We start from the raw sequence: 47,344 nt of genomic DNA, 5'->3' as shown, positions 1-47,344 counted from the left end.
ACCCGTTCCGCCCTGCGGAACGACTGCCCACAGCGGTGGCGGGAGCGGCAGCGGCAGCGGTGGCGGCAGCGGTGGCGGTGGCGGCAGCGCCAGCGCCAGCGGCAGCGGCAGCGGCAGCGGTGGCGGGAGCGGCAGCGGTGGCGGCAGCGCCAGCGCCAGCGCCAGCGGGAGCGGCAGCGCCAGCGGCAGCGCCAGCGGCAGCGGCAGCGGCAGCGCCAGCGGCAGCGGCAGCGGCAGCGCCAGCGGCAGCGGCAGCGGCAGCGCCAGCGGCAGCGGCAGCGGCAGCGGCAGCGGCAGCGGCAGCGCCAGCCGCTACGACAGGCGTTCTGCCGCTGCTCTTACCCGTTCGTCCGTCGCCGTCAGGGCCACGCGTACGAAGGTTTCGCCTGCCGTGCCGTAGAAGTCGCCGGGGGCTACCAGGATGCCTTGGTTGGCGAGGTGGGCGACCGTGGTCCAGCAGGGCTCGTCTCGGGTGGCCCAGAGGTAGAGGCTGGCCTCGCTGTGTTCGATCCGGAAGCCGTGGGACAGGAGGGCCTCGCGCAGGAGGGTGCGGCGGGCCGCGTAGCGCTCGCGCTGTTCACGGACGTGGGTGTCGTCGCCGAGGGCCGCCACGACCGCCGCCTGCGTGGGCGCCGACGTCATCATGCCGCCGTGCTTGCGGATCTCCAGGAGGGGGCCGAGAACCGCCGGGTCGCCCGCCAGGAAGGCCGCCCGGTAACCGGCCAGGTTCGAGCGCTTGGAGAGCGAGTGGACCGCGACGATGCCCTCGTACGAGCCGCCGTTGACGTCCGGGTGGAGGACCGAGACCGGGTCGGCCTCCCAGCCCAGTTCGAGGTAGCACTCGTCGGAGAACAGCAGGATGCCGTGCTCCCGGGCCCAGGCCACGATCCGGGTCAGTTCCGCCTTGGAGAGCACCCGGCCCGTCGGGTTGGACGGCGAGTTCAGCCAGAGGAGCTTCAGGCCCGTCGGGTCCAGGTCGGTCGGGTCGTCGTAGACCTCGTACTCTGCGCGGGCCAGACGCGCGCCGACCTCGTACGTCGGGTAGGCCAGGCGCGGGTAGGCGACGCGGTCGCCGGGGCCGAGGCCGAGCTGGGTCGGGAGCCAGGCCACGAGTTCCTTGGAGCCGACGATCGGCAGGACGTGGCGGTGGGTGACCTCGCGGGCGCCGAGCCGGCGCTCCAGCCAGCCGGTGATCGCGTCACGCAGCGCCGGCGTGCCCCAGACCGTGGGGTAGCCCGGCGAGTCCGCCGCGTCGATCAGCGCCTTCTGGATCAGGTCGGGCACCGGGTCGACCGGGGTGCCGACGGAGAGGTCGACGATGCCGTCCGGGTGCGCTGCGGCCGTCTTCTTGTACGGCTCCAGCTTGTCCCAGGGGAAGGTGGGAAGACGGTCGGAGACTACGGAGGACACGGTGGTTGCTCGCTCTCTGAACGGGTACGGCAAACGCCCCGGCCCCAGAAGGGACCGAGGCGGACCGAGGCGGGTCGCTCGTTACTCGGCCTGCGGCGGCAGCGCGGCGACGAAGGGGTGGTCGCGCTCGATCAGACCCAGCTTGCTGGCGCCGCCGGGCGAGCCGAGCTCGTCGAAGAACTCGACGTTCGCCTTGTAGTAGTCCTTCCACTCCTCGGGAGTGTCGTCCTCGTAGAAGATGGCCTCGACCGGGCAGACCGGTTCACAGGCACCGCAGTCGACACATTCGTCCGGGTGGATGTACAAGGACCGCTGGCCCTCGTAGATGCAGTCGACCGGGCACTCTTCGATGCAGGCCTTGTCCTTCACGTCGACACAAGGCTGCGCGATGACGTAGGTCACGCTGTCGTTCCTCCTCGATAGGGCGCCGGCGGGCCTCCTCAGGCTCCGCCGCCTGGCGCGCGGGAGCGCGGCGTCGTCGATGCCCGCCCCTAGTATCTCCGTTCTTGGGCATGATCCGAACAGGAGGGGTGAACTGACCAGTGGGAATCTCGCACGCCGGACGCCTGGAGGTCCGGATAACCGCTGCTGACGTGGGAAAACGTGTCTCTGTGCGGTGTTTGACCGGACCTGGCGTCACCGAGGGGAAATTCACCGACACGGTGGGTGTTCTCACATCATGGGACGACGGTGTGCTCGTGATCACACGGAAGAGCGGGGAGAGCGTCCGCGTTGACGAATCCGCGCTGGTGGCGGGCAAGGTCGTACCGGCCGCGCCGGCCCGGCGGCGGGGTCCGGCCGCCTCGTACGAGGAGCTGGCCCGGGTCGCCGCGCGGGCGTGGCGGCCCGTGGAGAGCGAGCGGCTCGGCGCGTGGGAGCTGCGCGCCGCCGCCGGATTCACCCGGCGCGCCAACTCGGTGCTCCCCCTCGGCGACCCCGGCGTCCCGCTCGACGCGGCCCTGGACGTCGTACGGCGCTGGTACGGCGAGCGCGGGCTGCCCGCCTATGTGCAGACGGCGACGGGGGCCGAGGGCACCGAGGAGCTGCTGTGCGCGGAGCTGGAGCGGCGGGGGTGGGTGCGTGAGGTGACGGCGGAGGTGTGGGTCGGGGCGCTGGCACGGGTCGCGGACCGGGTGGAGGCCTCGGAGACCGAGGGTGTGGTGCTGGCTCGGGAGGCCGATGAGGCGTGGTTGGCGCGGTATCAGCGCAAGGGGGTGGGTGAGGTGGCTCAGAAGGTGCTGGGGAGCGGGCCTTCGGTGTGGTTCGCGTCCGTGGCCGGGGGGTCCGGGGGTGCTCCGGCGGCCATCGGGCGGTGTGTCGTGGACGGGCGGTGGGCCGGGTTCGCCGCCGTGGAGGTCGATCCGGCGCAGCGGCGCAAGGGGCTCGCCACGACCGTGATGGCGGCGTTGGCGCGGCGGGCGCTGGCCGAGGGGGCGTCGGCGGCCTGGCTTCAGGTGGAGGACGACAACGCGGGGGCGCGGGCGATGTACGCGGGGCTGGGCTTCGGCGCGCATCACTCGTACCACCACTATCGCGGGCCCGACCGGGAGACGTCGTGAGCGGCTTCGAGGCCGGTGAGGTGCGGCGGCGGTTCGCCGAGGAGGCTCGGGCCGAGCGGCCCGATCTGGCGCTGCTGTGCCTGCTGATCGGCGCGGCGGCGGACCCCGAGCTGGACGACGCCGGTCTGGACGCCGCCCAGATCGAGTTGGACCGACTCGCGGGGCGACTGCCGTACCGGCCCGGTGGGCCGCGCGAGTGGGCGGTCGCGCTACGGGAGTTGCTCGGCGAGGAGGGGTACGGGTTTCGCGGTTCGGCCGCGGACTACGACCGGCTGGAGTCGTCGCTGCTGCATCACGTGCTGGTACGGCGGCGGGGGTTGCCGATCCTGCTGTCGGTGGTGTGGGTGGAGGTGGCGCGGCGCGCCGGGGCTCCGGTGTACGGGGTCGCGCTGCCGGGGCACTTCGTGGTGGGGTTCGGACCGCCCGCGGATCTCGAGCGGCAGGTGCTGGTCGACCCCTTCGACGGTGGGCGGGTACTGACCGGCGGTGACGCGCAGTTGTTGGTCGCCGGGGCGACGGGGGCGCGGTTGGAGCCGTCGATGCTGAGCGCGGCCGAGCCGTTGGACGTCGTGACGCGGATCCTGAACAACATCCGGTCGTGGGCGGAGGCTCGGCCGGAGCGGTCGGAAGTCGCCCTGTGGGCAGTGGAGTTGGCGTTGACCCTGCCGTCGCATCCGGCGCGGTTGCGGTACGAGAAGGGGCAGTTGCTGGTACGGCGGGGGGATTTCGTGGGTGGGGCCGAGGAGATGGAGGAGTACGCCGGGCTGGTGGAGGTGGTGGACGAGGCGATGGCGGAGCGGGTGCGGAAAGAGGCGTTCGCCGCGCGGGCCATGTTGAACTGACCCACCTGGTGCCAAGCCGCCACCATCACCTCCACCACCACCGTCATCGTCATCGGCGAAATCCGGCCATCCTCAACCGGCTTTCCAGGTACGGGAGTTCCTCGGACTTGGCGAGCAGGTGCAGGTGGATTCTGAAGCCGTCCGGGTACGCGCCCTCGTCCTCGTCGTCCTGTTGGACGGTCGCGGTGTCGGAGAGGGCCGTCAGCAGCACGGTGAGGTCCCGGGCGGGCGCGTCGGCGAGGAGTTGGGCGGCGTCCTCGACCCGGATGGTCAGGGGTTGTGCGGGAGGCGGGCCGTCGGGGTCGTAGTGCCACAGCGCCTTTTCCGTGAGGCAGTCGTGGAAGGCGTCCCAGTTGTGGCCGAAGTGGGCGGGGAACTCCAGGGCTCGCGCCCACTCCGCGAACAGCTCCGCCCCGGTACGGCAGTCCGCGCCGCGCACGACGACCGGGGGCGCCGCTCCTGCCACTCCCCCGGGCTCGTGCGCGGTCAGTTCGATCCAGTCCATGACTATGACTATGCCTATGCCTATGACGAGGACTCTGTGTTCCCTGATCAGCCCTTGGCGGCCACGGAGATCAGCAGCAGGGCCCCCAGCAGGAAGCTGCCGATCTGGACGAAGATCGAGTCGCCCCGCTCGTCGGCCTGGCCCAGCGCGGCGTTGTTCTGTTCCTCGAAGGTCGCGTTCTCGATGGGCAGGAAGACGGTCGGGTCGACCGAGCCGCCGCCGCTGCCGCCCGCCGGCGGGTCACCGGCGGTCTCCTCCGCGACCGGCGTGAGGGAGTTGTCGGTGGTGAAGGTGTTCTCGGGGATCGAGGGTGCTGCGTCGTCGACGTCCGGGAGGTTCTGGTAGGCGAAGAGGTGGAAGTTCGCGTAGTGGTCGTCGGTGTAGAAGATGAACCCGTTGTTCGAGTCGCGGACGACGCGGCGGGCGTTGCGCGGCGTCCTGCGCGTCTGCCGGAAGTCGACGTCGTACTCGCTGAAGGACGGTGTCACGGCGGTGGGGAAGTTGGCCTGGATGAAGGCCGTGAGCTGGCCGTCCCGGTCGCCGAAGGTGCCGCCCCGGTACATGAAGGCGGTGACGCCGTTCTGGTCGACCTCCGATGACGTGGCCTTGTTCGTCGGCCACGCCTTGGCGTTCCAGAACGCGACCATCTCTTCGAGGTCGGACGGGAAGGTGAAGTTGTCGCCCTTGTCCGTGGCGGCGCTCGCCTTGTCCTGCGCCTGCGGGGCGAGCAGGGCGACGCCGCCCAGGATCGTCGCGATGGCGAGGAACAGTGCCAGGAACTTCGCGCTGAGCCAGCGCGAACGTCGTTTGTGCCTACGGATCTCAGCCGGTTCGGCGCTTGCGCCTGTGCTTGATTCGCTGTCTCTGTCCAAGGTCATGCCTGGGGAGTCTGGCTCTCGGCCGCTCGCGTCGCCCAGAGGCGAATGTCCCAACCCGCGAGTAAGGATCAACAGGTTTCCTGTCTAAACCCCTGCTATTCCAAAGAACTTCGCCGGGATCTCGCCGGGCTCACGTCGGGCTACAGCCAGCCCTTCTCTCGCGCTATCCGGACCGCTTCCGCCCTGTTGCGCACCGCGAGTTTCTGGATCGCCGTCGAGAGGTAGTTGCGGACGGTGCCCTGGGAGAGGTGGAGGGTCGCTGCCAGTTCCGCGTTGGTGGAGCCGTCCGCCGCCGCTCGCAGGATCTCGCGTTCGCGGTCGGTGAGGGGGTTGGCGCCGCCCGCCAGGGCCGCTGCCGCGAGGGTGGGATCGATGACCCGTTCGCCGGCCAGGACCTTGCGGACCGCTTCGGCGAGTTGGGCGGCGGGGGCGTCCTTGACGAGGAAGGCGTCGGCGCCGGCCTCCATGGCGCTGCGCAGGTAGCCGGGGCGGCCGAAGGTCGTGAGGACGACCAGCTTCAACTGCGGGAGTTCCTTGTGGAGTTGGGCCGCCGCCTCGATGCCCGTCGCGCCCGGCATCTCGATGTCGAGAAGGGCCACGTCGATGTCGTGGGCGCGGGCGGCCGCCAGCACCTCGTCGCCGCGCGCCACTTGGGCGACGACCTCGATGTCGTCCTCCAGGCCGAGCAGGGCGGCCAGGGCCTCGCGGACCATCGACTGGTCCTCGGCCAGAAGGACCTTGATCGTGCCACCAGTCATGAGCCGGATCCTACGTCCGCCACCGGGCCGGCCGGGACGCGGGCGGTCAGGCGGAAGCCGTGTTTGACGCGGCCCGCCTCCAGGGTGCCGCCCACCTTCTCCAGGCGTTCCGTCAGGCCCGTGAGGCCGTTGCCGGGGCCCTTTCCGGAGCCGCCTGAGCCGCCGGAGCCGTCGTCCTCGACGGAGAGTTCGAGGGCGGGGCCGTCGAGGGTCTGGCGGCGCACGAGGTCGATGGTGCAGCGGGCGGCGCCGCTGTGGCGTACGACGTTGGTGATGGCCTCGCGCAGGGCCCAGGCGAGGGCGGACTCGGTGTCCTCGGGGACGCCGTCCTGGTCCGGTTCGGCGGGGATCCGGGCGATGATGCCGGCCGCTGTCAACGCGACCTGCGCGCCCGCGAGTTCGGCGGCCAGGCGGGGGCGCCGGTAGCCGGTGACGGCCTCGCGGACGTCCACCAGGGCCTGGCGGCTGACCTGTTCGATGTCGGCGACCTGCCGGGCCGCCTTGTCGGGGTGGTCGGGGAGCATCCGGCCGGCCAGCTCGCTCTTCAGGGTGATGAGGGAGAGGGAGTGGCCGAGGAGGTCGTGCAGGTCTCTGGCCAGGCGCAACCGCTCCTCGTTGGCGGCGAGTTGGGCGACCGTGGCCCGGGCCTCGCGCAACTCCACCGTCGTACGGACGAGTTGGCTCACGCCCGTCATCGCGAAGCCGATGAGCAGGACCAGCAGGAGGAGGTTGAGCGCTTCGTCCTCGTCGGTGCGCAGGCCGACCAGGAGCAGCGTCGCGCCCGTCGCCGGGATCGTCCAGAACGCCCACCGCAGCGGGAGGACCATGCCGCAGGCCACGGAGACGTAGCAGTACAGGCCGAGCCAGGCGGAGCCGAGGGTGAGGCCGAGGACGGTGGCCAGCACCGCCATGGAGCCGATGAGGACGCCGATGAGCTTCGTGGGGTAGGGCCGCTCCCCCATGTTGCGGAAGAGGAGCGAGAGGTAGAGGGCGACGAACACCGCCAGGCCGAGCCAGCCCGCGACCGTGCCGCCGATGCTGTGGTCGCCGGAGATCAGGTCCTGGACCGGCGAGCTGAGGAAGACCAGCCAGACGCCGATCCACAGCAGTTTGCGCCCCCACAGCTCGCGCCGGGTGCGGGGCGGCTGGCCCAGCGGGATCATCGGTTCCCGCCGGGCCTCTCCGGGAAAGCCGTCCAGGTGGTCGTCCTTCATGGCGCTCACGCCTTCAGCGTGTCCTTCCGGTACAGCCAGGCCGCACCGCCCGTGAACAGGGCGAAGGAGACGGCCAGGATGACGATGTCCTTGGCGTGCGGGGCCTGGCTCTGCTCGATGGACTGCCCCAGCGCAGCGTACGCGTGTGTCGGCACCCACTTGGCTATGTCCTGCAGCCAGGTCGGGAAGGTCGTCGTGGGCATCCACAGGCCGCCGAGGATCGACAGGCCGAAGTAGGTGATCATCGTGATCGGGCGGACCGCGTCCCCGTTCGCGAGGTAGCCGATCGCGACGCCCAGGGCGGCGAAGACGAGGCTGCCGGCCCAGATCGCGCCGGTCAGCGCGAGCCACTGCCAGGCGTCCAGCCGTACGTCCTTCACGGCCGCCGCGACGGCGAAGACGACGACGATGGACGGCAGGCTGACCACGGCGGCGCTGGCGGTCTTCGCCAGGACGTAACCGCGCCCGGGGAGGGTGGTCAGGCGCAGTTGCCGTACCCAGCCGCTCTGGCGTTCCTTGGCGATGCGCTCGCTGTTGCCCATCAGGACGGCCGTGAGAGCGCCGAAGGAGGCCATCGAGACCATCATGTAGGTCGGGAGGGTGAGGCCCGTGCCGTCGACCTTCGCGGTGCCGTCGGCGCTGCCCGCGATGAGCAGGAACAGGACCGACGGGTAGATCACCGAGAAGAACAGGAACTTGCGGTTGCGCAGGGCGCGGGTGAGTTCCAGCTTGATGAGGCCGTTCACTTCGACTTCGCCTCCTCGGCGGTGGTGAGGGCCACGAAGGCCTGCTCCAGGCCGAGCCCGGCGACCTCGAGGTTGTGGGGGTAGAGGCCGAGGCCGTAGACGGCGTGGACGGTCGCGTCGGCGTCGGTGGACTGGATGCGGACGGTGCGGCCGGACACGTCGAGGGTGGTGAGGAACGGCAGGGCGCGCAGTGCGGCCTCGTCGATCCCGCCCTCCAGGTCGAAGGCGATCCTGCGGGCCCCGGCCTTGGCCTTGATCTCGGCGGCCGTGCCGTCGGCGAGCAGCCGGCCCCGGTGCAGGACGAGCACCCGGTCTGCGATGGCGTCGGCCTCTTCGAGGTAGTGGGTGGCGAACAGGACCGTACGGCCCTGGTCGGCCTGTTCGCGCATGGTGGCCCAGAAGGCCTGCCGGGTGGTGACGTCCATGCCGGTCGTCGGCTCGTCCAGGACGATGAGGTCGCTGTCGCCTGCGGTGGCGAGGGCGAACCGGACGCGTTGGGCCTGGCCGCCGGAGAGCTTGTCGACCTTGCGGTCGGCGATCTGGGTGACGCCCGCGCGGGCCAGCACGTCGGCGGGCCGGTACGGCTTCGGGTGCAGGGCACAGGCGAGCCGGACCAGCTCGGCGACCGTGACCTCGTCCATCAGGCCGCCGCTCTGGAGCATCGCGCCGACCCGCCCGGCGACGATCGCCTCGCGTGGGGTGGCGCCGAAGAGGCGGACGGCGCCGCTGTCGGGGTGCTTGAGGCCGAGCAGCAGGTCGAGGGTGGTGGACTTGCCCGCGCCGTTGGGGCCGAGCAGCGCCACGGTCTCGCCGGGGCGCAGCGCGAGCGTCAGGCCGTCCACGGCCCGTACCTCACCGAAGCTCTTGCTCACCTGGTCGAAACCGACCACCGGCACTGTCGTCGTCGTCATGACAGCAATCGTCGCCGCGCAGCGGGGCGGGCGGCAGTGTCGGTCGTCCTCAGTGCCGCATGACAGATGTCATGCGGCACCGTCTCGTCGTCAGGTCAGCTCGGGTTGGTCTCGATGATCGCGATCCGGTCCGTCGTGCTCTTCAGGGCCGGGCGCAGGGCGCCGATGACGTCCTGGACCGTGACGGCCGTCTTCTGGCCGGTGCCACGGGTGATGAGCACGGTGTCGAAGGTGCCGCCGTACAGCTCCTTCAGGGCGGGCTGGTCGTAGCTCTCGACGAGCTTGCCGTTGACCGCCTTGACCTGGAGGAACTTCCACAGGGAGTTCTTCGGGCTGAAAGCGATGCTGTGCAGGCCGTCCTTGGTCTGGAGCGTGACCTTGCCGGACATGGCCGGTTCGGCGAACTCCTTCATCATGCGGTCGACCTCGGCGTCGGACACCGTCGGCTGTTTGGTGGTCGTCGGCACGCTGACCGCCGTGGTCGTGCCGGTCTCCACCTGGTCGCGGTAGGCGGCCACGACGGCCGACTCGGCCTTCGCCGCGTCGATGCCCTTGCCCGCCTTGCCGTAGACGGCGACGGCCTTGCCGGACTCGAACTTGATCGTGCCGTCGGTGGCCGAGCCGGAGCCGCCCGCCGCGCTCGCCAGAGCGGCCTGGAGCTTCTCCTCGTCGACCGGCATCTCGGGCTCGACCTCGCGGTGCTGGCCGAACAGCGAGCCGATCACGGAGACCGGGTTGTAGTCGCTCTTGGCCGCGTCGTCGACGGTGGCCTGCATGTCGAACTGGAGGCCCGCCTGGTCCGGCCGCAGGAGGACGGTGCCGCCGCCGACGCTCAGCTTCAGCGACTGGGCGACGCGCTTGGAGAAGGCCTCGTCGAGCGTCTTGACGGCGTCGTCACGGGTGCCGCCGCCGATCTCCACGCCGAGGACGGTGGTGCCCTTGGGCACGTCGGAGTGGTTCATCAGCAGGCCTGCGCCGTACACGCCGACGCCCGCGACGACCACCAGGCCGCCCAGCAGGGGCAGCTTGCTGCGGCCCTTCTTCTTGGCCTTCTTCTTGGAGTTCGCGGAGTTCGCGGAGCCGCCGGTGGGCGCGCTGCGCGGGCCCGTGTCCGTGCCCGTACCGCCTGCGGGCACGACGGGGATGCCGCTGCTGAGGGTGTGCCCGGAGACGTTGTCGACGGGCCGCACGTTGAAGCTGTCCGCGCCCGGTTCGGGGGCGTGTTTCTGCGGGGTGAGGATCGCGGTGTCGTCGCTGAGTCCGCCGCCGGGGAGCCGTCCGGTGCCGGGGGCCGTGGAACGGGCGCCGCCGGGGGCGGAGGGCGGGCGGGTCACGCCGGGGGCGCCCGCCGCGCCGATCGCGCCGGCCGTGCCGCGCGCGCTGCCGCCCATCGGGGGCACCATCGGGCCGTCGCCGGTGACCGGACCGCCGGTCGGGCCCGCCGGACCGCCCTGCGGGCCGTTGAAGTCGTACGAGCCACCGGGACCGCCGGGGCCGCCGGGGAAACCGCCGCCCTGGCCGTTCTGGCCGTTGTCGGAGAAGTACGGCAGGTTGTCGCGGCGCGGCTCGGCACCGCCACCACCCTGCTGCCCCTGACCCGGACCCTGCTGCCCCTGCCCCTGCGGCCGCTGCCCCTGCCCCGGCCGCTGACCGGGGCGCGAGCCGTTGTTGCCGTTGTTGCCCAGGGGCCCGGCGGCGAGTGCCTCGGTGACGTCGAAGGAGCCCGTGCCGCCGCCGTGTCCCGGAGCCACGGGTCCGCCCGTGGCACCGCCCGGCATCCCGGAGCCGTTGGTCCCGCCGGGGCGGGCACCGCCCGGCACGCTCATGGAGCCGACGACGCCACCGGGACGCCCGGCACCCGGCCGGGGACCAGCAGGCGCACCGCTCGAAGGCGCGGGCGCAGGCGCACCCGTGCCGGCGGCCGAACCGCCCGGCAGACCGGCCCCGTTGGTGGAGCCGCCGCCCTGACCGCCCTTGCCGGACGAGGACTTGCGAGGCGCGAACCAGTCGCTCTTCTTCTCCTCGGCGGTGGGCGCGGGTTCGCCAGGCAGCTCGAACGAGCCGGTGTCGGACGACCCGCCCCCGTAGCCACCCGCTGAAGCCGCCGACTGCGCGTCGGCCCCGGTATTGGCGTTGGCGTTGCCGTTGCCGTTGGGGCTGTCGTCGCCCGCGTTTTCGGCGTCGGCGACGGGTTTGCGCACGACGACCGGTGGAATGGGCCGCGATCCCGGGATGTTGATGCGGATCCGGGTCGTCAGCGTGGTCTCGGTCTTCCGTTCCTCCGGTCGCGCGGCCGAACGACCCGCGTCCGCGCCGCCGTCGGACACCGCAGGGGTGCCGTACGGCGGCGTGCCCGAGGGATATGCGGCTCCGCCGCGCCCGTTGGACCCGTTGGGCCCGGAGGACGGACTGTCAGTTTCACGACTCAAGGCAGGTTCTCCAGGTTGGCTCCGCCGCCCGCCACGACCTCACGGGCAGCTCGGCGGCGCGCACCACCATACTGGCCACTTCTGGCCCGTATCCCATGACCGCCGAGGAAACCCACACCGGACTCCCACTGGCCCGCCAGGGTGAAGTGGTACGTCACTTGCCAAGTCGGACGTCGGTGCCGCCTGGTTGCCGCCCCAAACCGATCGTGGCACAGATCACAGCGAGCGCCATTCCACCGAGCAGGAAGAGGTACGAGCCGCCTCCCGCGCCGAACAGGAAGTCGCCCTCGGGGCGGCCGGCCGTGCACAGGACGACGGAGATCATCCAGCCTGCGGCGGGCGCGACGGCCCCGGCGCGGGTTTCCAGGGCGCGCGCCCCGCCGACGAACAGTCCGACCGCGCCGGCGAGCGCCAGGAGCAGGCCGCCGGGGAACCAGGCGGCCTGGACGAGCGCCCCGGCGAGCCCGGTGACGGCCCCGAGCAGGAACAGGCCCACATAGGCGGCGGCCCGTCCGGCGGGGGGCATCCGGAGCGGCTGGGCGAGCATCGACCCGCGCTCGGCCATCAGGCCACCGCCTCGGCGTCGACACCGGCGAAGAGATCGCTCTCCGGCAGCTCTGTGGCTTCCCCACGTACGAGTTCGTAGTACTCGGTGGTGAAGAGGGGCTGGGCGAGTTCGTTGGAGAGGGCGAAGTACCGCTCGCCGGGGGCGACTTCGACCTGCGTGGCGTGGGCACGCATGGCGGCGGCCTTGGCGGAGACGTGGGCATCGCCGCCATGAATCTCAGCGGTAACACGTTCACCGTCCACAACACCTGGCACATCATCGACGACGGCGCTCTTGGTGAAGGGCAGCCCCGGCAGCTCCTCCTGGAGCCGGGCGAAGGCGGCCTCGGTGACGGAGCGCGGGACGCGGTTGACGTACACCTTGGGGATACGCCACCCGGCGGCCTCGGCCAGCTCCAGCGCGCGCATGGCGACGCGGTGGGCCTGGATGTGGTCGGGGTGGCCGTAGCCGCCGTTGTCGTCGTACGTGACGAGCACCTGGGGCCGTACCTCGAGGATCACCTCGACGAGCGACGTGGCGGCTTCGTCGACATCAGCCTGCCAGAAGCAGCCGGGGTCGTCGTTCTCGGCGAGGCCCATCATCCCGGAGTCGCCGTACCGACCCGTGCCGCCGAGCAGCCGGAAGTCGTCGACACCCAGCTCGGCCATGGCGGCGGTGAGCTCACCCAGCCGATGCTCACCGAGGGCGGCCCCGGCGAGATGCCGCAACTCCGGCGGAATCACCTCACCGAGTTCCCCGAGGGTGCAGGTGACCAGCGTCACACGAGCACCCTCGGCCGCATACCTGGCCATGGTCACGCCATTGTTGATCGACTCGTCATCCGGGTGAGCATGCACCAACAACAGACGCCGACCGGTCAATTCCTTCATACCCCCACCCTACGAGGCGGGCTCGTCCCCAAAGATCTCGACAGCGGACGTGGCGGTGATGGCCCGAGCGAGCCAGTGCCGGAGAAGGTCGATGTCGTAACAGCCGGTGACACGCTCACGGACCCCGTCGGAAACGTCGAGACCACGGGCTTCCAAGACGATCAGTACGCCCTTCGCCCAGACCTCAGCACAGGCCTCAGCAAAGCCCTCGGCGAAGCCCTGGACTCGGCCTTCCTCGCGGATCTCCTCCGCGATGAACGACTTGTAGAAGGAGAGGTCCACAGCCACGCCTACTCGTCCCCGAAGATCTCTGCGGCAGACGTGGCGGTGGCGGCGCGGAGGAACCACTCGTGGAGGAGCTCGAGGTCGCTGCACTCCGCGATCCGCTCACGCACGTCGGCAGAAACATCGATGCCGCGCCGCTCCAGGGTGGCCAGTATCACCCTGACGTAGGTGTTGACACTCCCCTCGACGCGTCCTTGGCCGAGACCTTCCTCGCGGCCCTCTTCGCGGCCTTTCTCGCGGCCTTCGTCGCGCAGCTCTTCCGCGAGGTCTGACTTGTAGAAGGAAAGGTCCACGGCCACCAGGTTCCTCCAGAGCTCTTTGGCCGGGCGCTTGCCCAGGCCCTGTGTGATGAGTTCGATGATGGGGGCGACGGTGTCTTCGCGCTCCTGTTTCAGAGCGGTGGACAGGGTCTTCAGTATGTCACCAATGGCCGGATCGCCCGCGTGTGTGATGGCCGCGAGGGTGGCCAGTACGAGGTCCTCGGCGGCCTCGGTCGGGTCGGTGATCATCGGCATGTTGTGGGGGCCCGCCACGAGGGGCCTGATGGTGAGGGTGGGGAGCTGGGGAGGCCCGCTGGCCACCGATTGCTGGGCCCAGGCGGCGGTGGCGTGGTCCTGGACGACGACCATGAGCGCCGTGGGCAGCCGGTATTTGCTCCACAGATACGCGGTGTAATACGCCCAGCTCGCGGGCTTGGTCAGGTTCTTGTTGCCCTGAGCCTCGATGGCGAGGAGGAAGTCGCCGTGTTCCACGCTGTCGAAGCGCAGGAGGGTGTCCACCCGCCGTTCGACGGGGCCGGTCTCGGTGAGGTCCGTGGGCAGGATCGTGACGCTGTCCGGGACGGGAAGGTCGCAGCCGAGGACTTTCGAGACGCGGCTGAAGAGGTGGGTGTCGTGCTGGAAGATCCGGTGCATCGCTTCATGCGGCGAGCTGACCATGCGGTTCCTTGGTTGCTTGGTTCCTGGGTTCTTGGGTTCTTAGTCGTGGGGCCGTCGGCAGTCGCCGCATCTGTCCGCGCCCGTGGATTTGAAGGCTCGGTCGCAGCCGTCGCAGTTGCGGAGTTTGGGGCGGGGGCCCTGGGGTGGGGCGGCCGGGGCGCGGTATGGCGGGAGGGGTGGGAGTTGGGCGGTCAGGCGGTGGGCCAGGAAGGCCGCTGGGCGGCGTAGGGGGTCGGCCGGGAGGTCGGTGGTGAGGGCGTGGCGTACGGCTGTGGGGGTGATCTCGCGTTCCAGCCAGGCGGCGACCCCGGGGGCCAGATGGTCGGCGTCGGTCGCGGAGAGGAGCAGGCGGGGGTCGTCGCGGCGGAGGCCGGCGAGGAGGTCCACGGCCGTCTGGAGGAGCTGGGGGGACGAGTACGCGGGCTGTGGGACCGGCGGGAGCTGTTTCTTGCGGGGCGGGGCCGGACGGCGTACCGGCGGCCTCGGCGGAGGCTCGGGGGCGTCGCCCCGGCGGCCGGGCTGGTTGCAGGACACCGTGCGGGTGACGATCCGGCCGTCCGGGACGCGCTTGCGTTCGCGGCGCAGGTAGCCGTGGGTTTCCAGTTCGCGTAACGCGGCGGCGATGCGCGTCGCGCCCTCGGGGAAGCGGGCCGTGAGGGACTTGATGTCGACGCGGACGCCCGCCGGGAGCGACTGGAGGTGCACCGCCAGGCCGATCGCCAGGAGGGTCAGCTCCTTGTGCTGGGCGAGGTGGTTGCCGATCACCGTGAAGCGGGTGGTGTGGCGGGTGTTGTCGTGGGTGAGTCCGCCCGCGTGGGGGTGGTTTTTGCGCGGGGTGCCGGACTCGGCGCACGGCGGCGCGCTAGGGTTTTCCGTATCCATCGGGAAGGTCTCTCTTCCTCGGTGGTCAGGCCCTCGCACTGGGATTGCCGTCCCGGCGAGGGCCGTCGCATGTCTGCGGTGGTGTTGGGGCGAGCGTAGGGCAGACAACCCGTGCCGAAACCAGCCGAGTTGGCATATTCACTCGCGGGAGTGAGTTTGCGCTGCGGGCGGGAGGGGTGGGGCTTGGTGGGGTTCTTTCACCCTCGTGGTCCTTGGGAAAGAGCGCCCCTCGCACCGGAACACGAGGCGTCGGGTTCCGGTGCCAACGGGCGTGGGAGTGGACGCGGGCGTGGGAGCGCGACCTCGGCCCACACCGTCTTGCGCGGACGCATCTCCGGTGCCCAGCCCCACCGGTCGGCGAGCGCCTCGACGATGAGCAGTCCGCGACCCGACTCGGAATCGGTTTCCGGGGGCGTCCGGCGGGGGCGGGGCGGCCGGTCCCCCATGGTGTCCGTCACCTCGATGCGCAACGTGTTCGCGATGACGTAGAGCGACAGCCGGAAGTCCCGGCCGGGGATGCGTCCGTGGGTCGCCGCGTTCGTCGCGAGTTCGGCGACGAGTTGGCGGGCCGGGTCCAAGGGCAGTTCCCAGGAGCGCAGTTGTTCCACCGCGAGCAGGCGCGCGAGGCGGGCTCCGCGAGGCGTGGGTGACAGGCGCACGCAGAAGTTGCGGAAGTGGTGGGCAGGTTGGAGCTCGGGGGAGGCGGTTTGCTCAATCACGTGACTCAGAGTGGCCGCTCACGCTTACCGTGAACAGTGACGTCGCCGTTGCGTACGGTGACTGTCCGGACGTTGTCCGGTCGTGTCGGCGCTGTCGGTTCGAGTGACGGAGGGGTGCGAAGTGACTCAGGTGAACGGCAAAGAGGTTCAGCTCAAGGAGGAGGCGGACGAGCCGGGTTGGGAGGTGGACCCCAACGACCACTGGGGCATGGCTGTTTTGGAGATGGTCGGACGGCAACTGAAACTTCGGCGGGAGGCCCTGGGAATGCGCGCCGCCAACTTCGCAGCGGCGGTCGGGTACGGCGAGGACCTCGTCTACAAGATCGAGGGCGGCAAGCGGATCCCCCGCCTCGAGTATCTGGACAAGGCCGACGAGGTTCTGGACGCCGGTGGGCTGATCTCGGCCATGAAGGAGGACGTGGAGAAGGTCAGTTACCCAAAGAAGGTTCGGGACTTGGCCGACAGGGAGGCCAAGGCCGTCGAAATGGGCGTGTACGTGTGCAGCAGCCTCCCCGGCCTGCTGCAGACCCCCGAGCACGCCCGCGCCCTGATCGAAGCGGCCCAGCCGCCGTACTCGCCGAACAACCTGGAACGCATGGTGGCCGCTCGTGTGGCCCGGCGGTCGGTCTTCGAACGGGACCCGGCTCCTTCGTGCCACTTCGTGCTGGAAGAGGCCCCGCTGCGTCGGCAGGTTGGAGGCACAATGGCATGGCAACGGCAACTCGAACACTTGCTGGAAGTGGCGCAGTTGAACAACGTCACGCTTCAGGTCATGCCGACGAACACGGACCCCCATCCGGGGCTGGACGGCAAGATCGAGCTGTTGAAGTTCCCGGACGGGACAGCAGCAGGACGTTCCGACGGTGCCTTCGGTGGCCGACCAGTCACGGATCCAAGGCAGCTCCGCATCCTTGAGCTGCGCTATGGCACCATCCGAGCGCAGGCACTCCCACCACGGGAGTCACTGGCCTTCATCGAGAAACTGCTGGGAGAGACATGATGCGCAAGACCTCCGCCGGAACCATCGCCCAACTGGCGTGGTTCAAGAGCAGCCACAGCGGCGGGCCCGACGGTGAAACCTGCGTCGAAGTCGCCCTGAACTGGTTCAAGAGCAGCTACAGCGATGGCACCGACGGCGAGTCCTGCGTGGAGATCGCCACCACCCCCACCACCATCCACGTCCGCGACTCCAAGCACGGCGACGACAGCCCCCGCCTCGCGCTGTCGCCCGAGGCGTGGACCGTCTTCGTGCCGTACGTCCAGAAGCCGTCGTACGTCTAGAACTTGATGCTGCCGATCATGCTGGCGACGCTTGTCGTCAGGTCGCTGATCGTCGGTGCGATCGTCGAAGAGGCCAGGTAGAAACCGAGCAGCATGCAGACAACCGCGTGACCACCCTTCAGTCCCGACTTCTTGATCAACAAGAAGACGACGATCGCCAGCAGCACCACCGCTGAAATCGAGAGCGCCACGGCGGCTCACCTCCAAGAACCCGGGAACGTGGGGGCAAAAGCAGAACAAGGGAACTTGTAAATCCATACATCGGCCAGCAGGTTCATACCCACACAGCGCTAGTGATCATAACTATGTGTGGGTGCGCATCTCGCGGCGCACAGCCGCACAAGGGGGTCGCATGGCCAATATGGTCGGGCCATGACGACCGAGTCCGAGTCCTTCCCCCGCCGGCACGCCCGCACGCAGCGTTTCACCCTCGGCGCGCCGCGTTCGTTCACCGTCGCGCCCGACGGTTCCCGGGTCGCGTTCCTGCGCTCCGGTTCCGGTACGGATCGGGCGAACTCCCTCTGGGTGCTCGACCCGGCGGACGGCACGGAACGCCTCGTCGCCGACCCGGGCACCCTTCTCGGCGGCGCTTCCGAGAACCTCCCGCCGGAGGAGAAAGCGCGGCGCGAACGCAGTCGCGAGGGGGGTGCGGGGATCGTCGGATACGCCACCGACACGGCCGTCGAACTGGCGTCTTTCACCTTGTCAGGGCGGCTTTTCACGGCCGGGCTGCGGGACGGCGGGGTGCGCGGGATCGGCGTTCCGGGGCCGGTGATCGACCCCCGCCCGTCGCCCGACGGACAGCTCGTCGCGTACGTCACCGGGGGCGCTCTGCGGGTGGTCGACTCCGGGGGTACGGACGACCGGGCGGTGGCGGAACCGGAATCGGACAAAGTTTCGTATGGCCTGGCGGAGTTCATCGCGGCCGAGTCGATGCACCGGCTGCGGGGCTTCTGGTGGGCTCCGGAGTCGGACCGGCTGCTGGTCAGCCGCGTGGACGACACGCCGGTGCAGCGGTGGTGGCTCTCCGATCCGGCCCACCCGAAACGTGACCCACAACACGTGCCCTATCCATCTGCCGGGACGCCCAACGCTGACGTACGCCTGTTCGTGTTCGGGCTCGACGGGGTGCGTACGGAGGTCGTCTGGGACCGGGCCCGGTACCCGTATCTGGCACGAGTGCACTGGTCAGAGGCGGGTGCGCCGCTGATTCTCGTACAAGCGCGCGATCAGCGCAGCCAGCTTTTCCTGGCCGTGGACGCCGATTCCGGGGCCACCCGGATGGTGCACGCGGACGAAGATCAGATTTGGCTTGAACTTTTCCCCGGAGTGCCCTGCTGGAGCCCTTCCGGGCAGTTGATCCGGATCGCCGACGAGGGCGGCGCGCGGGTCCTCACCGTCGGCGAACGTCCACTGACCGGCGCGCAGTTGCACGTCCGGGCGGTGCTGGACGTCACCGCCCACGACGTGCTCGTCTCCGCCTCCGCCGGGGAGGACGCGACCGCTGCGGAGATCGGCGAGGTGCACGTCTACCGGGTCAATGAACTCGGCATGGAGCGCCTCTCGCAGGAGCCCGGCGTGCACACGGCGGTGCGCGCCGGGAAGGTGACCGTGCTGGTGTCGGCGACGCCGGACCGGCCGGGGAGCGTGGCGCGGGTACTGCGGGCGGACGGCAAGCCCGCGAGGACCGTCCTCTCCCACGCGGAGGATCCCGGCCTCACCCCGCGCGTGACGCTGACACAGGGGGGCGCACGGCGGATCCCGTGCGCCGTGCTTATGCCCACGGACTACGACACGACATCCGACACGGGTACTCCACTCCCCGTCCTCATGGACCCCTACGGGGGGCCGCACGGGCAGCGGGTGGTGGCCGCGCACAACGCGCACCTCACCTCGCAGTGGTTCGCCGACCAGGGGTTCGCGGTGGTCGTCGCCGACGGACGGGGCACCCCGGGCCGCTCCCCCGCCTGGGAGAAGGCCATCAAGAACGACGTGGCCGCCATCGCCCTCCAGGACCAGGTCGACGCCCTGCACGCGCTCGCCGAGCGCTTCCCGCTCGACCTGACCCGGGTCGCCATCCGGGGCTGGTCCTTCGGCGGCTACCTCGCCGGGCTCGCGGCACTGCGCCGCCCCGACGTGTTCCACGCGGCGATCGTCGGCGCGCCGGTCACCGACCTGCGCCTGTACGACACCCACTACGAGGAGCGCTACCTCGGCCACCCCGGGGAACAGCCGGAGGTCTACCGGCGCAACTCGCTGATCGACGACGAGGGGTTGGTGGACGCGGTCGAGCCGGCCCGCCCGATGATGATCGTCCACGGGCTGGCGGACGACAACGTGGTCGTCGCCCACTCCCTGCGGCTGTCCTCGGCGCTGCTGGCGGCGGGCCGCCCGCACGAGGTGCTCCCCCTGTCAGGCGTGACCCACATCACCCCGCAGGAACAGGTCGCGGAGAACCTGCTCCACCTCCAGTTGGACTTCCTCCGCCGCTCCCTGGGCCTCGCCCAGACAAAGACACAGCGGTAGGCATTGCAACGGGCCGGGGCGACATGGCGCGCCCCGGCCCGTTTACGGCACCCGCACGGCCGTACGCTGTTCAGACTGACGCGTCCGTATATCGGAATCGGGTCAGCCAAGTTGCCTGCTTGTTAACGCGGTTGTGATGCAAATGTGCGGCTGTACACCCTAGTTGTCGTGATCTTGCCCGGGATCTTCCCGGTGGTCTTCGGGTGGGACGACGCGTTTCTCCTCCGCGAAGTGGCACGCCGAGTCGTGTGCCGCCGGGCCGGGCGCGAGCCGGAACTCCGCGGGGACCGCGAGCAGCGGCACCTCCAGCGCGCAGCGTTCCGCCGCCTTCCAGCAGCGGGTGCGGAAGCGGCAGCCGGACGGGATGTTCGTCGGGGACGGGACGTCGCCGGTGAGGATGATCCGCTCCCGGCGCTCCCGCGCCTCCGGGTCCGGGACGGGCACCGCCGACAGCAGCGCCTGGGTGTAGGGATGCGTCGGATGGTCGTAGATCTCCTCGTCCTTGCCGATCTCCACGATCCGGCCGAGGTACATGACGCCGACCCGGTCCGAGATGTGGCGGACGATCGACAGGTCGTGGGCGATGAAGAGGTACGAGAGGTCGAACTCGCTCTGCAACCGGTCCAGCAGGTTGATCACCTGCGCCTGGACCGACACGTCCAGCGCGGACACCGGTTCGTCGGCGACGATCACCTCGGGGCGCAGGGCCAGTCCGCGCGCGATGCCGATGCGCTGGCGCTGGCCGCCGGAGAACTGGTGCGGGTAGCGGTTGATGTACTCCGGGTTCAGCCCTACGACGTCCAGGAGATCCTGGACCTTTCGTCGGCGGTCTCCCTTAGGGGCGACCTCGGGGTGGATCTCGTACGGCTCCCCGATGATGTCGCCGACGGTCATGCGCGGGTTGAGGGAGGTGTACGGGTCCTGGAACACCATCTGGATGTTGCGGCGGACCGTGCGCAGGGCCTTGCCCGACAGGGCCGTGATGTCCTCGCCCTTGTAGCGGATCTCGCCGGCCGTCGGCTTCTCCAGGTTGACCAGCATCTTGGCCACCGTCGACTTGCCGCAGCCCGACTCCCCCACGATGCCCAGGGTTTCGCCCTTGGCAAGGGTGAAGTCGACGCCGTCGACCGCCTTCACCGCGCCGACCTGCTTCCGGAAGACGATGCCCTGGGTGAGCGGGTAGTGCTTGACGAGCCCGGTGACTTCGAGGATCGGCTCGACCGATACGGAACTAGCCATGGAGGCACTCCCGCCAGAAGTGGCACGCGCTGGTGCGGCCCGTATCGACACCATCCGAGTCCGAGTCCTCGACCTCGTACAGCGGGGGCACATCCCTGCGGCACACGAGCTGGGCCATCGGGCAGCGGGGGTTGAAGGCGCAGCCGGGCGGGATGGCCATCAGGTTGGGGGGCAGGCCCTTGATGGCGTAGAGCTCGTGGCCCTTCTGGTCCAGGCGCGGGATGGAGTCGAGCAGGCCCCGGGTGTAGGGGTGGGCCGGGGCCTTGTAGATGTCGTGGACGGGGGCCGACTCGACGATCCGGCCGGCGTACATGACCGCGATGCGGTCGGCGACGTCGGCGACGACGCCCAGGTCGTGGGTGATGAGGATGAGCCCCATGTGGTACTCGCGCTGCAACTCCGCGAGCAGGTCCATGACTTGGGCCTGGACCGTGACATCGAGGGCGGTGGTGGGCTCGTCGGCGATGATCAGCGCCGGTTCGAGGGCGAGCGCCATCGCGATCATGATGCGCTGGCGCATGCCGCCGGAGAACTGGTGCGGGTAGTCCCTGACCCGTTCGCGGGCGGCCGGGATGCGGACATGGTCCATCAGCTCCACGGCCTTCGTCCGCGCGTCCTTGCGGGACATGCCCCGGTGCACGACGAACATCTCGCCGAGCTGGTCGCCGACCGTCAGCACGGGGTTGAGGGACGACAGGGCGTCCTGGAAGATCATCGCCATCTCCGCGCCCCGGACCTTCCGGCGCTCCTCCTCCTTGAGGAGGAGCAGGTCCCGCCCCTTGAAGAGGATCTCGCCGCCGGTGATCCTGCCCGGCGGCATGTCGAGGATGCCCATGATCGCCTGCGCGGTGACGGACTTCCCGGACCCGGACTCCCCGAGCACGGCCAGCGTCTCCCCCGCCTCCACCCCGTAACTGACCCCGTTGACGGCCCGCGCGTTCCCGTCCCGGGTCCTGAACTCCACATGCAGATCACGCACTTCGAGCAGCATCGCCCGTCACCTCAGCTTCGGGTCGAGGGCGTCGCGGACCGCGTCGCCGAGCATGATGAAGGCCAGGACGGTGAGGGCCAGGGCTCCTGAGGGCCACAGGAGGGCGTGGGGGGCGTTGCGGATGTAGGGGGAGGCGGCGGAGATGTCGATGCCCCAGGAGACCGTCGGCGGCTTCAGGCCCACGCCCAGGTAGGACAGGGTGGCCTCCAGCGCGATGTACGTGCCGAGTGCGATGGTCGCGACGACGATCACCGGGGCGACCGCGTTCGGGGTGATGTGGCGCAGCAGGAGGCGGGAGTTGGTGGCTCCCAGGGCGCGGGCGGCCTGGACGTAGTCGTTCTGTTTGGCGGTGATGACCGCGCCGCGCGCGATGCGGGAGATCTGCGGCCAGCCCAGCAGCACCATGAACCCGATGACCGGCCAGACCGTGTTGCTCGTCACGACGGAGAGCAGCACCAGGCCGCCCAGGACCACCGGGATGGCGAAGAAGATGTCCGTGACGCGGGAGAGGACCGAGTCCCCCGCGCCCGCGAAGAAGCCCGCGAGGCCGCCCAGCACGCTGCCCAGGAGGGCGACGCCGAGCGTGGCCAGGACGCCGACCTCCACGGACGTACGAGCGCCGTAGACCACGCGGGTGTAGACGTCGCAGCCCTGGCCGTCGAAGCCGAACGGGTGGCCCGGCTGGGAGCCTTCCTGGGCCTTGGCGAGGTCGCACTTGAGGGGGGACAGCCAGGTGATGGACCCGGGCCACAGGGAGATGAAGACCAGGAAGAGGATGACCAGGGCCGAGATGAGGAACACCGGGTTGCGGCGCAGGTCCCGCCAGGCGTCGGACCAGAGGGAACGGGCCTCGGTGGGGCCCGTGGCGCGCGGGCCGTCGGGCGCGTCCGACGGCTGCCGCTCCAGGGTCTCGCCCTCCTCCGTGGCCAGATCCATCGCCCCGCCCATGCCTGTGTCGGCGATCGCCCCGTCCTGCGGGGTGCGGCCCGCACCCGGCAGGTGCTGCTCGGGCGGAATCGGCTCAGGCATAGCGGATCCTCGGGTCGAGTACGGCGTACAGGAGGTCGACGATCAGGTTCGCCACCAGGAAGACCAGCACGAGGACGGTCACGAAGCCCACGACGGTCTGGGTGTTCTGGCGCAGAATGCCCTGGTAGAGCTGGAAGCCGACGCCGTGGATGTTGAAGATGCGCTCGGTGACGATCGCGCCGCCCATCAGCGCCCCGATGTCGGTGCCGATGAACGTGACCACGGGGATGAGCGAGTTGCGCAACAGGTGCCGGGTGACGACCCGGTGGCGCGGCAGCCCCTTGGCGACGGCCGTACGGACGTAGTCGGACCGCTTGTTCTCGGCGATCGAGGTGCGGGTGAGGCGGGTGACGTAGGCGAGGGACACCGACGCCAGCACCAGGCCCGGCACGATCAGTTCGCCGAAGGTGGCCGCCGAGGAGACCGACGGTTTGATCCAGCCCCACTCGACGCCGAGCAGCAGTTGCAGCAGCAGACCGGTGACGAAGGTCGGGACGGAGATGACGACGAGGGTGAGGAGCAGGACCCCGGTGTCCTCGGGCCGGCCCCGGCGCAGCCCGGTGACGACGCCCAGGGTGATGCCGATGACGATCTCGAAGAGGATCGCCACGAGCGTCAGCCGGATGGTGACCGGGAACGCCGACGCCATCAGCTCGGTGACCGGCTGGCCGTTGAACGCCGTACCGAAGTCTCCGGTGAAGACGTTCCCCATGTACGTCAGGTACTGCTGCCAGACCGGCTTGTCGAGGCCGAACTCCTTCTCCAACTGGGCGGCGGTGGCCGGATCGCACTGCCGGTCACCGCACAGGCCCGCGACCGGGTCGCCCATCACGTTCACCATCAGGAAGATCAGCAGCGTGGCTCCGATGAACACCGGGATCATCTGGAGCAGCCGCCGGATCACATACCGGCCCACGGCGGGTCAGCCAACCTTGATCTCGTTGTAGACCGGGACGGAGAACGGGTTGAGCTTGACGTCCGAGAGCCGGTCCGAGTAGCCGGCGCTGCCGTTCTGGTACCAGAGCGGGATGGCCGCCATGTTGTCGCGGACGACCTCCTCGGCCTTCTGGAAGGTCTCCACCGCCTTCGCCGTGTCGGTCTCGGCGTTCGCCTGGTTGACGAGCGTGTCGAACTCCTTGTTCGACCACTTGCCGTCGTTGGAGGAGGCGTTGGTGTAGTAGAGCGGCTGAAGGAAGTTCTGGATGAGGGGGTAGTCCATCTGCCACCCCGCCCGGAACGGGCCGGGCATCTTGTGGTCGCCGATCTGGTTGCGGAAGTCCGCGAAGGTACCGACCGGGTTGCCGACGCACGCCTTGTCGTTGCCGAGCGCGTTGTTGATGGAGTTGCAGACCGCGTCGACCCACTGCCGGTGCGAGCCGGTGTCCGCGTTGTATGTGATTTTGACCTGGCCGCCGGGAAGGCCGCCGCCCTCCTGGATCAGCTTCTTCGCCGCCGCCGGGTCGTAGTCGCAGGCGTCCCCGCACAGCCCTTCCTTGTAGCCGCCGGCCGCGCCGAGCACCGGTGAGGTCCAGTCGGTGGCGGGGGTGCGGGTCTTCTGGAAGATGGTCTCGGTGATCTGCTTGCGGTCGATCGCGCGGGAGAGACCGGTACGGACCTTGTCCGAGCCGGGCTTGTTCCAGGCCTTGTCGTAGTAGGGGAAGGCCAGGGTCTGGATGATGCCGGCGGGGGTGCTGAGGTAGCGGCCCCCGAGGTCGCTCTTGACGTTCTTGAGCTGGGCGGCGGGCACGTCGTCGACCAGGTCGAGGTTGCCGGCCATCAGGTCGGTGTAGGCGGTGTTGTTGTCGGTGTAGACCTTCAGGGTCACGCCGCCGTTCTGCGCCTTGTCCGAACCGGGGTAGCCGTCCCACTTCTTCAGGACCATCTGGGACCCCTTGGTATAGGAGTCGATCGTGTACGGCCCGTTTCCGATCGGTTTCTTGAGCCAGCCGGCGTGGTCGGTGAAGAAGGACTCGGGCAGGGGGGCGTAGGCGGGGTAGCCGAGGACGTCCGGGAAGGTGGAGAACTTCTGCGTGAGCCGGACCGTGAACGTCTTGTCGTTCACGACCTTGAGCCCGGCGAGGGTGTCCGCGCTCTGCTTGCCGCCGTCCGCCGGGTGGGTCTTCGTGTAGCCGTCGATGTACTCGAAGAAGTACGCGTTCTTCTGGTTGTTCTTCAGGCTCGCACCGTAGTTCCAGGCGTCCACGAAGGATTTCGACGTCACTTTTTGGCCATTACTGAACGTCCAGCCGTCCTTGACGGTGATCGTGAAGTTCTGGGAGTCCGTGGTGTCGATCTTCTCGGCGAGCATGTCCTCGGCCGCGCCGGTCTCCGGGTTGTACTTCTTCAGGCTGCGAAAGACCATGTCGAGGACCTTGCCGCCCTGCACCTCGTTGGTGTTGGCGGGCTCCAGGGGGTTCTGCGGATCCCCCCAGGAGGAGCTGAGCACCGCACCGCCGTCGCCGCCCCCGCTGCCGCTCCCGCCGCCCCCACAGGCGGTGGCCGCGAGTACCGCCGCCACCCCGCAGGCGGCCCACTTGGCGTGCGTGGCTCCACGCATGGATGCCTCCTCATTGACAGCTCTTTACCTGCCTGATCCGTTAACGGTCAATATCAACTCAAAAGACGCGTAGTGCACACGGACCGCGCCCAACAGAGGCCGCTGGAGGGCTGTTCGAGGGATGAAGGCGAGATGGCGCAAGAGCGCCGCGCGGAGACAGCAGGTTCCTGCTGGGGGGTCGAAAAGGATCTTCCGCCCAGGTCACAATGGATCTACTCTTCGGTAGGCAACGGGTCGCCGCCATCCGATGCGGAACCGTTGGAATGCGTCCACAGGATGTACGCATTCCGACACCAAGGCATCCGGATATCGAACTCGTTGACCGTTTAGCCCCGTTGGCCCGAATTTGGACACGGGACGATTACGGCGCGCTACACGCGTAGCTACGGTAGGGTCAAGTCCAAGTAAAGAAGGTAAAGAGAAGACCAAGGCAGACCAGAATTTATTGACCTTGAATGAATTACGTTGAAAAAGTCCCGCGTAGCCCGTAGGGAGTGCCCTGCGGAGTCATCAGACCCTCCCTTGGGCCAGGAGCACCATGACCCCCCCAACTCCATCAGCGGCTGCCCCGCTTGAGGTGACCGACGCGAGCGTCGAGAAGTCGACCACTTCCGACGCCCCGAAGGCCAGCGAGAGCCGGTCTCCCGGGCGACTGGCATGGAAGCGCTTCAGGCGCGACCGCACCGGCGTCATATCCGCCTATGTCGTGATCTTCTTCTTCGTGATCGCGATCGCCGCTCCGCTGATCGCCAAGCTGTACGGCAAGGACCCCTACACGACGTACGCGAGCGATCGTCCGGAGCTGCTGAACGCCTTCGCGTACCCGGCCGGTCCGAACGGCGGCATGAGCTCCGAGTTCTGGTTCGGCGTCGAGCCCCAGCTCGGCCGCGACGTCTTCACGTTCCTGCTGTACGGCATCCGGACGTCGCTGGGCATCGCGGTCGCGGCCACCCTGCTGACCACGCTGGTCGGCGTCGTCGTCGGTATCACCGCCGGCTACCTGGGCGGCCGGACCGACTACCTCGTCGGCCGGATCATCGACATCCTCCTGTCGTTCCCGTCCACGCTCTTCTTCATCGCCTTCATGCCGGTCGTCTACGGCGTGTTCGTCGCCCCCGACGAGGACGTGCCGACCGCACTGCGCGCCACCTGCCTGATCCTCGTCCTGTCCGCGTTCGGCTGGGCGTCCATCGCCCGACTGCTGCGCGGCCAGGTACTCGGGCTGCGCGAACGGGAGTTCGTGGAGGCGGCGAAGGTCACGGGAGCGTCACCGCGACGCATCGTCTTCAAAGAGCTGCTGCCGAACCTGTGGACGCCGATCATCATCCAGTCCACGCTGATGCTTCCGGCCTACGTCACCGCCGAGGCGGGTCTCGCCTTCCTCGGTGTCGGGATCATCGACCCGACACCGGACTGGGGCGTCATGATCCAGCGAGGCGCCACGTTCTACACCGAGGACATCACGTTCATGCTCTTCCCGGGCCTGTCGATGGTGATCTTCGTCCTCGCCTTCAACCTGCTCGGCGACTCGGTGCGTGACGCACTCGACCCCAAGTCCAAGCGGTAGTCCCAGCGGTAATCCCAGCGCTCCCCGGCCAGGTTCAACGACGTCCGGCTGGTTTCTTCGTCCCGACTGACCTCGACAGGCAGGCTCTCCATGTCCTTTTCCCGTAGAACCTTCATGATCGCGACCGGCGTCGCCGCCGCGGCCTCCACCACGGTGCTGTCCGCGTGCAGCAGCAGCTCCGGCGGCGGCTCCGCGTCGGACGACGCCCCCAAGGTGAGCGGCTCGAAGACCACCGAGATCCCGGTCGGCACGAAGGCCGACTCCACCGGCCCGGCGCCGGAGGTCAAGGGCGCGGTCAAGGGCGGGACGATCTACTCGCTCGACCAGTTCGACATGGACCACCTGGACCCGGCGCAGATCTACGTGTCGACCGAGGGCGCCATCACCCGTCCGATCTCGCGCGGTCTGACCGGCTACAAGATCGACGAGAAGGGTGGCTGCATCCTCGTCGGCGACACCGCGACCGACGCCGGCACGATGAAGGACGGCGGCAAGACCTGGACCTTCACGCTGAAGGACGGCGTGAAGTGGGAGGACGGCTCCGACCTCTCCACGACCGACGTCAAGCACACCTTCGAGCGCCTCTTCGCGGCCTTCGTCACCGAGGGCCCCCGCTACGTCCAGCAGTTCCTGGTGGGTGGCGACAAGTACAAGGGCCCGTACGAGGGCAAGAGCCTCGCCTCCATCGAGGTCGAGGGCAAGACCATCACCTTCCGCCTCAACGAAGCCCGCACGGACTTCAACTACACGCTCGCGATGCCCGGTTACGGTCTCGTGCCGAAGGCGAAGGACACCAAGGAGAAGTACGACAAGCAGCCGTTCTCCTGCGGTCCGTACCGCATCGCGAGCCGCAGCATCGGCAAGTCGATGACCTACGTGCGCAACGAGCACTGGGACCCGAAGACCGACGCGATCCGCAACGCCTACCCGGACAAGTTCGTCTTCCAGTTCGGCTTCGAGCTGGTCGCGTCCACCGACCGCTACATCGCGGACAAGGACAACGACCAGTACGCGATGTCGATCTTCAACGAGGTCGCGCCGGAGCGCATAGCCCAGGTGCTCACCAACGCCACGCTGAAGAAGCGCGTCCTCACGCAGGTCGACACGGTCACCTACTACTGGCCGATCAACATGACCCGCGTCAAGGACCTCAAGGTCCGTCAGGCCATCAACCACGCCTGGCCGCACCAGCAGATCCAGACCATCGGCGGCGGCGCGTCCACCAGCGAGGTCGCGACCACGATCCTGGCCCCGGTCACCCCCGGCTACACCAAGTTCGACCTCTACGACGTGGCCAAGAAGCCCGGTGGCGACCCGGCGAAGGCCAAGGCCCTGCTGAAGGAGGCCGGCAAGGTCGGCCAGAAGCTGGTCATCGCCTTCCAGCAGTCGGACACCCAGGTCAAGGTCGCCGTCGCCGTCAAGAACGCGCTGGAAGAGGCCGGCTTCACGGTCGTCACCAAGCAGGTCGACAAGTCGACCTTCTACACGCAGATCGGCAAGATCGACAACGACTTCGACCTGTTCGGCGCCGGCTGGAGCCCGGACTGGCCGAACGGCTACTCGGTCTTCTACCCCTGCTGGAGCGGCAAGAACATCGGCGACGGCCGCAGCAACTACGCGCAGCTCAACGACCCGAGCGTCAACAAGGCGATCGACGCCGCCGCGAAGATCGCGGACGTCTCGGAGGCCAACAAGGCCTGGGGCAACATCGACCGCATGATCATGGAGCTCGCGGCGGTCGTGCCCGACTACCACAAGATCCGCAACTGGATGTACGGATCCAAGGTCGGCAACGTCGTGTACGACGGCGGCAACACCTGCATCGCGCTGTGCAAGCTCTACGCGATGAAGTAATCGCGGCACACCCACCCGGGGGCGGCCATTCATATGGCCGCCCCCTGCGGCCCACCCCCCTCAGCCTCCCGGCGACGGCGCCCCGTCCGGAAAGTCACGCCTCATGCTCCGCTTCCTTGTCCGCCGAGTCATCGGCGCGCTGGCCATTCTCCTGATCATCAGCGCCGTCACCTTCTGGCTCTTCTACGCCGTGCCGCGTGACCCCGCCATGATGTCCTGCGGCAAGAACTGCACGCCGGACGTCCTCGCGCAGATCCGGCACAACCTGGGCATCGACAAGCCCATGCCGGTCCAGTACTGGCTGTGGCTCGTGGGCGTCTTCGCCGGACGCAACTACCCCGGCTACGACTACTGCAACGCGCCCTGCCTCGGCTACTCCTTCGCCAACCGCGAGCCGGTCTTCGGCACGATCATGGACCGGCTGCCGACGACCCTGTCGCTCGCCTTCGGCGCGGCCATCGTCTTCCTGATCCTCGGTGTCGGCGCGGGCATGCTCGCCGCCCTCAAGCAGGGCCGGATGCTGGACAAGGTCGCCAGCTCGGCTTCGCTGCTCGGGTCCTCGCTGCAGATCTACTTCGTCGGCTACATCGCGATGTTCTTCTTCGTCGCGAAGCTCGGCATCCTCGACCAGCCGTCCTACACCCCCCTCACCGACGACCCGGTCGCCTGGTTCTCGGGACTGCTGCTGCCCTGGCTGACCCTCGCCATCATCTTCACCGCCAACTACACGCGTATGACGCGCTCCCAGCTCGTGGAGCAACTCAGCGAGGACTACGTCCGCACCGCCCGCGCCAAGGGCCTGTCCCGGACGAACGTGTTCTTCCGGTTCGCCTGGCGAGGCGCGATGGGCCCCATCGTCACGGTGTTCGGCATCGACCTGGGCACACTCATCGGCGGCGCGATCATCACCGAGTCGACGTTCAGCCTGCAAGGCATCGGCCGGCTCGCGGTGAAGTCCGTGGACCAGAGCGACCTGCCCATGCTGCTGGGCGTGACCGTCCTGGCCGCCAGCGCGATCGTCTTCTTCAACATCGTCGTCGATGCCGTCTACGCCCTCATCGACCCGCGGATCCGGCTCGCCTGACCTCCGCCAAGCCCCCTACCTCTCGCATCACCCCCCAGGAGCGTCCCCGTGACGAGCACCGATCAGCAGCCCTTCCTGTCCGTCAGGGACCTGAAAGTCCATTTCTCCACCGAGGACGGCATCGTCAAGGCCGTCGACGGGCTCTCCTTCGACGTACTGAAGGGCAAGACGCTCGGCATCGTGGGCGAGTCGGGTTCCGGCAAGTCGGTCACCAACCTGGCCGTTCTGGGTCTGCACGACCGCGACCGCACGGCGATCGAGGGCGAGATCCTGCTCGACGGCAAGGAGCTGCTGACCGCCTCCGAGAAGGAGCTCGAGCAGCTCCGCGGCAACAAGATGTCGATGATCTTCCAGGACGCGCTGGCCTCGCTGTCGCCGTACCACACGGTCGGCAAGCAGATCGGCGAGACCTACCGCAAGCACACGGGCTGCTCCAAGCAGGAGGCCCGGGCGCGCTCCATCGAGATGCTGAAGCGGGTCGGCATCCCGCAGGCGGAGACCCGGGTGGACGACTACCCGCACCTGTTCTCCGGCGGTATGCGCCAGCGCGCGATGATCGCGATGGCGCTGGTCTGCGACCCGGAGCTGCTGATCGCCGACGAGCCGACCACGGCCCTCGACGTGACCGTGCAGGCCCAGATCATGGACCTGCTCAAGGATCTCCAGCAGGAGTTCGGCACGGCCATCATCTTCATCACCCACGACCTGGGCGTCATCGCGGACATCGCCGACGACGTCCTGGTGATGTACGGCGGCCGGTGCGTGGAGCGCGGCACCAAGCGGGAGGTGCTGCGCTCGCCGCAGCACCCCTACACCCTCGGCCTGCTCAGCTCGATGCCGAGCCTGGACCACCCGGTGGACGTGCCGCTGAACCCGATCCCGGGTTCGCCGCCCTCGCTGCTGAACCCGCCCACGGGCTGCCGCTTCCACCCTCGGTGCACCTTCGCCGAGAAGGTCGAGGGCGGCCTGTGCGCCACCGAGCAGCCGCCGCTGCAGATCACGAACGGCCGGGGTTCCGCCTGCCACCTGACCTCCGCGCAGCGCGCCGAGTACTTCACCGACCTCGCCGGCAGCGCCGCGAACTGACGTACAAGAGACGGGATTTCACCACCATGAGCAGCACCACTCCCCTCCTGGACGTCTCCGGGCTCACCAAGCACTTCCCGATCAAGGGCGGCTTCCCGATCCGGCGTACGGTCGGTGCCGTGCAGGCCGTCGACGGGCTGGACTTCCAGGTCGCCGAGGGCGAGAGCCTGGGCCTGGTCGGCGAGTCCGGCTGCGGCAAGTCGACGACGGGCCGGCTGATCACCCGGCTCCTCGAGCCGTCCGGCGGGCAGATCTCGTACCGCGGGCAGGACATCACGCACGCGGGCCGCAAGCAGTTGGCGCCGATCCGGTCCGAGATCCAGATGATCTTCCAGGACCCGTACGCGTCGCTGAACCCGCGGCAGACCGTCGGCAAGATCATCTCCGGGCCGATGGAGATCAACGACATCAACCCGGCGGGCGGCCGCGAGGCGCGCGTACGGGAACTGCTGGAGATCGTCGGCCTCAACCCGGAGCACTACAACCGCTTCCCGCACGAGTTCTCCGGCGGCCAGCGCCAGCGCATCGGCGTCGCCCGCGCGCTGGCCCTCGACCCGAAGCTGATCGTCGCCGACGAGCCGGTGTCGGCGCTCGACGTGTCGATCCAGGCGCAGGTCGTCAACCTGCTCCAGAAGGTCCAGAAGGACCTGGGCATCGCGTTCGTCTTCATCGCCCACGACCTGGCCGTCGTACGGCACTTCTCGCAGCGCGTCGCGGTCATGTACCTCGGCAAGATCGTCGAGATCGCCGACCGCGACGACCTGTACGGCAACCCGCGCCACCCCTACACCCGGGCGCTGCTGTCGGCGGTGCCCGAGGCCACGGTGCCGGACGAGGGCGCCCCCGCCCGCGACCGCATCCGCCTCGTCGGCGACGTCCCCTCCCCGATCAACCCGCCCTCCGGCTGCCGCTTCCGCACCCGCTGCTGGAAGGCCACGGAGAAGTGCGCGACCGAGGCCCCGCCCCTGGTCCAGGCCGAAGGCAACAACTCCGGCCACCTGACGGCCTGCCACTACCCGGAAACAGCGGACGTCGTGACCGAGGTCCCGACCCCCCGCCTGTCCAAGGACGACGCCGAGGCAACGTCCTGACCGACCCCCATGAGCGAAGGCCTGCGCCGAACCCGCCGCGGGCCTTCGTTTGTTCTTCCTGGCTCCGGTTCGGCCCCGTGGCTACCCTCGAGCCATGGACTACGCGAAGATGCGGACGATCGCCGAGGAACTCACGGCGTACGCCGAACACCTGGAAGGGTCCTGGACCGTCGAGATCGGGCCTTCCGGGCCGTTCCTCGCCATGATGAGCCCGTCCAAGCGCCATGAGGGCACGGTCCGGCGTATTTGCAAGCAGTTGGACGAGCAGCTTCTCACCACGCATCCCGGCTACATCTGCGCGAACGGTCCCGAGATCGAGCACCCCGCGATCGGCAGGATGCGGCGTCCGGACGCCGTCGTGATCCCCGAGGACGTGCTCGACGAAGAGGGCCTCGCGGTCGATGCGACGCGGGTGCTGGCTGTCGTCGAGATCGTCTCCCCGTCCAATCCCGACAACGACTACGGCGACAAGCTCGCCGAGTACCCCGCGATGGGCATCGCCCACTATCTGATCGTCGATCCCCGCACCGGGACCATCGAGGTGCACTCCGACCCCTGCAAGGACCGCTACCAGCACAAGGACCCGTACATTTTCGGCGACACGGTGCCCTTCGGGCCGTGGACGCTGGAGACCGCCGCCTTCCTTCGTTACGGGAGGACGCGCCCGTAGGCACAAGAGCCTGCCCCGTGCGTGCGTCCGTCCGTGCAGGATCCATGCGCCAGCCGAACACCTCGCGTGCACTGTGGTGACTCGCGTGGTTCGAGTACGGGGGTGCGGCATGGAGATCCAGTTGCTGGGGTGTGTCGAGGCGTGGGCTCGGTGTGGGGGCAGGATGCCGCTTCCGCACGGGACCAAGCTGCTGTTGGCGGCGCTGGCCTGGACGCCCGGGGCGTTCGTGGCCGACGAGGTGCTGATCGAGCGGGTGTGGCAGGAGCGGCGGCCGCAGCATCCGGTGGACGCGCTGTACATCCAGGCCACCCGGCTGCGGAAGGCGCTGCGGGCCGACGGGCAGCACGGCGACGGGTTCGAACTGGCCCGTAAGCGGGGCGGGTACGTGCTCGCGATCGATGAGGAGCGAGTGGACATCGCCCGGTTCCGGGGGCTCGTCCGGCAGGCGCAGCAGGCCGCGCGCGCCGGGGAGGCCGACAGCGCCCTCGGACTGTACGCGCGGGCGCTGGAGCTGTGGCGGGGCGAGCCGTTGTCCGACGTGCGGACGGCCTGGGCGGAGTCGGCGCGGGTGGCACTGCGGCGCGAGCACCGGGAGGCGCTGGTCGCCAGCACGGAGCTGCATCTGCGGGTGGGGCGGCACGAGGAGTGCCTGCCGCAGTTGCAGTGGCTGGCCGACATGCACCCGTTCGACGAGAAGGTCACGGGCCTGCTGATGCTCGCCCTGCACCGCGCCGGACGTCAGGCGGACGCGCTGGACTGCTTCCGGGTGCTGCGGCAGCGCATGGTCGACCTGCTCGGCTGCGAGCCCGGGCCGGAGCTGCGGTCCCTCCAGGAGCGCGTCCTCGCCCGCGATCACCGGCTGCTGCCGCCCAGCACCTATGCGGGGGCCGCCTGCTGACGTCAGCCGTCGTCAGCCGTCGAAGTGGTCCGTCAGGTACAGGGTCAGGCGGGACTCCGCGTCCGGGGGGAGTTCACGGTGGCTGTGGCTTTGGTGGGGGACGGGGGTGCTGGGCTCGGGGCTGGTGTCCAGTTGCGCGTACGACTTCTTCGCCGCCGTCCTCGCCTCGTGCGCCAGCGCCGTATCGCCCTCCGCCTCGTGGGCCGCGGCCAGGGCCGCCGTCGCGTGGGCGTGCAGGAGGCGTTGGCCGGAGCTGTGGGCCAGGGTGCGCGCCCGGTCCGCGGCGGCGGCGGCCTCGGCGGGGGCGCCGGTGTCCAGGAGGGTCAGGGCGGTGGTGAGGTGGACGCGCGGGAGGGTGAGCGGGTTGCCGTCGGCCGCCAGGCCTTCCGCGCGCTCCAGGTGGTCCAGGGCGTCGGCGGGGCGGCCCTGGGCGCGGGCCAGATCGGCACGGGCCAGCAGGACTTCGACGAGGCCCGCGCGGTGCCCGGTGCGCTCGGCGATCTCGAACGCGGCGTCGAGGTGTCCGGCCGTCTCGTCGGCGCGGCCCGCGCGCAGTTTCACGCAGGCGAGCCCGACCAGGCTGTCGACCTGGCAGTTGCGGTTCTCCACCCGCCGGGAGACGGCGAGGGCGTCCTCGTAGGCGAGCAGCGCGCGGTCGCCCTGGCCGGCGTCGGCGCGGACCCGGCCCAGCGCCTCCAGGGCCACCGCCTCGGTGTAGGTGGAGCCGGAGTCGCGGGAGACGACGATGCAGGCGCGCAGCGCCGCCGTCGCCTCCTCGAACCGGGCCTGCTTCTGGAGGATCAGCGCGAGGTTGACGAGGGCCATCGCACGGTTGTGGTGAACGGTGTCGCCGATCAGGTCGAGAGCCGCGCGCGCCGCCTCCTCCGCCGCGTCCAGGCGGCCCAGGGCGAGGTTCAGGGACGCCGTGTTGATCAGCATGATCTCGACGTTGCGGACGTTGCCCAGGGTACGGTAGAGCGCGAGGGCGCGGTCGTAGCAGGGCAGCGCGCGGCGCAGTTCGCCCAGCAGTTTGAGGGTGACGCCCTTGCCCTGGAGGCTGCCCGCCTCGCCGTACGCCCAGCCCGCCCGGCGCGCCAGCTCCTCCGCCTCCTCGTACTCCACCAGCGCGCCCCGCAGGTCGCCGGCGCGCCAGCGGGCGCTGCCCAGGGACAGGCACATGGCGGCCTGGCCGACCTCGTCGCCGCCGCGCTGCGCCACCTCCCGGGCGAGGGTGGCCAGCCGCATCCAGTCGGACAGCGGACGGCGGTGGTGGAAGAGGTCCTGGAGCGCGTCCACCAGCCACCACACGTACGGCGCGGGCCCGTGCTCGGCGGCGTGGCCGATCGCGGCGGCGATGTCGTCCCACTCGCCGTCGAACCAGGCGTACGCCTCCTCGGCCCCGGCGAACTCCCGTGGCAGGGACCCCTCGACGGCGTCCGGGCGGGTGCGCATGACGTACAGGCCGGCCGTGGTGGCCGCGTTGACGACGCTCTGCAAGTAGTGGTCGAGGACCCGGGTGACGGCGGCGGCCCGCTCCTCGGGCGCGTCCTCGGCGGCGCTGCGGTCGCGGGCGTACTCGTGCACGAGGTCGTGCCAGGCCGGGCGGCCGTGCTCGATGTCGCGCAGCAGGTGCACGCGCTGGGCCAGCCGCAGCAGATCGGCGAGGGCGCGCTCGTCGAGCCCGACGGCAGCGGCGGCGGCCGGCACCGAACGGCCGGTGCCCGGCAGCACCCCCAGGCAGCGGAAGGCACGCCGGGCCTCGTCCGGCAGCGCCCCGTAGGACAGGTCGAGCGCGGCCCGTACGGCGACGGACTCCTCGCCCTCGACGTGCAGCCGCGCCAGCCGGCCCCGGTCGGCGAGGTCGCGGACGTAGGCGCGGATGCTGCCGGGCCGGTCGCCGATCCAGGAGCCCGCGACGCACAGCGCGAGCGGCAGGCGGTCGCAGAGCTCGACGAGCCGGGCCGCGGCCTCCGGGTCGGCGGCCACCGCCGCCGCACCGGCCGCGCCGCTGATCAGCTCCAGCGCGGCGGCGCTGTCGAGGACGTCGCAGGAGACCCGGTAAGCGCCGTCCAGGGTGACCAGGCCGCTGAGCTTGTCGCGGCTCGTCACCAGCGTCAGGGACCCCGCCGAGGCGGGCAGCAGCCGCCGTACGGACGTCGCGTCGGCCACGTCGTCCAGGACGACCAGCACCCGGCGGTCCGCCAGCAGCGTCCGGTACAGCGCGGTCTGGGCCTCCGCGCCCAGCGGGATGTCGCGCGGGGCGCAGCCCAGGCCCTGGAGGAGCAGCGGCAGGGCCTCCTCGGGGGTCATCGGCTCGGCGTTGTCGAAGCCGCGCAGGTCGAGGAAGAGCTGACCGTCGGGGAAGCGGTCGGCGACCCGGTGGGCCCAGTTCAGCGCGAGGGCGCTCTTGCCTACGCCCGCCGGTCCCACGATCACGGCGAGCGGTTCGGCGGTGCGCAAACCGACGTCGAGGAGGTCGAGTTCGCGGTCGCGGCCTACGAACCGGCGTGGTGTGGGCGGGAGTTGACGCGGCACGGGCCGTTCGGCGGCGGGCGCGGGGGCGGGTGGCGCGGCCTGCCGCACCGCCGCACCGCTGCTTGAACTGCCGCCGGTGGAACCGGACATGGCACCGGTTCCGGTTCTGGTGCTGTCGCCGGTGCTGTCGCCGCGCAGCAGGCGCTGTTGCAGGTTGCCGAGGCCGGCCGAGGGCTCCATGCCCAGTTCGTCGACCATGCGGCGGCGCAGCGCGGAGTACAGCTCCAGGGCCTCGGCGCTGCGGCCGTCCTGGTGCAGGGCGCGCATCAGCAGGCCGTGCGGGCGTTCGCGCAGCGGGTGGGCGGCGGTGAGCCGGAGGAGTTCGGCGATGGCCTCCCGGTGCCGGCCGGTCTCGATCTCCGCCTCGGCCATGCCCTCCTGGGCCACGAGGTGCAGTTCGCCGAGGCGTTGCCGCTCGGCCTCGCGCACGGCGACGTCCGACAGGTCGGTCAGCGGTTCGTCCCGCCACAGCGCGAGGGCCTGTTCGCCGCAGCGGCGGGCGGTGCGCCACTCACCCTCGGACGCGGCGCGCGAGCCGTCCCGGATGTGGTTCTCGAAGGCCAGCAGGTCGAGTTCGGCGGGGCCCGCGTGCATGACGTAGCCGGGCCGCCGGGTGGTCAGCAGCTCCGTCCCGACCGGGCCGAGCGCGCGCCGCACCTCCGCGACGAGCGCCCGTACCCGGGCCGCGCCCGCGCCGGGCGGACGGTCGTCCCACAGGCACTGGATCAGCCGGTCGACGGAGACGACGTGGTTGGCGTGCAGCAAAAGCACCGTGCACAGCGCACGTTGCCGGCCGGTGAGGACGACGGCCCGTCCGTCGATCTCGACGTCCAGGGGTCCGAGCAGGCGGAACCGGGGCCGTGGGGAGAGCATTCACTGAACGTAGTCCAGGGGCGACGGCCGGGCAACGCCGACCCATGCCAAGGAGACCCCAAGGACCGCCGGGGCCAGCGGGATCCGGCCACCGCCAAGCCAAGCGGGGGCGGGCGCCGCATGTCCCCCGTCGGCCGCCCGCCCCGCACCACCAGTCTCGGCGAGCCGTCTTTCCGACGCCTTTCCGATGTCTTTCAACGGTCCTTCAACGGTCTTTCATGCGGCTACGAGCCGGTCGTGCCGTCGATCAGTTCGCGCAGGATGTCGAGGTGGCCGTTGTGCCGGGCCGTCTCCTCGGTCAGGTGCAGGAGGATCCAGCGCAGGTCCACCTGCCGCCCGTCGCCCGCGGCCCGCCGCGCCCTGGTGCCGAGGTCGTGCCCGGCGACCAACTTCCGGTAGCGCGCGCTGTGTTCGGCGTACTCGTCGAGGAGTTGTGCAAGCGGGAAGTCGACGGCGATACGCATCTCGCGGTCGGGGTCCTCGTCGGTCCACGGCCCCTCGTCCTCCTCGCCGAGGAACACGACCTGGAACCAGTAGTACTCGACCCAGCGGAGGTGGTTGACCAGGCCGCTCGGCGTCATCAGCGGCGAGCCGGGCAGGGGCGCCTTGCGGGCGTCCGGGTCGGAGAGGCCCTCGCACTTGGCGCGGACGGTGTCACGGGCGTAGTCGAGGAACGTGGTGAGCTGGGTGCGCTCGTCCCACGCGGTGGGCATGTCGTCTGTTCTCGTCATCGCGCCGAGCATGGACGGCCGCCGGACCGTTTGTCGAGGCGATTGCCCGGCGGGCCGTTCACGGCCGTTCACGCCGTTCATGACCGAGGCCCGGGCGCCCCCGTCGAAGGGGTACCCGGGCCTCGGTCGTGAACGGCCGTCGGATCAGCCGTACTTGGTGGATCAGCCGTGCTTGGCGCGGCTCGCCGTGCGGGCGCGGTCGCGCTGGTCGAGGACGACCTTGCGGATGCGGACCGCCTCCGGGGTCACCTCGACGCACTCGTCGTCGCGGCAGAACTCGAGGGACTGCTCCAGCGACAGCTTGCGCGGCGGGACGATCGCCTCGAACGAGTCGGCCGAGGCCGACCGCATGTTGGTGAGCTTCTTCTCCTTGGTGATGTTCACGTCCATGTCGTCGGAGCGCGAGTTCTCGCCGACGATCATGCCCTCGTACACCTCGGTGCCGGGCTCGGTGAACAGCACGCCGCGCTCCTGGAGGTTCGTCATCGCGAACGCGGTGACGGCGCCGGAGCGGTCGGCGACCAGGGAGCCGTTGTTACGGGTCGTCAGCACGCCGAACCAGGGCTCGTGGCCCTCGTGGATCGAGTGGGCGATGCCCGTGCCGCGCGTACCGGTCAGGAACTCCGTACGGAAGCCGATGAGACCACGCGACGGGACGACGAACTCCAGGCGGACCCAGCCCGAGCCGTGGTTGGACATGTTGTCCATCCGGCCCTTGCGGACACCCATGAGCTGCGTGACCGCGCCCATGTGCTCCTCGGGCACGTCGATCGTCATGCGCTCGACGGGCTCGTGGGTCTTGCCGTCGATCTCCTGGGTGACGACCTGCGGCTTGCCGATGGTCAGCTCGAAGCCCTCGCGGCGCATCTGCTCGACCAGGATGGCGAGCGCCAGCTCACCACGGCCCTGGACCTCCCAGGCGTCGGGACGCTCGGTGTCGAGGACGCGCAGCGAGACGTTACCGATCAGCTCGCGGTCGAGGCGGTCCTTGACCTGGCGGGCGGTGACCTTGCGGTCCTTGACGGCCGCCTTGTTCTCCGCGCCCTTGCCGGTGCCGCCCCGGCCGACCAGCGGCGAGGTGTTGGTGCCGATGGTCATGGAGATGGCCGGCTCGTCGACCGTGATGAGCGGCAGCGCGATCGGGTTCTCGGGGTCGGCGAGGGTCTCGCCGATCATGATGTCCGGGATACCGGCGACGGCGCAGATATCACCGGGGCCGGCCATCTCGGCGGGCTTGCGGGTGAGCGCCTCGGTCATCAGCAGCTCGGTGATGCGCACGTTGGACATGGTGCCGTCGCGCTTGATCCACGTGACGGTCTGGCCCTTGCGCAGCTCGCCCTGCTCGACGCGCAGCAGCGCGATACGGCCGAGGAAGTTGTCGGCGTCCAGGTTGGTGACGTGCGCCTGGAGGGGGGCCTCCGTGTCGAACTCCGGAGCCGGGACGTGCGACAGGATCGTGGAGAAGAAGGGCTCCAGGCTGTCGCTGTCGGCGGGGACGGTGCCGTCCTCCGGCTTGGTCAGCGAGGCCACGCCGTCCCGCGCGCAGGCGTAGACGATGGGGAACTCGATCTGCTCCTCGTCCGCGTCCAGGTCGAGGAAGAGGTCGTACGTCTCGTTGACGACCTCGTCGATCCGGGAGTCGGGGCGGTCGGTCTTGTTGATGCACAGGATGACCGGCAGACGCTGCTGGAGCGCCTTGCGCAGCACGAAGCGGGTCTGCGGCAGCGGGCCCTCGGAGGCGTCGACGAGCAGCACCACCGCGTCCACCATCGACAGACCGCGCTCGACCTCGCCGCCGAAGTCGGCGTGACCGGGGGTGTCGATGATGTTGATGGTGATGACGTCCCCCCCGTCCTTGGGGTGGTACTTCACCGCCGTGTTCTTGGCGAGGATCGTGATGCCCTTCTCACGCTCCAGGTCGTTCGAGTCCATCATGCGGTCGTCGAGCGACTCGGCGGCGTGCGCGGCGAAGGCGCCGGCCTGCTTGAGCATGGCGTCGACCAGAGTCGTCTTGCCGTGGTCGACGTGGGCGACGATGGCTACGTTGCGAATGTCGTGGCGCGTGGCCATAAAGCGGCGTTCTCCCGGAGTGTGAGGGCGACCCTGCTGCGTACGTCTGTGTTACGCGGGCCCTGCCGGGCTTGACACGCCACGGCCTCACCCCATCGTACGTGGCCCCGCGGGGGTAGGCCTCCGCAGGGCCGTACGGTTCATCCGGCGATCACTTCGCGCTCACTTCCCGGCGGGGCTCCCGGCGGCCTTCGCGCCCTTCTTCAGGAAGCCCATGTCCTCGTAGACGGGTGTCTGGAAACCGAAGGCGCCGGCGTTGGCCACGGTCTTGCGCACGGCTGTGAGCTGCGGACGCTGGTAGAGGGGAATCGATCCGGCGGCGGCCCAGATGCGGGAGTCGGCCTTGCGGAGCAGGGACCGTCCCTTGTCCGCGTCGAGGGTCGAGATCGCCTGGTCGAACAACTGATCGACCTGGTCGGTGCCGACCCTTGTGTAGTTCTGCTCGACGCTGAGCGAGCCGTCGGCGGCCGGCACCGGCTTGGCGTAGATCGGCCGGGCGTCGGTGGCGGGGAAGGCGGACGCGGGCCACGAGTACAGCGCCAGGTCGTACTCCCCGGAGGCGATGTGGTCCTTGAAGTAGCTCGCGTCGGAGACCTTGGTGATCTCCGTGCGGATGCCGACCTTGCCCAGCATCCGCGTGATCCGGTCGGCCACCGCCCCCAGCGACTCCGAGCCAGGACCGGACGGCAGCACGAACCGCAGGCTCAGCGCCTTGCCGTTCTTCGCCAGCACCTTCGTCACGGCCCCGGCCGGTGCGGCGCTGCCCTTGGCGGCGGCAGCGGTGGCGCTCGGCGAGGCGGTGTCCTTCGGCGCGGCCGTGCCCTTCGGGGCGTAGGCGCCGGGGGCGCCGCCCTGGTGGAGCCGCTGCTTGTACTGCTTGCCGTCCTGGGCGAGCTGCCGCCCGTCGTCCTCGTCCTTCCTGGCGGGGGCCTTGTCGTCCTCGCCGACGATGTACTTGCCGCCGTCGCCGTCCGCCGAGTCGTCGTCGGCCTTCTTGCCCGCGGCCTTGCCCGCCGACCCGGCCGCCTTCTCGCCCTTCTTCTGCTCCTTGACCGGCCCGCCGAGCACCCAGCCGGCGTCCGCGAGCAGCGCCCGCGCCTCGGTGGTGTCCTGGCCGCCGAGCGCCCCGCTGTTGTCCGCGTACACGTCCTGCCCGGCCAGCGCCAGATGGCTGCCGACGGGCTCCGCGGGCAGGCCCAGCGGCTTGAGCACGAGCCTGGCCAGGTCCTTGCGGTCCAGCGCCCGCGCGACGGCCCGCCGCACCCGCTCGTCCGCCAGCGGCCCGTTCGCGCCGTTCAACGCCAGTTGCGTGTACGCGGGCTCCAGCGACCGGCGCACCTCGAACGCGCGCAGCGCCTTCTGCTGCTGCTCCCACTGCGCGATCGCCTTGGTCAGCTTCGTGTGGGCCTTCGCCTTGTCCTCGGCGTCCTCGCCGCCCTCGCCCTTTTCGGACTCCTCCTCGTCGGCGGCGTGGGCGAGGGCCCAGGAGCGCAGCGCCTTCGCGGCGGTACGGCCGGAGCCGGGACCGGCGAGCGGTCCTGCCGTGCCGTTCGCCGCGCCGTCGACGCGCTGCGCGGCGGTCGGGTCGACCTCGGCCAGGTCGAGCTTGCCGGCGGCCAGCGCGGTCGCCCGCTCACCTCGCGGTACGGCCGTCAGCACGATCTCGGAGAGCTTGGCCGGCCGCCCCCACCAGCGCGGGCTGCGGGTGAGGCTCACCTGCTTGGCCTTGCGGTCGACCTTCTTCACGAGGAACGGCCCGGCGGTCACCTTCAGCTTGCGGCGCGCCCCGTCGTTGAAGGCGTCGGGCGTGCCCATGACGTCCTTCGGGTACAGCGGCGAGAACAGCGACCGCCAGTCGGCGTAGGGGCGGCTGAAGGTGACCCGGACCTCCAGGTCGTTGGCGCCGCGCTCGATCTTCTCGATGCGGTCGTAGCCGGCGTTGCGGGCGGTCCAGTAGGCGCTGTCCTTGCCCGACAGGGCGCGCCACTGGGCGGCGAAGTCGGCGGCGCCGATCTCCCGGCCGTCGCTCCACACGGCCTGCTGGTTCAGCTTGTACAGCACGACCTGCTTGGGCTCGGTGTCGACGACCTTCGCGGACTCCAGGTAGTCGGCGTCGCGCTGCGGCCGTCCGTTCACGTCGAGCCGGTACATCGCGGGCAGGACGGCCTGGGCGACCCGGGTCGTCGTGGCGTCGGCGTCCGACTGGAAGGTGTTGAAGGTGTCCGGCACGGTGTCCACGGCCCAGCGCAGCGTGCCGCCCTCGGCGACCTGGCCGCGGGCGGCGGGGGCCACGTCCTGCCGGGCCAGGGGCCGGCCGGCCTCGTCCGCCGACCCGCAGCCGGCCAGCAGGGGCACCGCGAGCGCCCCCGCGGTGAGGAAGGCGACCGAGCGCAGGACCGCGCGCGGGCCGACGCCGTCGTGGGTCATGGACATCTCTGGTACCTCCGGGGAGCCGCTGCCAGTGCGTTCCGAGCACATGCGTTGCGATCAAGTGGGTTCTGATCGCGTGCGTTCTGATCACATTTGGCGGTATTTTGGATTTGATCAGATCTATTGCTCACTGAAGAGGAAAGGGTTCGCCTGCCGGAAGCGACACGGCGGCGGGGCGGTTCAAGGCCACTCGTGCGGAGCAACAGGGCGGGCGCCCCGCTCCATGCGCGGCCGCCGGATCCGCCAATCGCTGCACACGCCTTCACACCGACCGGTGTGACGCGCAACACTCGCAGGCGCATGAACGTTGCCGTCCCGGGCCCAGCCGCCCATGGAAGCGAGGTACGTCATGTCCGTGCACGACGACCTGACATCGGTGCAGCGCAGTCTCGACGACCTCTCCCGGTCCGTCGGCCGCCTGGAGCAGCAGCTCGGCGGCGGCGGTCTGGAGATGCGCCGGGTGCGCACCGACGCCGACCATCTGCGCGAGAGCCTCGCGCTGCTGCGGGAGGCCGCCGCCCAGCCGGCCGCGCCGCGCAAACCCGAGCTGGTCACCATCCCCGACACCCCGTACGACGACTCCCTGTGGATCGACACCGACGACGAGGGCCTGGGTGCCCGGGACCGACACGCACCCTGACCCGAACCGACCTGACCCGACCGGAGTCCTGAGTTGGCCACTGGTACGGAACCCCCGCCCACCGACCCCCGTCCCCATCCCCGACAACCCTCGAGCGGCGTACGAGGCGCAGGGCGCGCCGCGATCGCCGCGCCCCATCTGCGGACCGACCGCTGGTGGCTGGCCCCCGCCGCCACCGCCGCCGGTCTGCTGGCGTTCATCGCCTACTCCACCTGGCGGGCGTTCGCGAACGCCGACTACTACGCGGCGCCGTACGTCTCGCCGTTCTACTCGCCCTGCCTGGCGGAGAACTGCGACACCATGCGCCACGGCCCCAACGCGGATCTCTTCGGCGGCTGGTGGGGCATCTCGCCCGCGATCATCATCCTGGTCTTCCCGCTCGGCTTCCGCCTGACCTGCTACTACTACCGCAAGGCCTACTACCGGGGCTTCTGGGCCTCGCCCCCGGCCTGCGCGGTGGCCGAGCCGCACGCGAAGTACACCGGCGAGACCCGCTTCCCGCTGATCCTCCAGAACATCCACCGGTACTTCTTCTACGCGGCGATCGTGGTGGCCGGGATCCTGACGTACGACACCGTGCTGTCCTTCCGCGACGAGCACTACCGCTGGGGTCACATGGGCCTGGGCACCCTGGTCTTCCTGCTCAACATCACGCTGATCTGGGCGTACACGCTCTCCTGCCACTCCTGCCGGCACATCGTCGGCGGCAAGCTGAAGCACTTCTCCAAACACCCCGTGCGCTACCGGGCGTGGCGGCTGGTCGGCAGGCTCAACGCCCGGCACATGCTGCTGGCCTGGGCGTCGCTGGTGAGCGTGGCACTCGCCGACTTCTACGTGTATCTCGTCGCGTCCGGCGTCTTCGACGATCCGAGGTTCTTCTAGATGAGTGAGGCCCGCTGATGTCCGTGGTCGACCGCCAGGAGTGGGACGTCGTCGTGGTCGGCGCGGGAGGCGCCGGACTGCGGGCCGCCATCGAGGCCCGGGAACGCGGCGCCCGGACCGCCGTCATCTGCAAGTCGCTGTTCGGCAAGGCGCACACGGTGATGGCCGAGGGCGGCATCGCGGCGGCCATGGCCAACGCCAACGAGCACGACAACTGGCAGGTCCACTTCCGCGACACCCTGCGCGGCGGCAAGTTCCTCAACCAGTGGCGGATGGCCGAGCTGCACGCCCAGGAGGCCCCCGACCGGGTGTGGGAGCTGGAGACCTGGGGCGCCCTCTTCGACCGCACGAAGGACGGCCGCATCTCACAGCGCAACTTCGGCGGCCACGAGTACCCGCGCCTCGCGCACGTCGGCGACCGTACGGGCCTGGAGCTGATCCGCACCCTCCAGCAGAAGATCGTCTCGCTCCAGCAGGAGGACAGGAAGGAGACCGGCGACTACGAGTCCCGCCTCAAGGTCTTCCAGGAGTGCACGGTCACCCGCATCCTGAAAGACGGCAGCCGGGTGTCGGGCGTCTTCGCGTACGAGCGCGAAACGGGCCGTTTCTTCGTCCTCCAGGCGCCCTCCGTGGTGATCGCGACCGGCGGCATCGGCAAGTCGTTCAAGGTGACGTCGAACTCGTGGGAGTACACCGGCGACGGCCACGCGCTGGCCCTGCTCGCGGGCGCGCCGCTGCTCAACATGGAGTTCGTGCAGTTCCACCCGACGGGCATGGTCTGGCCGCCGTCGGTGAAGGGCATCCTCGTCACCGAGTCGGTCCGGGGCGACGGCGGAGTACTGCGCAACTCCGAGGGCGAACGCTTCATGTTCGAGTACATCCCGGACGTCTTCAAGGAGAAGTACGCCGAGTCGGAGGCGGAGGGCGACCGCTGGTACGAGGACCCGGAGAACAACCGGCGTCCCCCCGAACTGCTCCCCCGCGACGAGGTCGCCCGCGCCATCAACTCGGAGGTGAAGGCGGGCCGCGGCTCCCCGCACGGCGGGGTCTTCCTGGACGTGTCGACGCGCATGCCGGCGGACGTCATCCGCCGCCGACTCCCGTCCATGTACCACCAGTTCAAGGAGCTGGCGGACGTCGACATCACCGCCGAGGCGATGGAGGTCGGGCCGACCTGCCACTACGTGATGGGCGGCATCGCGGTCGACTCCGAGACGGCCGCCGCGCGCGGGGTGCCGGGCCTGTTCGCGGCCGGCGAGGTGGCCGGCGGCATGCACGGCTCCAACCGCCTCGGCGGCAACTCGCTCTCCGACCTGCTGGTCTTCGGCCGCCGGGCAGGCCTGCACGCGGCGCGGCACACCGCCGACCTCGCCGACCGGGGACGCCCGGCGGTGGACGACGAACAGGTCGACGCGGCGGCGGCGGAGGCACTGCGCCCGTTCTCGGCGGAGGGCCCGGCCGCTCCCGACGGCCGCCCGCCCGAGAACCCGTACACCCTCCACCAGGAGCTCCAGCAGACGATGAACGACCTGGTCGGCATCATCCGCCGCGAGGGCGAGATGGCACACGCCCTGGAGAAACTGGCCGAGCTGCGGGTACGGGCCCGGCGGGCCGGAGTGGAGGGCCACCGCCAGTTCAACCCCGGCTGGCACCTGGCCCTCGACCTGCGCAACATGCTGCTCGTCAGCGAGTGCGTGGCCCGGGCGGCGCTGGAGCGCACGGAGTCGCGCGGCGGCCACACCCGCGAGGACCACCCGACGATGGACCGCCGCTGGCGCAACGTCAACCTGCTGTGCGCGCCGGTCGACCCGGTCGGCGGCCCGGGCTCGGCGGACCCCGCCCACGGCCAGATCACCCTCACCCGCGAGACCACCGAACCCATCCGCCCCGACCTGCTCGCCCTCTTCGAGAAGGAGGAGCTGGTCAAGTACCTCACCGAAGAGGAGCTGTACGAATGAGCGGCTACGACGCCCACTTCAAGGTGTGGCGGGGTGATGTGCGGGGCGGCGAGCTGGCCGACTTCGAGGTCGAGGTGAACGACGGCGAGGTGGTCCTCGACATCATCCACCGCCTCCAGGCCACCCAGGCGCCCGACCTCGCCGTCCGCTGGAACTGCAAGGCGGGCAAGTGCGGTTCGTGCTCGGCGGAGATCAACGGACGGCCCCGGCTGCTGTGCATGACCCGCATGTCGGTCTTCGACCGCACGGAGACGATCACCGTCACACCCCTGCGCGCCTTCCCGGTGATCCGCGACCTCGTCACGGACGTCGGCTTCAACTACCAGAAGGCCAGGGAGATTCCGGCGTTCGTACCGCCGGAGGGCGTCGCGCCCGGGGACTACCGGATGATGCAGGAGGACGTGGACCGCTCGCAGGAGTTCCGCAAGTGCATCGAGTGCTTCCTGTGCCAGGACACCTGTCATGTCGTCCGCGACCACGAGGAGAACAAGACGGCCTTCGCCGGCCCCCGCTTCCTCATGCGCGTGGCCGAGCTGGACATGCACCCCCTGGACGCGGCCGACGCATCCGGCCTGGACCGCAAACGCACAGCCCAGGACGAACACGGCCTCGGCTACTGCAACATCACCAAGTGCTGCACAGAGGTCTGCCCCGAGGGCATCAAGATCACGGACAACGCCCTGATCCCGTTGAAGGAACGCGCGGTCGACCGCAAGTACGACCCACTGGTGTGGCTGGGCTCGAAGATCAGGAGGCGGTCGTCGTAGGGGGGAGGGTCGGCGGGAGGGTGCCGCGCCCGGGACGCTGGGCGCGGAACTGAACCAGCAGCCCCACCATGAACACGATCCAGCCGGCCCACGCGACGTAGGCCGACGAGCCGTGCGGCGGACCGTTCAGCGGCCCCACGAAGGTCCACACCGCTCCCCCGACGGCGGCGGTCAGCGACCCGTAACCCCACAGCCTCGGCCGCAAAACCCTGGACCGCCCCCACGGCGCAACCCAACCGGTCACGATCCCGGCCACACCACCCCCGCCGAGAACCACCAAGGCCAGCGCGGACACCCCCACCAGTACCAAGTGCATGCCGCTCATGATCCCAGGATCCCCAACACCCGCAAGAGATTCGACTCAGCGATGTCCCGCAGCGGCCCGGGCCTCGGAAAATCCCCGTCCAGCAGCCGCAACGGGCCAGCGACGAGGGAGAGGTGCAGGGCGAGCCGGTAGAACGCCAGCCGATCCTCGTCGAGTTCGAGGCCGGGGGCGCGGAGCCGGTCGTACCACGTGCCGAAGCGCAGGGCGAGGAAGGCGTGTTCGTGCTCGACGTCGAAGTACATCAGGCCCTCGATGTCGATCAGGACCGGTTCGCCGTCCAGGGTCAACAGGACGTGGTCGGGGCCGAGTTCGCCGTGGACGAGGGTGTGCCGGGGGCGTGGCCGGACGGCTGCGGCCAGGGCGCGCACTCGGTCGTCGATCTCGTCTCGCCGCGCGCTGACGCGGGCGTCCCGGCGGGCGGCCTCGGCGAGGTCGCGCAGGGCGCCGTCGCGGACGACCTGGACGCAGGAGGTGCCGTGCGAGGAGAGGCCCGCGTCGACGACGGCGACCTTGCCTTGACATGCTCCTCGTCCTGAAGGACGAGGATTCTGGCCTTCTCTACCGGTTGCTGTGCCGCTACGCGGCACAGTTTCCGATGGGGAATCCGTGGCTTCCTGTTTCTTCACGCTGTGCCAGAACGAGTTCTGGTCTTACCGGCGCTCCGCAGGCCGATACCGCCAGTCCGGCGGCCGTCTTCACGTTGATCGCGGCGTTGGTGTCCCGGTCGTGGACGGTGCCGCAGGCGCT

The 47,344-nt window shown here is 69.9% G+C and carries 42 protein-coding genes and 1 pseudogene; 16 read left to right on the top strand and 27 right to left on the bottom strand.

Annotated features, from left to right (window positions below; genetic code table 11):
- Positions 1 to 312: 312 nt before the first annotated feature.
- Complete coding sequence (locus BMZ82_RS35280; protein WP_093781485.1) at positions 313 to 1,410, bottom strand: bifunctional succinyldiaminopimelate transaminase/glutamate-prephenate aminotransferase; 1,098 nt, start codon at positions 1,408 to 1,410, stop codon at positions 313 to 315.
- A gap of 81 nt (positions 1,411 to 1,491) precedes the next feature.
- Entirely contained in the window at positions 1,492 to 1,812 is a 321-nt protein-coding gene (gene fdxA, locus BMZ82_RS35275; RefSeq protein ID WP_007495984.1) for a ferredoxin, read from the bottom strand.
- A 140-nt stretch (positions 1,813 to 1,952) separates the two neighbouring features.
- Here fdxA and BMZ82_RS35270 point away from each other — a divergent pair, with 140 nt between their 5' ends.
- Together BMZ82_RS35270 and BMZ82_RS35265 are read left to right on the top strand one after the other, a co-directional pair.
- A complete protein-coding gene (locus BMZ82_RS35270) occupies positions 1,953 to 2,969 on the top strand; it encodes a GNAT family N-acetyltransferase (RefSeq protein ID WP_093781484.1) in 1,017 nt (338 codons plus the stop codon).
- On the top strand, positions 2,966 to 3,811 hold the full coding sequence (locus tag BMZ82_RS35265; RefSeq protein ID WP_093781483.1) for a transglutaminase family protein: 846 nt from the start codon (positions 2,966 to 2,968) through the stop codon (positions 3,809 to 3,811). Before BMZ82_RS35270 ends, BMZ82_RS35265 begins: the two co-directional genes overlap by 4 nt.
- Before the next feature lie 49 nt (positions 3,812 to 3,860).
- On the opposite strand, the gene BMZ82_RS35260 is transcribed toward BMZ82_RS35265, so the two are convergent.
- The 13 genes from BMZ82_RS35260 to BMZ82_RS35195 all read right to left on the bottom strand — a co-directional run bounded on the left by BMZ82_RS35260 (position 3,861) and on the right by BMZ82_RS35195 (position 15,513).
- Positions 3,861 to 4,316 (bottom strand): barstar family protein, encoded by a 456-nt coding sequence (locus BMZ82_RS35260; RefSeq protein ID WP_093781482.1) that lies wholly within the window; start codon positions 4,314 to 4,316, stop codon positions 3,861 to 3,863.
- Positions 4,317 to 4,363: 47 nt separating this feature from the next.
- A complete protein-coding gene (locus BMZ82_RS35255) occupies positions 4,364 to 5,194 on the bottom strand; it encodes a ribonuclease domain-containing protein (protein ID WP_093781481.1) in 831 nt (276 codons plus the stop codon).
- A 140-nt stretch (positions 5,195 to 5,334) separates the two neighbouring features.
- Positions 5,335 to 5,952 (bottom strand): response regulator transcription factor, encoded by a 618-nt coding sequence (locus BMZ82_RS35250; RefSeq protein ID WP_093781480.1) that lies wholly within the window; start codon positions 5,950 to 5,952, stop codon positions 5,335 to 5,337.
- Entirely contained in the window at positions 5,949 to 7,175 is a 1,227-nt protein-coding gene (locus tag BMZ82_RS35245; RefSeq protein WP_371271346.1) for a sensor histidine kinase, read from the bottom strand. The genes BMZ82_RS35250 and BMZ82_RS35245 overlap by 4 nt, the downstream gene beginning before the upstream one ends.
- The gene (locus tag BMZ82_RS35240; protein WP_093781479.1) at positions 7,172 to 7,912 is read right to left on the bottom strand and encodes an ABC transporter permease; all 741 of its coding nucleotides are present in this window, start codon (positions 7,910 to 7,912) and stop codon (positions 7,172 to 7,174) included. Before BMZ82_RS35240 ends, BMZ82_RS35245 begins: the two co-directional genes overlap by 4 nt.
- Positions 7,909 to 8,823 (bottom strand): ABC transporter ATP-binding protein, encoded by a 915-nt coding sequence (locus BMZ82_RS35235; RefSeq protein ID WP_093781478.1) that lies wholly within the window; start codon positions 8,821 to 8,823, stop codon positions 7,909 to 7,911. Before BMZ82_RS35235 ends, BMZ82_RS35240 begins: the two co-directional genes overlap by 4 nt.
- A gap of 95 nt (positions 8,824 to 8,918) precedes the next feature.
- Complete coding sequence (locus BMZ82_RS35230; protein WP_177244813.1) at positions 8,919 to 11,252, bottom strand: hypothetical protein; 2,334 nt, start codon at positions 11,250 to 11,252, stop codon at positions 8,919 to 8,921.
- Between the two features lie 154 nt (positions 11,253 to 11,406).
- Positions 11,407 to 11,817, bottom strand: a complete 411-nt coding sequence (locus tag BMZ82_RS35220) for a DUF6113 family protein (protein ID WP_093781475.1) — start codon at positions 11,815 to 11,817, stop codon at positions 11,407 to 11,409.
- Positions 11,817 to 12,689, bottom strand: a complete 873-nt coding sequence (mshB, locus tag BMZ82_RS35215; protein ID WP_093781474.1) for an N-acetyl-1-D-myo-inositol-2-amino-2-deoxy-alpha-D-glucopyranoside deacetylase — start codon at positions 12,687 to 12,689, stop codon at positions 11,817 to 11,819. Before mshB ends, BMZ82_RS35220 begins: the two co-directional genes overlap by 1 nt.
- 9 nt (positions 12,690 to 12,698) lie before the next feature.
- Entirely contained in the window at positions 12,699 to 12,977 is a 279-nt protein-coding gene (locus BMZ82_RS35210; RefSeq protein WP_093781473.1) for a hypothetical protein, read from the bottom strand.
- A gap of 2 nt (positions 12,978 to 12,979) precedes the next feature.
- Positions 12,980 to 13,912 (bottom strand): hypothetical protein, encoded by a 933-nt coding sequence (locus BMZ82_RS35205; protein WP_093781472.1) that lies wholly within the window; start codon positions 13,910 to 13,912, stop codon positions 12,980 to 12,982.
- A 39-nt stretch (positions 13,913 to 13,951) separates the two neighbouring features.
- A complete protein-coding gene (locus BMZ82_RS35200; RefSeq protein WP_093781471.1) occupies positions 13,952 to 14,794 on the bottom strand; it encodes a helix-turn-helix domain-containing protein in 843 nt (280 codons plus the stop codon).
- Positions 14,795 to 14,991: 197 nt separating this feature from the next.
- A complete protein-coding gene (locus tag BMZ82_RS35195; RefSeq protein WP_093781470.1) occupies positions 14,992 to 15,513 on the bottom strand; it encodes an ATP-binding protein in 522 nt (173 codons plus the stop codon).
- Positions 15,514 to 15,721: 208 nt separating this feature from the next.
- On the opposite strand from BMZ82_RS35195, the gene BMZ82_RS35190 reads away from it, so the two are divergent.
- Positions 15,722 to 16,513 (top strand): helix-turn-helix domain-containing protein, encoded by a 792-nt coding sequence (locus tag BMZ82_RS35190; protein ID WP_093781489.1) that lies wholly within the window; start codon positions 15,722 to 15,724, stop codon positions 16,511 to 16,513.
- Positions 16,510 to 16,794 carry a DUF397 domain-containing protein gene (locus BMZ82_RS35185; RefSeq protein ID WP_093781469.1) on the top strand — a complete coding sequence of 95 codons (285 nt, stop codon included), beginning with the start codon at positions 16,510 to 16,512 and terminating at the stop codon, positions 16,792 to 16,794. Before BMZ82_RS35190 ends, BMZ82_RS35185 begins: the two co-directional genes overlap by 4 nt.
- Here BMZ82_RS35185 and BMZ82_RS35180 read toward each other — a convergent pair.
- Entirely contained in the window at positions 16,791 to 16,985 is a 195-nt protein-coding gene (locus BMZ82_RS35180) for a hypothetical protein (RefSeq protein WP_093781468.1), read from the bottom strand. The two genes, BMZ82_RS35185 and BMZ82_RS35180, sit on opposite strands and share 4 nt — an antisense overlap.
- Positions 16,986 to 17,166: 181 nt before the next feature.
- On the opposite strand from BMZ82_RS35180, the gene BMZ82_RS35175 reads away from it, so the two are divergent.
- The gene (locus BMZ82_RS35175) at positions 17,167 to 19,320 is read left to right on the top strand and encodes a S9 family peptidase (protein WP_093781467.1); all 2,154 of its coding nucleotides are present in this window, start codon (positions 17,167 to 17,169) and stop codon (positions 19,318 to 19,320) included.
- A gap of 159 nt (positions 19,321 to 19,479) precedes the next feature.
- Here the strand turns inward: BMZ82_RS35175 and BMZ82_RS35170 are convergent, their stop codons facing one another.
- Genes BMZ82_RS35170 through BMZ82_RS35150 form a run of 5 tightly spaced genes read right to left on the bottom strand, consistent with a single transcriptional unit; the run spans position 19,480 to position 25,136 of the window.
- Positions 19,480 to 20,559: an ABC transporter ATP-binding protein gene (locus BMZ82_RS35170; protein ID WP_093781466.1), complete on the bottom strand. Its 1,080-nt coding sequence runs from the start codon at positions 20,557 to 20,559 to the stop codon at positions 19,480 to 19,482.
- Positions 20,552 to 21,550, bottom strand: a complete 999-nt coding sequence (locus tag BMZ82_RS35165) for an ABC transporter ATP-binding protein (protein ID WP_093781465.1) — start codon at positions 21,548 to 21,550, stop codon at positions 20,552 to 20,554. Before BMZ82_RS35165 ends, BMZ82_RS35170 begins: the two co-directional genes overlap by 8 nt.
- A 6-nt stretch (positions 21,551 to 21,556) precedes the next feature.
- Complete coding sequence (locus BMZ82_RS35160; RefSeq protein WP_093781464.1) at positions 21,557 to 22,579, bottom strand: ABC transporter permease; 1,023 nt, start codon at positions 22,577 to 22,579, stop codon at positions 21,557 to 21,559.
- Positions 22,572 to 23,495 carry an ABC transporter permease gene (locus BMZ82_RS35155; protein ID WP_093781463.1) on the bottom strand — a complete coding sequence of 308 codons (924 nt, stop codon included), beginning with the start codon at positions 23,493 to 23,495 and terminating at the stop codon, positions 22,572 to 22,574. The genes BMZ82_RS35160 and BMZ82_RS35155 overlap by 8 nt, the downstream gene beginning before the upstream one ends.
- A 6-nt stretch (positions 23,496 to 23,501) precedes the next feature.
- On the bottom strand, positions 23,502 to 25,136 hold the full coding sequence (locus BMZ82_RS35150; protein WP_093781462.1) for a peptide ABC transporter substrate-binding protein: 1,635 nt from the start codon (positions 25,134 to 25,136) through the stop codon (positions 23,502 to 23,504).
- 577 nt (positions 25,137 to 25,713) lie between these two features.
- On the opposite strand from BMZ82_RS35150, the gene BMZ82_RS35145 reads away from it, so the two are divergent.
- The 7 genes from BMZ82_RS35145 to BMZ82_RS35115 all read left to right on the top strand — a co-directional run bounded on the left by BMZ82_RS35145 (position 25,714) and on the right by BMZ82_RS35115 (position 33,386).
- Positions 25,714 to 26,703 carry an ABC transporter permease gene (locus tag BMZ82_RS35145; RefSeq protein WP_093781461.1) on the top strand — a complete coding sequence of 330 codons (990 nt, stop codon included), beginning with the start codon at positions 25,714 to 25,716 and terminating at the stop codon, positions 26,701 to 26,703.
- Between the two features lie 90 nt (positions 26,704 to 26,793).
- Entirely contained in the window at positions 26,794 to 28,557 is a 1,764-nt protein-coding gene (locus tag BMZ82_RS35140) for an ABC transporter substrate-binding protein (protein ID WP_093781460.1), read from the top strand.
- A 103-nt stretch (positions 28,558 to 28,660) separates the two neighbouring features.
- A complete protein-coding gene (locus tag BMZ82_RS35135; RefSeq protein ID WP_093781459.1) occupies positions 28,661 to 29,641 on the top strand; it encodes an ABC transporter permease in 981 nt (326 codons plus the stop codon).
- Between the two features lie 48 nt (positions 29,642 to 29,689).
- A complete protein-coding gene (locus tag BMZ82_RS35130) occupies positions 29,690 to 30,727 on the top strand; it encodes an ABC transporter ATP-binding protein (protein WP_093781458.1) in 1,038 nt (345 codons plus the stop codon).
- 26 nt (positions 30,728 to 30,753) lie between these two features.
- Entirely contained in the window at positions 30,754 to 31,818 is a 1,065-nt protein-coding gene (locus tag BMZ82_RS35125; RefSeq protein ID WP_093781457.1) for an ABC transporter ATP-binding protein, read from the top strand.
- A 94-nt stretch (positions 31,819 to 31,912) separates the two neighbouring features.
- On the top strand, positions 31,913 to 32,488 hold the full coding sequence (locus BMZ82_RS35120; RefSeq protein WP_093781456.1) for a Uma2 family endonuclease: 576 nt from the start codon (positions 31,913 to 31,915) through the stop codon (positions 32,486 to 32,488).
- Positions 32,489 to 32,651: 163 nt separating this feature from the next.
- Entirely contained in the window at positions 32,652 to 33,386 is a 735-nt protein-coding gene (locus BMZ82_RS35115) for an AfsR/SARP family transcriptional regulator (RefSeq protein ID WP_256252276.1), read from the top strand.
- Between the two features lie 12 nt (positions 33,387 to 33,398).
- Here BMZ82_RS35115 and BMZ82_RS42575 read toward each other — a convergent pair whose 3' ends face one another.
- The 4 genes from BMZ82_RS42575 to BMZ82_RS35095 all read right to left on the bottom strand — a co-directional run bounded on the left by BMZ82_RS42575 (position 33,399) and on the right by BMZ82_RS35095 (position 42,022).
- Positions 33,399 to 36,794 carry an AfsR/SARP family transcriptional regulator gene (locus BMZ82_RS42575; protein ID WP_093781454.1) on the bottom strand — a complete coding sequence of 1,132 codons (3,396 nt, stop codon included), beginning with the start codon at positions 36,792 to 36,794 and terminating at the stop codon, positions 33,399 to 33,401.
- Positions 36,795 to 37,018: 224 nt separating this feature from the next.
- Positions 37,019 to 37,525, bottom strand: coding sequence for a DinB family protein (locus BMZ82_RS35105; protein ID WP_093781488.1), 507 nt, complete (start codon positions 37,523 to 37,525; stop codon positions 37,019 to 37,021).
- A gap of 162 nt (positions 37,526 to 37,687) precedes the next feature.
- A complete protein-coding gene (gene typA, locus BMZ82_RS35100) occupies positions 37,688 to 39,595 on the bottom strand; it encodes a translational GTPase TypA (protein WP_093781453.1) in 1,908 nt (635 codons plus the stop codon).
- Positions 39,596 to 39,757: 162 nt separating this feature from the next.
- A complete protein-coding gene (locus tag BMZ82_RS35095; RefSeq protein ID WP_093781487.1) occupies positions 39,758 to 42,022 on the bottom strand; it encodes an ABC transporter family substrate-binding protein in 2,265 nt (754 codons plus the stop codon).
- A gap of 352 nt (positions 42,023 to 42,374) precedes the next feature.
- Here BMZ82_RS35095 and BMZ82_RS35090 point away from each other — a divergent pair, with 352 nt between their 5' ends.
- The 4 genes from BMZ82_RS35090 to BMZ82_RS35075 are packed head-to-tail and all read left to right on the top strand — an operon-like array spanning position 42,375 to position 46,272.
- Positions 42,375 to 42,665: a hypothetical protein gene (locus BMZ82_RS35090; protein ID WP_093781486.1), complete on the top strand. Its 291-nt coding sequence runs from the start codon at positions 42,375 to 42,377 to the stop codon at positions 42,663 to 42,665.
- A gap of 33 nt (positions 42,666 to 42,698) precedes the next feature.
- Positions 42,699 to 43,547, top strand: coding sequence for a hypothetical protein (locus tag BMZ82_RS35085; protein WP_093781452.1), 849 nt, complete (start codon positions 42,699 to 42,701; stop codon positions 43,545 to 43,547).
- A gap of 17 nt (positions 43,548 to 43,564) precedes the next feature.
- Positions 43,565 to 45,505 (top strand): fumarate reductase/succinate dehydrogenase flavoprotein subunit, encoded by a 1,941-nt coding sequence (locus BMZ82_RS35080; RefSeq protein WP_093781451.1) that lies wholly within the window; start codon positions 43,565 to 43,567, stop codon positions 45,503 to 45,505.
- Positions 45,502 to 46,272 (top strand): succinate dehydrogenase/fumarate reductase iron-sulfur subunit, encoded by a 771-nt coding sequence (locus tag BMZ82_RS35075; protein WP_093781450.1) that lies wholly within the window; start codon positions 45,502 to 45,504, stop codon positions 46,270 to 46,272. The genes BMZ82_RS35080 and BMZ82_RS35075 overlap by 4 nt, the downstream gene beginning before the upstream one ends.
- On the opposite strand, the gene BMZ82_RS35070 is transcribed toward BMZ82_RS35075, so the two are convergent.
- The gene (locus BMZ82_RS35070; protein WP_143098969.1) at positions 46,253 to 46,597 is read right to left on the bottom strand and encodes a hypothetical protein; all 345 of its coding nucleotides are present in this window, start codon (positions 46,595 to 46,597) and stop codon (positions 46,253 to 46,255) included. The two genes, BMZ82_RS35075 and BMZ82_RS35070, sit on opposite strands and share 20 nt — an antisense overlap.
- A pseudogene (locus tag BMZ82_RS35065) lies at positions 46,594 to 47,112 on the bottom strand (phosphotransferase); the annotation flags it as partial. The gene BMZ82_RS35070 and the pseudogene BMZ82_RS35065, both read right to left, overlap by 4 nt.
- Positions 47,113 to 47,344 lie beyond the last annotated feature (232 nt).

Source organism: Streptomyces sp. yr375 (assembly GCF_900110755.1).
Classification (GTDB): domain Bacteria; phylum Actinomycetota; class Actinomycetes; order Streptomycetales; family Streptomycetaceae; genus Streptomyces.
This window is presented reverse-complemented; position numbering and strand designations above follow the sequence as displayed.

Coding starts and splice junctions, on each gene's coding strand:
- BMZ82_RS35260 (WP_093781482.1), bottom strand. CDS start 4,316: ATGGACTGGATCGAACTGACCGCGCACGAGCCCGGGGGAGTGGCAGGA.
- BMZ82_RS35165 (WP_093781465.1), bottom strand. CDS start 21,550: ATGCTGCTCGAAGTGCGTGATCTGCATGTGGAGTTCAGGACCCGGGAC.
- BMZ82_RS35205 (WP_093781472.1), bottom strand. CDS start 13,912: ATGGTCAGCTCGCCGCATGAAGCGATGCACCGGATCTTCCAGCACGAC.
- BMZ82_RS35105 (WP_093781488.1), bottom strand. CDS start 37,525: ATGACGAGAACAGACGACATGCCCACCGCGTGGGACGAGCGCACCCAG.
- BMZ82_RS42575 (WP_093781454.1), bottom strand. CDS start 36,794: ATGCTCTCCCCACGGCCCCGGTTCCGCCTGCTCGGACCCCTGGACGTC.
- BMZ82_RS35185 (WP_093781469.1), top strand. CDS start 16,510: ATGATGCGCAAGACCTCCGCCGGAACCATCGCCCAACTGGCGTGGTTC.
- BMZ82_RS35070 (WP_143098969.1), bottom strand. CDS start 46,597: ATGAGCGGCATGCACTTGGTACTGGTGGGGGTGTCCGCGCTGGCCTTG.
- BMZ82_RS35075 (WP_093781450.1), top strand. CDS start 45,502: ATGAGCGGCTACGACGCCCACTTCAAGGTGTGGCGGGGTGATGTGCGG.
- BMZ82_RS35200 (WP_093781471.1), bottom strand. CDS start 14,794: ATGGATACGGAAAACCCTAGCGCGCCGCCGTGCGCCGAGTCCGGCACC.
- typA (WP_093781453.1), bottom strand. CDS start 39,595: ATGGCCACGCGCCACGACATTCGCAACGTAGCCATCGTCGCCCACGTC.
- BMZ82_RS35250 (WP_093781480.1), bottom strand. CDS start 5,952: ATGACTGGTGGCACGATCAAGGTCCTTCTGGCCGAGGACCAGTCGATG.
- BMZ82_RS35255 (WP_093781481.1), bottom strand. CDS start 5,194: ATGACCTTGGACAGAGACAGCGAATCAAGCACAGGCGCAAGCGCCGAA.
- BMZ82_RS35135 (WP_093781459.1), top strand. CDS start 28,661: ATGCTCCGCTTCCTTGTCCGCCGAGTCATCGGCGCGCTGGCCATTCTC.
- BMZ82_RS35090 (WP_093781486.1), top strand. CDS start 42,375: ATGTCCGTGCACGACGACCTGACATCGGTGCAGCGCAGTCTCGACGAC.
- BMZ82_RS35095 (WP_093781487.1), bottom strand. CDS start 42,022: ATGACCCACGACGGCGTCGGCCCGCGCGCGGTCCTGCGCTCGGTCGCC.
- mshB (WP_093781474.1), bottom strand. CDS start 12,689: ATGAAGGAATTGACCGGTCGGCGTCTGTTGTTGGTGCATGCTCACCCG.
- BMZ82_RS35115 (WP_256252276.1), top strand. CDS start 32,652: ATGCCGCTTCCGCACGGGACCAAGCTGCTGTTGGCGGCGCTGGCCTGG.
- BMZ82_RS35150 (WP_093781462.1), bottom strand. CDS start 25,136: ATGCGTGGAGCCACGCACGCCAAGTGGGCCGCCTGCGGGGTGGCGGCG.
- BMZ82_RS35120 (WP_093781456.1), top strand. CDS start 31,913: ATGGACTACGCGAAGATGCGGACGATCGCCGAGGAACTCACGGCGTAC.
- BMZ82_RS35125 (WP_093781457.1), top strand. CDS start 30,754: ATGAGCAGCACCACTCCCCTCCTGGACGTCTCCGGGCTCACCAAGCAC.
- BMZ82_RS35175 (WP_093781467.1), top strand. CDS start 17,167: ATGACGACCGAGTCCGAGTCCTTCCCCCGCCGGCACGCCCGCACGCAG.
- BMZ82_RS35080 (WP_093781451.1), top strand. CDS start 43,565: ATGTCCGTGGTCGACCGCCAGGAGTGGGACGTCGTCGTGGTCGGCGCG.
- BMZ82_RS35235 (WP_093781478.1), bottom strand. CDS start 8,823: ATGACGACGACGACAGTGCCGGTGGTCGGTTTCGACCAGGTGAGCAAG.
- BMZ82_RS35190 (WP_093781489.1), top strand. CDS start 15,722: ATGGCTGTTTTGGAGATGGTCGGACGGCAACTGAAACTTCGGCGGGAG.
- BMZ82_RS35160 (WP_093781464.1), bottom strand. CDS start 22,579: ATGCCTGAGCCGATTCCGCCCGAGCAGCACCTGCCGGGTGCGGGCCGC.
- BMZ82_RS35220 (WP_093781475.1), bottom strand. CDS start 11,817: ATGGCCGAGCGCGGGTCGATGCTCGCCCAGCCGCTCCGGATGCCCCCC.
- BMZ82_RS35170 (WP_093781466.1), bottom strand. CDS start 20,559: ATGGCTAGTTCCGTATCGGTCGAGCCGATCCTCGAAGTCACCGGGCTC.
- BMZ82_RS35140 (WP_093781460.1), top strand. CDS start 26,794: ATGTCCTTTTCCCGTAGAACCTTCATGATCGCGACCGGCGTCGCCGCC.